44 protein-coding genes, 1 rRNA gene and 2 pseudogenes are annotated in these 50,215 nt (G+C 68.9%); 12 read left to right on the plus strand and 35 right to left on the minus strand.

The window, feature by feature from the left end; genetic code table 11:
• A pseudogene (locus tag IU459_RS33195) lies at positions 1–316 on the minus strand (hypothetical protein); the annotation flags it as partial.
• A gap of 1,062 nt (positions 317–1,378) precedes the next feature.
• Positions 1,379–2,680, minus strand: a complete 1,302-nt coding sequence (locus IU459_RS33200) for a Dyp-type peroxidase (protein WP_195133552.1) — start codon at positions 2,678–2,680, stop codon at positions 1,379–1,381.
• Between the two features lie 101 nt (positions 2,681–2,781).
• On the opposite strand from IU459_RS33200, the gene IU459_RS33205 reads away from it, so the two are divergent.
• Together IU459_RS33205 and IU459_RS33210 are read left to right on the plus strand one after the other, a co-directional pair.
• Complete coding sequence (locus tag IU459_RS33205; protein WP_195133553.1) at positions 2,782–3,234, plus strand: MarR family winged helix-turn-helix transcriptional regulator; 453 nt, start codon at positions 2,782–2,784, stop codon at positions 3,232–3,234.
• Positions 3,235–3,894: 660 nt separating this feature from the next.
• On the plus strand, positions 3,895–4,836 hold the full coding sequence (locus IU459_RS33210; protein WP_195133554.1) for a hypothetical protein: 942 nt from the start codon (positions 3,895–3,897) through the stop codon (positions 4,834–4,836).
• On the opposite strand, the gene IU459_RS33215 is transcribed toward IU459_RS33210, so the two are convergent.
• From IU459_RS33215 to aztB, 4 genes are all read right to left on the minus strand, one after another.
• Positions 4,837–6,684 (minus strand): hypothetical protein, encoded by a 1,848-nt coding sequence (locus IU459_RS33215; protein ID WP_228838862.1) that lies wholly within the window; start codon positions 6,682–6,684, stop codon positions 4,837–4,839.
• A gap of 257 nt (positions 6,685–6,941) precedes the next feature.
• On the minus strand, positions 6,942–8,111 hold the full coding sequence (gene aztD, locus IU459_RS33220; RefSeq protein WP_195133555.1) for a zinc metallochaperone AztD: 1,170 nt from the start codon (positions 8,109–8,111) through the stop codon (positions 6,942–6,944).
• Between the two features lie 25 nt (positions 8,112–8,136).
• Complete coding sequence (gene aztC / locus IU459_RS33225; protein ID WP_195133556.1) at positions 8,137–9,054, minus strand: zinc ABC transporter substrate-binding protein AztC; 918 nt, start codon at positions 9,052–9,054, stop codon at positions 8,137–8,139.
• Positions 9,051–11,060 carry a zinc ABC transporter permease AztB gene (aztB, locus tag IU459_RS33230; RefSeq protein ID WP_195133557.1) on the minus strand — a complete coding sequence of 670 codons (2,010 nt, stop codon included), beginning with the start codon at positions 11,058–11,060 and terminating at the stop codon, positions 9,051–9,053. Before aztB ends, aztC begins: the two co-directional genes overlap by 4 nt.
• A 56-nt stretch (positions 11,061–11,116) precedes the next feature.
• Here aztB and aztA point away from each other — a divergent pair, with 56 nt between their 5' ends.
• Positions 11,117–11,800, plus strand: a complete 684-nt coding sequence (gene aztA / locus IU459_RS33235) for a zinc ABC transporter ATP-binding protein AztA (RefSeq protein ID WP_195133558.1) — start codon at positions 11,117–11,119, stop codon at positions 11,798–11,800.
• Between the two features lie 79 nt (positions 11,801–11,879).
• Here aztA and IU459_RS33240 read toward each other — a convergent pair whose 3' ends face one another.
• Positions 11,880–13,010 carry an MCE family protein gene (locus IU459_RS33240; RefSeq protein WP_195133587.1) on the minus strand — a complete coding sequence of 377 codons (1,131 nt, stop codon included), beginning with the start codon at positions 13,008–13,010 and terminating at the stop codon, positions 11,880–11,882.
• A 244-nt stretch (positions 13,011–13,254) separates the two neighbouring features.
• Here IU459_RS33240 and IU459_RS33245 point away from each other — a divergent pair, with 244 nt between their 5' ends.
• Complete coding sequence (locus tag IU459_RS33245) at positions 13,255–14,616, plus strand: cytochrome P450 (RefSeq protein WP_195133559.1); 1,362 nt, start codon at positions 13,255–13,257, stop codon at positions 14,614–14,616.
• A gap of 52 nt (positions 14,617–14,668) precedes the next feature.
• Here IU459_RS33245 and IU459_RS33250 read toward each other — a convergent pair whose 3' ends face one another.
• From IU459_RS33250 to IU459_RS33260, 3 genes are read right to left on the minus strand one after another with little or no spacing between them, the layout of a single operon-like run.
• On the minus strand, positions 14,669–14,815 hold the full coding sequence (locus IU459_RS33250; RefSeq protein WP_195133560.1) for a hypothetical protein: 147 nt from the start codon (positions 14,813–14,815) through the stop codon (positions 14,669–14,671).
• Between the two features lies 1 nt (position 14,816).
• Positions 14,817–16,091, minus strand: a complete 1,275-nt coding sequence (locus tag IU459_RS33255; RefSeq protein ID WP_195133561.1) for a hypothetical protein — start codon at positions 16,089–16,091, stop codon at positions 14,817–14,819.
• 5 nt (positions 16,092–16,096) lie between these two features.
• Complete coding sequence (locus IU459_RS33260) at positions 16,097–16,648, minus strand: nuclear transport factor 2 family protein (protein WP_195133562.1); 552 nt, start codon at positions 16,646–16,648, stop codon at positions 16,097–16,099.
• 332 nt (positions 16,649–16,980) lie between these two features.
• Between IU459_RS33260 and IU459_RS33265 the strand changes: the two genes are divergently transcribed.
• On the plus strand, positions 16,981–17,355 hold the full coding sequence (locus IU459_RS33265) for a helix-turn-helix domain-containing protein (protein WP_195133563.1): 375 nt from the start codon (positions 16,981–16,983) through the stop codon (positions 17,353–17,355).
• Positions 17,356–17,495: 140 nt separating this feature from the next.
• Here the strand turns inward: IU459_RS33265 and IU459_RS33270 are convergent, their stop codons facing one another.
• On the minus strand, positions 17,496–18,008 hold the full coding sequence (locus IU459_RS33270) for a hypothetical protein (protein WP_195133564.1): 513 nt from the start codon (positions 18,006–18,008) through the stop codon (positions 17,496–17,498).
• Between the two features lie 293 nt (positions 18,009–18,301).
• Here IU459_RS33270 and IU459_RS33275 point away from each other — a divergent pair, with 293 nt between their 5' ends.
• Together IU459_RS33275 and IU459_RS33280 are read left to right on the plus strand one after the other, a co-directional pair.
• Positions 18,302–18,913: a DUF6968 family protein gene (locus tag IU459_RS33275; protein ID WP_195133565.1), complete on the plus strand. Its 612-nt coding sequence runs from the start codon at positions 18,302–18,304 to the stop codon at positions 18,911–18,913.
• A 194-nt stretch (positions 18,914–19,107) separates the two neighbouring features.
• Positions 19,108–20,472 (plus strand): WS/DGAT/MGAT family O-acyltransferase, encoded by a 1,365-nt coding sequence (locus IU459_RS33280; protein WP_195133566.1) that lies wholly within the window; start codon positions 19,108–19,110, stop codon positions 20,470–20,472.
• A 69-nt stretch (positions 20,473–20,541) separates the two neighbouring features.
• On the opposite strand, the gene IU459_RS33285 is transcribed toward IU459_RS33280, so the two are convergent.
• Positions 20,542–22,656 carry an AMP-binding protein gene (locus IU459_RS33285; RefSeq protein WP_440446553.1) on the minus strand — a complete coding sequence of 705 codons (2,115 nt, stop codon included), beginning with the start codon at positions 22,654–22,656 and terminating at the stop codon, positions 20,542–20,544.
• A gap of 293 nt (positions 22,657–22,949) precedes the next feature.
• On the opposite strand from IU459_RS33285, the gene IU459_RS33290 reads away from it, so the two are divergent.
• A complete protein-coding gene (locus tag IU459_RS33290) occupies positions 22,950–23,183 on the plus strand; it encodes a hypothetical protein (protein WP_195133567.1) in 234 nt (77 codons plus the stop codon).
• A 7-nt stretch (positions 23,184–23,190) separates the two neighbouring features.
• Here the strand turns inward: IU459_RS33290 and IU459_RS33295 are convergent, their stop codons facing one another.
• Genes IU459_RS33295 through IU459_RS33305 form a run of 3 tightly spaced genes read right to left on the minus strand, consistent with a single transcriptional unit; the run spans position 23,191 to position 24,939 of the window.
• On the minus strand, positions 23,191–24,030 hold the full coding sequence (locus tag IU459_RS33295; RefSeq protein WP_228838863.1) for an RNA polymerase sigma factor SigF: 840 nt from the start codon (positions 24,028–24,030) through the stop codon (positions 23,191–23,193).
• On the minus strand, positions 24,020–24,460 hold the full coding sequence (locus IU459_RS33300; RefSeq protein WP_228838864.1) for an ATP-binding protein: 441 nt from the start codon (positions 24,458–24,460) through the stop codon (positions 24,020–24,022). Before IU459_RS33300 ends, IU459_RS33295 begins: the two co-directional genes overlap by 11 nt.
• A complete protein-coding gene (locus IU459_RS33305) occupies positions 24,460–24,939 on the minus strand; it encodes a Dps family protein (protein ID WP_195133568.1) in 480 nt (159 codons plus the stop codon). Before IU459_RS33305 ends, IU459_RS33300 begins: the two co-directional genes overlap by 1 nt.
• Before the next feature lie 295 nt (positions 24,940–25,234).
• Here IU459_RS33305 and IU459_RS33310 point away from each other — a divergent pair, with 295 nt between their 5' ends.
• Positions 25,235–26,257: an NAD(P)/FAD-dependent oxidoreductase gene (locus tag IU459_RS33310; RefSeq protein ID WP_195133569.1), complete on the plus strand. Its 1,023-nt coding sequence runs from the start codon at positions 25,235–25,237 to the stop codon at positions 26,255–26,257.
• Positions 26,258–26,377: 120 nt separating this feature from the next.
• On the plus strand, positions 26,378–27,868 hold the full coding sequence (locus IU459_RS33315) for a mannitol dehydrogenase family protein (RefSeq protein ID WP_195133570.1): 1,491 nt from the start codon (positions 26,378–26,380) through the stop codon (positions 27,866–27,868).
• A 44-nt stretch (positions 27,869–27,912) separates the two neighbouring features.
• Here the strand turns inward: IU459_RS33315 and IU459_RS33320 are convergent, their stop codons facing one another.
• The gene (locus tag IU459_RS33320) at positions 27,913–28,671 is read right to left on the minus strand and encodes an acyl-[acyl-carrier-protein] thioesterase (protein ID WP_195133571.1); all 759 of its coding nucleotides are present in this window, start codon (positions 28,669–28,671) and stop codon (positions 27,913–27,915) included.
• Positions 28,672–28,943: 272 nt separating this feature from the next.
• On the opposite strand from IU459_RS33320, the gene cutA reads away from it, so the two are divergent.
• Entirely contained in the window at positions 28,944–29,270 is a 327-nt protein-coding gene (gene cutA, locus IU459_RS33325) for a divalent-cation tolerance protein CutA (RefSeq protein WP_195133572.1), read from the plus strand.
• Positions 29,271–29,331: 61 nt separating this feature from the next.
• Here the strand turns inward: cutA and der are convergent, their stop codons facing one another.
• The 12 genes from der to steA all read right to left on the minus strand — a co-directional run bounded on the left by der (position 29,332) and on the right by steA (position 42,428).
• Entirely contained in the window at positions 29,332–30,750 is a 1,419-nt protein-coding gene (gene der, locus IU459_RS33330) for a ribosome biogenesis GTPase Der (protein WP_195133573.1), read from the minus strand.
• Entirely contained in the window at positions 30,747–31,454 is a 708-nt protein-coding gene (cmk, locus tag IU459_RS33335) for a (d)CMP kinase (protein ID WP_195133591.1), read from the minus strand. Before cmk ends, der begins: the two co-directional genes overlap by 4 nt.
• A 35-nt stretch (positions 31,455–31,489) precedes the next feature.
• The gene (locus IU459_RS33340) at positions 31,490–32,554 is read right to left on the minus strand and encodes a pseudouridine synthase (RefSeq protein ID WP_195133574.1); all 1,065 of its coding nucleotides are present in this window, start codon (positions 32,552–32,554) and stop codon (positions 31,490–31,492) included.
• A gap of 9 nt (positions 32,555–32,563) precedes the next feature.
• Positions 32,564–33,247, minus strand: a complete 684-nt coding sequence (gene scpB, locus IU459_RS33345) for an SMC-Scp complex subunit ScpB (protein WP_440446552.1) — start codon at positions 33,245–33,247, stop codon at positions 32,564–32,566.
• Positions 33,244–34,107: a segregation and condensation protein A gene (locus IU459_RS33350; RefSeq protein ID WP_195133593.1), complete on the minus strand. Its 864-nt coding sequence runs from the start codon at positions 34,105–34,107 to the stop codon at positions 33,244–33,246. The genes scpB and IU459_RS33350 overlap by 4 nt, the downstream gene beginning before the upstream one ends.
• A 602-nt stretch (positions 34,108–34,709) precedes the next feature.
• Complete coding sequence (locus IU459_RS33355) at positions 34,710–35,654, minus strand: ParA family protein (protein ID WP_195133594.1); 945 nt, start codon at positions 35,652–35,654, stop codon at positions 34,710–34,712.
• 191 nt (positions 35,655–35,845) lie between these two features.
• Positions 35,846–36,310 carry a cupin domain-containing protein gene (locus IU459_RS33360; protein ID WP_195133575.1) on the minus strand — a complete coding sequence of 155 codons (465 nt, stop codon included), beginning with the start codon at positions 36,308–36,310 and terminating at the stop codon, positions 35,846–35,848.
• 283 nt (positions 36,311–36,593) lie between these two features.
• Positions 36,594–37,547, minus strand: coding sequence for a site-specific tyrosine recombinase XerD (gene xerD / locus IU459_RS33365; RefSeq protein WP_195133576.1), 954 nt, complete (start codon positions 37,545–37,547; stop codon positions 36,594–36,596).
• Between the two features lie 6 nt (positions 37,548–37,553).
• Entirely contained in the window at positions 37,554–38,231 is a 678-nt protein-coding gene (locus IU459_RS33370; RefSeq protein ID WP_228838865.1) for an NUDIX domain-containing protein, read from the minus strand.
• A gap of 75 nt (positions 38,232–38,306) precedes the next feature.
• Positions 38,307–40,028: a CTP synthase gene (locus tag IU459_RS33375; protein WP_195133577.1), complete on the minus strand. Its 1,722-nt coding sequence runs from the start codon at positions 40,026–40,028 to the stop codon at positions 38,307–38,309.
• A 230-nt stretch (positions 40,029–40,258) separates the two neighbouring features.
• Positions 40,259–41,203: a copper transporter gene (locus tag IU459_RS33380; protein WP_195133578.1), complete on the minus strand. Its 945-nt coding sequence runs from the start codon at positions 41,201–41,203 to the stop codon at positions 40,259–40,261.
• Positions 41,204–41,216: 13 nt separating this feature from the next.
• The gene (steA, locus tag IU459_RS33385; RefSeq protein ID WP_195133579.1) at positions 41,217–42,428 is read right to left on the minus strand and encodes a putative cytokinetic ring protein SteA; all 1,212 of its coding nucleotides are present in this window, start codon (positions 42,426–42,428) and stop codon (positions 41,217–41,219) included.
• 169 nt (positions 42,429–42,597) lie between these two features.
• On the opposite strand from steA, the gene IU459_RS33390 reads away from it, so the two are divergent.
• Positions 42,598–43,017 (plus strand): SRPBCC family protein, encoded by a 420-nt coding sequence (locus tag IU459_RS33390; RefSeq protein WP_195133580.1) that lies wholly within the window; start codon positions 42,598–42,600, stop codon positions 43,015–43,017.
• Positions 43,018–43,020: 3 nt separating this feature from the next.
• Here the strand turns inward: IU459_RS33390 and recN are convergent, their stop codons facing one another.
• The 7 genes and pseudogenes from recN to rrf all read right to left on the minus strand — a co-directional run.
• Positions 43,021–44,805, minus strand: coding sequence for a DNA repair protein RecN (recN, locus tag IU459_RS33395; protein ID WP_195133581.1), 1,785 nt, complete (start codon positions 44,803–44,805; stop codon positions 43,021–43,023).
• Entirely contained in the window at positions 44,783–45,742 is a 960-nt protein-coding gene (locus tag IU459_RS33400) for an NAD kinase (RefSeq protein WP_195133582.1), read from the minus strand. The genes recN and IU459_RS33400 overlap by 23 nt, the downstream gene beginning before the upstream one ends.
• Positions 45,739–46,560, minus strand: a complete 822-nt coding sequence (locus IU459_RS33405; RefSeq protein ID WP_195133583.1) for a TlyA family RNA methyltransferase — start codon at positions 46,558–46,560, stop codon at positions 45,739–45,741. Before IU459_RS33405 ends, IU459_RS33400 begins: the two co-directional genes overlap by 4 nt.
• 1 nt (position 46,561) lies before the next feature.
• The gene (locus IU459_RS33410) at positions 46,562–46,867 is read right to left on the minus strand and encodes a hypothetical protein (protein WP_195133584.1); all 306 of its coding nucleotides are present in this window, start codon (positions 46,865–46,867) and stop codon (positions 46,562–46,564) included.
• 13 nt (positions 46,868–46,880) lie between these two features.
• Positions 46,881–47,771 carry an HAD-IIA family hydrolase gene (locus tag IU459_RS33415; RefSeq protein ID WP_195133585.1) on the minus strand — a complete coding sequence of 297 codons (891 nt, stop codon included), beginning with the start codon at positions 47,769–47,771 and terminating at the stop codon, positions 46,881–46,883.
• Between the two features lie 559 nt (positions 47,772–48,330).
• A pseudogene (locus IU459_RS33420) lies at positions 48,331–49,476 on the minus strand (tetratricopeptide repeat protein); the annotation flags it as partial.
• 624 nt (positions 49,477–50,100) lie between these two features.
• Positions 50,101–50,215 (minus strand): 5S ribosomal RNA (rrf, locus tag IU459_RS33425); the annotation flags it as partial.

Genomic DNA, 50,215 nt, shown 5'->3' on the forward strand with positions numbered 1-50,215 from the left:
CCAGCGCATTGGTTCCGATCGTCTCCTCGGCCAGACAGACCCCGTCCCGGATGCCGAGGCTTTCCAGCGCGGATTCGAACCGTGGGTCGCCGAACCAGCGGTACACCAGACGACAGTCACGGTCGACTAGCAACAGGCTGAACCCGGTGCCCGCGAGCCTCTCGGCCATGCGATCGAGAACCACCGAGGCGGCTTCGACCAGACGGCTGCTGGGATCGAATTCAGCCACCGGGAGATCGGCGAAACCGTCGAACTCGGGCGCTACGCCGCTGAGCTTCGAACGCCTCCACGACAGTTCGATTTCCGGTCGCGTCACCGACGCTCCGGTTCCGGGGTCGTGAATCGACGACACCTCACTCCTCGCGTCCTGCCCCGTGGCCGTCACAGACTCCGACACGAGATCGGATCCATGGCCGCCTCGCGTGGCACTGCCATGTGCGAACTCCAGAATACTCATCATGCGTGTTTCACATCACATCGACTGCTGGTCGGCTATTACTGCGTCCGCCACGGTCGCCCACCGCGCGGGCGCGAATGGCGAGGTCAAGAGCTTTTACGAAGATCAGGCGTTCCTCCTTCATTGCCTGCCCATCCATGGTGGGCGACGCCAGCCACAGTCGAGTGTTCAGAAGTTGGACATTCCGGGTGCACATCGCGCACGGCGACCTCGAGTCGCCGGCCGATGGTGCTCGGCCACGATGACCCACGCGGATCGCGCTCGAGGTCTCCCGACCTGGTCATGAAGCGGACGTCTCCGACGCCTTCGACATCGTCGGCAAGGACGGCATGGTCGCGATGGCCGGCCGAACTTTCGCCCGCGACATCGCCGCAACATTGTCCAAAAACTGAACAGCACCTGGGCGCCGCAGCGTCATAGCTTTGTTACCAGGCGATCGGACCGGCAATGGCGCCGAGTTTCCCGGCAATGGCGCCGGGAGCGTCAGGAGAATGACAGCCAGTCACCGAGGACATGCCGTATTCGGACACGGCGGCCACTCTCCTGACGCCCCGAACGCCCGACAATGCCCGCAAGACCCAGGAGCACGGATCGTGGCCAGCTGTGTCGCGTGACCACCGCACCTGACGCGCTGGACCCGCCGGTCGTGCACGACGCGACCACTAGCCGGTCCGGGCAGTTCACCGGAAGGAGAAGTGGTCCAGTTGCTGTATGCCGGAATGACCTCTCGCGCCCCCGACAGCGGCCGGTTTCCGCACAGACGCTGGATACCGGCAGCCGATACGAATCCGTTCACGCTCGACGATCTCCGCATCGCTGCTCGTGTCCTGGGATTTCCCGATGTGCGCACCCTCGTCGGCAGCCTCCTGGAGCTCAGCTCGCCACCAGAGGGCAGTACGGAATAGCGCACTCGTCGCACGATCAGACGCCGAGGGCCGCCGCGATGGGCTCGCCCGGCGCGGCGCCCGGTGGTATTGCGAAGATGGCGCTGCCGGTGTGTTGGATGAGGCCGTTGAGCCGGTCGGTGGCGGCAAGGGCGCGCTGGGCTCGGATGAATTGGTTCGGCGGGTTGTTCATGTAGGCGGCGAACAGCAGGCCCGCGTCGAGTTGATTGTGTCCGCCGTGGGTGTGGTCCGGGTCGGTGCCCGCTGGATGTTCATGCGGGGGTGTGGGTTCCGAGGCGCCCGCGAGCAGGACGCCGTAGTCGTAGGTGTAGCCGCGGCGCAGCATCGGGATGCCGTGAACGAGTCGCACGTGGGCGTCGGCGGGAATTTCCAGATCACCGTCCGTGGACCGGGCGTCCAGATCGATCGGGTCGAATTCGGTGCGCCCGCCGAGCGGGGCGCCGTCGTCGCGGCGGCGGCCGATGATGCGGTTCTGCTCGGCGATAGGCAGCTGGTCCCATTCGGCGGTCTTCATCCGAATCTTGCGGAACACCAGGTAGGTTCCGTCGTGAAACCAATCCGGCTCGTCAGGAGACGCGACCCAGACAGCGCGATCGAACTCCGGTGTTCCGGCGCGAGGGTTGGCCGTACCGTCCTTGTGCCCGAACATATTTCGTGGCGTTCCGGCGCCCGGTCGGCTGAGGAAGCCCTGCTGTGTCCACCGCATGCGTGCGAGACCTGGCATGCGTGCCCGGAAGGCGCGAAAGGTGTGGCTGACGATCTGTGGATCGTCGGCGCAGATCTGGACCAGCACGTCGCCGCCGCTCCATGCGGGCCGGAGAGCGTCTCCGGCGAATTCGGGCAGTGGATGCAGGTGTTCCGGTCGACGGTCCGCCAAACCGAACCGGCCGTCGAAGATGCTCGGGCCCAGACCGAACGTCACCGTCAGCCGTGCCGGATCGAGGCCGGTGGCGAAGTCAGTGTGCGCACTGAAACCCGGTGGCGTGCCGGGCTTTTCGGGAGCCGGGTCACCCGCGGCGAGTGCCGCCGCCGTGGTCGTCCATCCGGCGAGGAGATCCCGCAGCGCCGCGCGATCCGGCCGGGCGATGTCGCAGGCCAAAAACAGCGCATGCGACTGCGCCGGAGTCGCGATGCCCGCTTGCCTGGCCCCATGAAATGCCTCGGCATGGGAGCCGGCGGGCTCCGCGCCGATCATCCGGCCCGTCGCGACGCCGGCCGTCGCCGCACCGGCGGCGGCGAGCGCGGAACCGAAAAGGCCACGCCGCGACATCCGCCACGACGGATCATCTTTACTACGCTCGGTAGTAGATTCGCTCATACGCGCCTAGCGTAGTTGAGCCGCAAACGATCTTCAACCAGATTGAAGGTTGCGCGGCCTACCCGGATGGGCTGGCCGAGCCCGTGCGAGAGACTGAAGTGGTGACCACCGATAACGGCCGCCCCGGTCTCCCTGCGACCAGCGCATCGATCGTCGTGCTGATGCTGGCGCGGCGCGTGGAGGCCGAACTCGCGGCCGCGCTCGCGCCGCTGGATCTCACCGTCGCCAGGCTCGGTCTCCTCGGTCATATCGGCAGCGTGCCCGGGGTGTCGTTCAGCGATCTGGCACGGATGTCCGGCATCAGCGTGCAGGGCGTCCATACCGCGGTGAAGGCCCTCATCGGCGCCGGGCTGGTCCGGGATCGCACGGCGCGCGCGGGGTCCGCGTCGACCATCGAGCTCACCGGCAAGGGTTCCCGCCTGCTCCGGGACGCGCAGCAGGTGGTCTCCGAGGTCGACGAGCGCCTGTTCGGAGCGCAAGGGGATCCGATCCAGCGGACAATAGGCGCCGCAATTGCGCTCGCGTTCGCGGAGAATCCGATACCCGGCTCGTAATTCGCCGCTGCGCTGTCGACTCGGCTTCAGCGACGTGGTACCGCACTCCTCGGAAACGTCGGCCGGTGCGCCTTTCGCCGCCGATCCCGATCCGCCCGCCGAGGTCCGTCCGACCGCATCGTGCGGCCGACCGACCAGTACGTGGTCCTGTCATGGGATATCTTGTGCCACTTGGGATTTGTGGAACGATGCTCAGCAACCGGGTGGTCTGCGAGGGGGTCTGATGCGTTTCGCCGCGATGGTGTCAGCGATCGGCGCTGTGGGTTTCGGTGTCCTTTGCGCTTGCGGTGCACCGAATCCGGAGCCGCCGGACATTCCGCCCGCGAATACCGTGCAGGCCGGCACGTCGAGCGCGTCCGTGACTCCAGGTGAGCTACCCGCTGAGCCCACCTCGTCCGCCTATGTGACACGGGGGCTCGTTCCTCCGACCGCGGCGCCTCCGGCAGCACAGCAGAACGGGGGCGAGGGGGCGACCGGTCCGACTGTGCCACCAGCGAACTCGCAGCCTCCGCCGAGCAGTACGGTCTCCACTGTCATACCGACGACGCCACAGGTGAACCCCGGACCGAGCCGATCAGGTGCGGGCATCGAAAGTGGGACGCCCACCCCGACGCCGACCAAGACCGCGCCTCCGCCGACTTCCGCACCGGAGCCGCGCCGGTGATCACCACCGATCTCGGGCAGACCGGCCAAGCCGCTCGCGCCGACCAGCACTCGGATCTTCCGCACGGGCTCCGTCTCGTGTTGTCGGCCGCGGGTGCGATCACCTCGCAAGCGCTGGTCGTGACCGCGATGCTGTACTACTTCGGACAGGTGTACACGCGAACCTGGTTCGCGCACTTCGGGATCGACGTGGGCATGCTCGGCTATTCGATTCCCGACTACGTCGTGCGCAGCGTCAACGGCGCGTACTGGCCCGCCTTGCTGGCTCTGCTGGCCGCGGTGGCGCTCGCCGGGCTTCGCCCGATCCCGATACTCGTCGCGGTCAGAACGCGGCGACCACGACGCACGTTGCGCCGCTGGTTCCTGTTCGTCGTCATACTCGGGGCGGGCTTGCAGGCTGGAGTCGCCGTCGGGATCCTGCTTCGTGAGCGGTTGCCGGCGGCGATGAGTCACTATCTGCCGCTCATGCTGATCTCCGGCGCGGCATTGCTCGGCTACGCGATAGCGCTGCGGATGTGGTATCCCGTCCAACTCGGCCCCCGACGACGCCGACGCGATCGCACAACGGACCTGCCGTGGGTGACCGTGCTGGCGCTGCTGGCCATCGGCTTCCTCGGAGTCATGTGGTCGGTCGGCGGCTATGCCGCGGCACAGGCGAGCAAAGATGCCCGGACCGCCGAGACCACCCACTTCGCCGACCGCCCGCTGGTGCTGTTGTTCAGCGTCGACCGGCTCGCCATCGAAGGCGGCGCCTCCCGCGTCGACCCGATCACCGTGCCCGACGAGAAATTCCGCTACGTCTACAGCGGCCTGACGCTGCTGGTTCGGACACCCGATCGCTATTTCCTGATCCCCTATGACTGGAAAGCCAAGCGCGATCGCGTATTCATCATCAATACGAGCGACAACATTCGAATCGACATCGCCCGTCATCCTTGATCAGTTGTCATACGACGCGACGCCGACCGGTCCGACGCCAACGCACAGATCGAGCCCCGGGGTACCAGAAGCAATCCGGAGCGACGCGCCGCCGCCGACGATGCGGACGAACACCGTATTCGGCCCCTTCCGCACCGGGGCCGCAACAGCTTTCCCGTTCTCGAAGCCGACAGTTATCCGGCCGTCCTGGTTGGCGAAGTAGTTGAGCTGCGCGGTCCACTCGTGCTCGAACATAGGCCCGTCCAGGTGCAGACGGACCGGCGCGGCGCTGTCGATGCGGTACCCGCAGCCCGGCTGGGGACCGGGCAGGATGATTCGATTCCACCAAACCATTGCTTCGACGATCTCTCCGGTGTCCGTGATCATCCGCAGATGCGGTGTCGAGTCGGCGAAAGCGCCGGGGGCGGCGACGGGCGAGAGCACCTGACTGGTCAGGTTCTGGGGGTAGGCCAGCGGATTCAGCACATGCCACGGCACTTCCTGCTCGAGCAGTGGTGCACCGTCCCACCCGTTCAGCGCCGACTTCACGTTCGTGACATAGGTTCTGGTCGGGCCGACACGCCACGATCGCACGAAGGTATACGTGGTCCACAAACTGCTCACGAGGAACACCACCAGCGCGGCGACCACGACCCGGCGGCCCGGGAACCACGCGGATCCGCGTGATGGTTTCGGCCGGGCACGCGCCAGCAGCGCACCCGCGACAGCCAGCACCACCGCCAGGTCGGCGAAGTAGCGCAGGGACTGCATCAGTTCCGCCGCGGTATTCGGTCCGCTGCGGGCCAGCGCCACCGCTATCTGGACGACCAGAACGTAGGCCACGATCGCCAGCCAGACCGGAACCACCCGCAGCCGGGCGCGGACCGACCAGACCACCAGCCCGGCCAACGCGAGCCACGCCGCCACCACTGCCGAGGCCGGCGGATCCGCCCACGGTGTGGACGGTAGCCAGCGCTCCCAGACCCAAGGACCGCCGAACAATGCCGGAACAATGCCGGGCGAGGCCCCGCCCGGCAGCAGATCCCGCAGCTCGCGCAGGTCGTCGGGCACGGCTGGGCCGCCGACCACCGCGAGATAGCCGATCAGCCAGCAGGCCAGCACCGAGCCGGATCCGGCCCACAGTGCCGCACCGCGTCGCGTGACCACGCGAATCGGGGACTCGCCGCCGTCGACATAGCGAGCGAGGGCCACGGCCGCGAACGCGACGAACGGCACGATCACCGACTTCTCGAAGAACAGCAGCGCCACCGCGAACACCACGGTCCCTGAGATCGCGTACCGGCGCCGACCGCTCCGGACCAGCAGCGTCGCATCGCCGATCACCCAGGCGACGGCGAATTGCAGCGGCAGCGCGTTCAAGGCGGCCGACCACCACGCGAACGCAGGCAGCGTCAGCGGGCAGAACAGATAGAACACCAGGGGGGGCAGGATCGTCCACCGCACGCCCACCAGCACCACAAGCATCCGCAGTACCGCCACGGATGCCGCGAGCTGGAGTACCAGCACCACGGCCACCGGCCCAGCCCAGGCCAGCGGCGCCACCGCGGTCACCGCCCATGCGGTGGCGAAGGCCAGCGGCATGAAGTGCCCGTCATGGTTGTACAGCAGCAGATCCGCCGACCACAGCGGGAATCGGGCCGCTCGGCCGACCAGTATGAGATCGTCCCAATAGAAGTAGCCGCTGTCGGCTACCCACCAGCGGATCGCCAGCTGCGCCGCGATGAGACATCCGGCCGCCACGACCACCGGCCGCGCATCCCGAATCCTCCGAGCGAAGCGGAACGTCGCCGACGACGGCGGCCGAGGGACGCGCACAGGCTCCGGCACGGCGAGCGCGGCAGTGTCCATGCCATCCCACGGTAGCGCCGGTCGGCTCCGGAACCCATTTCCCACTCGCCGCGGTGTTTCCCCGCGACCGTCCAGACCGCGACCGGTCCTGGACCTCTCAACATCCTGTTCTGCGGCAGCACGCGTATCGAGCGCCCGCGGTCTCGTTGGCCGGGCAACGTGCGCCTGCGCGGGACGGCGGTCCGCGGTTGACGCGCTCAGCTAGGCGTGGCGACGACGTACGCCGATGGCGCACCTCTCCGACCGCGTGCCCGAACTCAGTGACCGACGACGCCGCTCAGTTCGTTCGGCGTGCCGGGCAACGTGACGGTCGCGGTTTTCGCTCCGGTCGCCAGATCGATCCGGTGCACCTGCTTGGTGGCGGGATCCGAGACGTACGCCGTGCCGCCGCGGACGAACAACGCGGGTCGCGGTTTCTGCCATTGCAGCGGTTCCTGCCAAGGAGCGGTGACCGGAATGGTGCGCACAACGGCGCCCGCGACCGGATCGATCACGTGGATACGGCCGTCCGTGCCCAGGACGAGGGCCTCGTCGCGCGGTCCGCGGCCCAGCGAGCGGAAGGTGTAGCTGGTGCCGAGATCGACCAGGCGCAGCGTGCCCGTGACCGTGTCGATCAGCGAGATCTGCTGTGTCCGTTCGAGTTCGGCGTCTTTGTCGCGCTTGTAGTCGCCGAGGACGATGGGGGAGGTCGCGCTGCCCGCCTGGTTGCCGATCCGGCCGTATTCGGTGGGACTGGTCACTTTGCCGATCGCGCCGTTGCGGTAGACGAGCACACCGTTCTGGCAGCCGATCACGACGGCCTCGCCCGCGGCGGTCGCCTCACCGTGCACTCCTGGGCAGTCCTCGTTGCGCGCCTTCTCGGTGCGGTTCTTGTCGAGAACCGCGATCCCGGTCCGTTTTTCCTCGGTGCCGAGCGTGACGACCAGTTCACCGTTGGCGAGTTCGATCGCGACGCCGTGGTGCGGAGCGGCGGCGCGGTAAGTGGAGGTCTTCGGTGTGCCCTCGGCGAGATCGGCGGAGTCGAACACGACGACTTCGCCGGTCCCGTCGCTGAACAGCACGGTCCGCCCGGCATGGCGCACCACATGGCCCGGCTCGGGACCGGGGAACCGCGCACCGGTGAATTCGGCGGCGGTAGCGTCGAAAACGCGGAAACCGTCTTTGGTGGAGACGATCAGGTGACGATCGTCGCCTGCCGGGTTGAGCCGGTTGAAGCCGTCGAGGTCGACGGTGCCCGCGAGCTCCAGAGTTGTTCCGTCGAGCACGTAGACGCCGCTGTCATGGGTGAGCGCGATCGGATCGGCAATGTGTTTTCGCGGAGCGTTCTGGTCTGCCTGGGTGTCGGCGCCGCAACCGGCGACGGTGAGAACGGCGGCCAGCAAACCGGCCAAGCCCGCCGATTTCGTGGTTCGTGATCGTAGCTGCATGGGTTTTCTTCTCCTTGGTCGGTCGCTAACCGGCGGTGAGCCCGCGGACGATGGCCTCGGTGTTGGCGCGCATCATGTCCAGGTAGGTGCCCGCGCCGCCGCCCGGTTCGGTGAGCGACTCCGAGTACAGCGGGATCACCTGCACGTGCAGGCCGGCCTGTTCGGCGAGCACCCTGGCCAAGCGATCGGGTTGCGAGGAATCGGCGAAGATCGCGCCGACCCCGGCGGCGCGGATCGTCCCGGCGAGCGCGGCCAGATCCGACGGGCTCGGCGAGGCGAGCGTGGTGCCGCCCGGAATCACGGCGCCGACCACGGCGAAGCCGAATCGCTCTGCGAGGTAACCGAAGACGTGGTGGTTGGTGACCAACTTGCGTCGCTCGGCGGGAATCGTGGCGAACCGATCGGTCATCCAGCGGTCGAGCCGATCGAGTTCGGCGAGGTAGCGGTCGGCCCCCGCGCGGATCGCGGCGGCGTCGACACCGTCGGCGTTCGCGATGATCCGATCACGGACGACCTCGACGGCCTTGCGCACGCGACGCGGGTCGGTCCAGAAGTGCGGGTCCGGCCTGCCCTGCGCGTCGTCGGCGGAGTAGCTGATCGGATCGATCTCCGTGCCGACCGAAACGGCCGCGACACCGGACTGCTCGGCCGCCTCGACATTGCGCAGCACGTTCTCCTCGAGGCCGAGACCGTTGTAGACGATCAGGCTCGCGCGTTCGAGCTGGGCGGCCTGCTGGGCGGATATCGCGAAGAAGTGCGGGTCCGCGTTCGGCGGCATCAGGACGGTGACCTCGACCGCGTCGCCGGCGATGGCGCGCGTGAGGTCGCCGAGAATATTGGTGGTGACGATGATTCCGCCGCGGTCGGCGCCGGAATTCAGGCATGCGGTCGGCGCGAGCAGCGCCGCGGCGACCAGTGCGCACATCCGGATCGCGCGCTTCATCGGCCGGCCTCCACCATCACCGTCGGGCTGATGTCGAGGGGAAATGTTCGTGCGCCGCGGAGGTTGTCCGCGTAGTCGATCTCGTGGATCACCTTTGCCACAGGATCGTTGACATAGGCGCGGTGGTCGTCGACGAGGATCACCGGTGCTTCCGCACCGGCGGCTACCGGTGCGGTCAGCGGCCGCGCCGGGGTGGACTCGCGCCCGGACGCCGGGTCGTAACCATGCAGCAGGCCGTCCTCGGTGAGAGTCAGCACCGCGGTGCCCTCCCCCGCCGTGTTCACCGCGACCACCGGACCCGTCTCCAGCAAGGTCCACGTCGTGCGCCTGATGTCGAGCATCCAGGCGCCCCGCCGTCCCGCCCGCGCCACCAGCGTCGCGCTGCTGGGACGATGGAAGAACTCCACCGCACGGTCGCCGTCCGCGACAGCGTGCGGATACGGGATCTTCGCACCCGTGAACACCGCGTTTCGCGCCGTCACCACCAATGCCCCATCGGCGCAACCGAAGACGACGCCACGCCGCGTCACCGCCGAGCCGCGCGGGTCCGGGCACCGCTCCGCGATGACCGCGGCCGGTGCGCCGTCCCGGGTGCGGACCTCGATGGCTCCCCGCGCAGGGACAGCGACGAGCAAGTGCTCGGCGTAGGGCACGGCTACCCCGTCCTCGATCGCGCCGCGTTCGTGCAGCGAGCCGGTGCCGAGCGCGGGCCGGTCGAGCAGAGTCGTGCCACCCGTTTCGAAAGCGACTGCCGTGACACTGCCGTCGCCGTGCACGGCCGAGACCGCACCACCGGTGAACGCACCGAGATTCCGCGCAGCCGCCCGGTAATAGTGCACATGGTCGCCGTGGTCGACCGTCCACGCGCCAGCGTCGACGGTACGCACCCCGCCACGGCCGGACAGGAAGGCGAAACGGCCGTCGCCGCCGATACCGTCGACACCTTCGGTCCGGCCGAGGTCGATGACGCCCCCGGTGATGAGATCGACAACCCGCACGGCACCGGTCCCTCTGTCGGCCACCACAAGACGCGGCTGCGCTTCCGCGGTCTCCTCGGCACCCTCGACATAGCCGTGCGGCGTCGCCGCCACCGGTTGGGACGGCCCGCTCGCGCCGCAGCCGAGCAGCGGCGCGATCGCCGCGACGATCAGCGACAGTGCCAGCGGTTTCGACGTCGGACCGGTCGAGCGAACTCGATCACGCAACCAGGCCGACAGCGCGGAGAGGAAGAACAAAGCGACGGCGGTCGCGGCGATCGTCGCGCCCGCGGCGGTGCCCGCGTGCCACGAAATCACCAGTCCGGCAACCGTGGCCACCGCACCGAGCACCGCGGCGGTGAGCATGATCGACCGGATGCGATGCGCCCAGTAGACCGCGGCCGCGGGCGGCGCGATGAGCAGGCCGAAGACCAGCAGCGTGCCGACGATATGGAACGACGCGACGATCGCCAGGGTCACCAGGCCGATCAGCGCCACATGCGCAACACGGGGTCGCAGCCCGAGAGTGTGCCCTTTGCGCGGATCGAAGGTGAGCGCGACGAACGCCCGGTGGCCCAGTACCGAAACCACGGCCGCGAGAACCACCGCGGCCGCCAGGTACCACAGATCCCGTTCCCGGACGGCCAGCACGTCACCGAAGAGGAATCCGGTCAGGTCGACCGCGAACGACGGCGAACGCGACACGACGATCACACCCACCGACAGCATCCCGACGAACAGCAGCCCGATGCCCGTGTCGGGCGCGAATCTGGTGCCGCGGCCCAGGACGGAGACTCCGACCGCCATCGCCGCCGCGCTGAATGCCGCACCCAGCAACAGGTTTCCGCCCAGCAGGGCCGCTATCGCGACACCCGGCAGCATTCCGTGCGCCATCGCGTCGCTCAGAAAAGCCATGCCGCGCACCACGACCCACGTTCCCGAGATGGCGCACAGGCACGACACGAGCAGCCCGCCGCACAAGGCCCGCTGAACGAAGGAAACCTCGAACGGGGCGACCAACCACTCCATGACGCAGCACCCTACAATGATAACGATTATCATTTCAACTAGTGATGGGGGTCGCGATGCCGCCGCCAGATATCCGTATCGCCGAGTTGTCGGCCGGATACCGGGGACATCAGGTGCTGCACGAGCTCAGCGTCACGATTCCGGGCGGACAGGTGACCGCCCTCGCCGGGCCGAACGGGTCCGGCAAATCCACCCTGCTCGGCGTCCTCGCCGGTGTCATCACACCCACCGCGGGAACGCTCAGCCTGGGACACGCCCGACCGGCATTCGTCGTGCAACAGAGCAGCGTCCCCGCGACCCTGCCGATCACGGTCCACGAAACCGTCGCCATGGGCCGCTGGGCGCATCGCGGCGCGTGGCGCCGCCTCACCCGGCGGGACCGGACGATCGTGCGGGAATACCTCGGCCGCATGGACATCGCCGACCTTGCCGACCGCCGATTGGACACCCTCTCCGGCGGCCAGCGCCAGCGCGCGCTGCTCGCCCAGGCACTCGCTCAGGAATCCGGCTTACTCCTGCTCGACGAACCGACGACCGGTCTGGATACCCTTGCCCAACAGGAGATTTCCGAGGCGATCCGCCGAGTCGGCGACCAAGGCGTCACGGTCGTGCACGCCACACACAGCCGCGAGGACGCATTGCGCGCCGATCACTGCCTTCTTATACGCGACGGACGGATCGCCGCTCAGGGAGACCCGCACACCGTCCTGCACGGCGAGCGAACCGCCGAACCGGCGTGAATCGCCGCGCCCAAAGAGCGCCACGTCTCGACGGTCTCGCGACAGCAGCCGACCGCTCTACACGCAGATGCACACCGAACTAGCGGGGCACTCCGGGCATTCCAGCGAAGAGAATCCGAAAGACGCTGGGAGCGTCGAGCACGACCGCGGCTGACGGAACATAAGGAGCGCCTTCGTTGGTGTCGGTGACGGCATAGCCGGCGTGGCTGCCGGGCACGCGGTCGAGGATCCCTTCGCAGTGTGGGCCGCCGGTGGCGTTCACCTTCGGCAGGTCGCCGGGGTAGGTATAGGGCCGAGCGCCGTACATGAAACTGGCGTTGAAGATGGCGCCCGGCACGGTTCCGCCGATGATGGCTTCGGCCGCGGGCAGCGCCTTCGCGATGCCGACGACCACGCAGTACAGCACGGGCGAATACCGGTCGAGCAGGGCGCTGGTCGGTCGCAGGAGTTCCACCGCCGCGCCGAGACCGTGCTCGTTCTCGGCGAGCGCGGCCCCGGCGGTGTCGGCGAACCCGATCAGCTCGAGCAGCAGGGCATCCATGTCTTGCGCACCGGTGGTGATCGTCTCGCTCGGCACGGTCGCGTTGTCCACGGTGCGCAACAGATCGGGAGCAGTGTCGGCGTACAGCCCGGCGACATCTCGGGCAGCGGACAGGTCTCGTCGGAGCGCGGGCAGGCTCGGATTGAGCTGCCGCAGATAGTCATCGGCGCGGGCGAGGAAATCGCCGAACTGATCGCCGCGACCGTGCAGCGCGGTGCCCAGCCCGGTCAGCGTGGCGTTGAGCTTGCCGGGTTCGACCGCGGCGAGGATGGCGCTCAGTCGCTGGAACAGCGTGTTGTACTCGACGGTGACGGCGTCGGCGCGGATCGTCGCGCCCGGTCGCATCGGCGTCGGCGACGGCATGCCCGGCACGACGAAGGTGACGTACTTCGCGCCGAACACCGTGGTGGAGCGGATGTCCACCGTCGCGTTGGCGGGCACCAGCCGCAGCAACTCGGGATCGAGCTCGAGCCGCAGGCGTACGTGGTCGTCGCGATATTCCACCGCGCTCACCCGTCCGAGTTCCACCCCTCGCATCCGGACCTTCGCATCGGGATCGAGAACCAGCCCCGAGCGGGGCGCCTCGACGGTAACCGTCGCGGTGGACCGGAACCGCCCCGCGTACATCGAGACGGCGAGCACGATGACCGCGGTGACCAGCAGAATCATCACCGCCCCCGCGAATTTCAACCGAATCGCTCGCCACACGACCAGCACTGCCCGGTTGCGGGAATCTCGCTTCGGATGCACCGATCACCTCTTACCGCGGGCTGTGTGGCGAGGCACGCCACCAGCCCTGACCCGGGTGACGGCGGCGGGTCGGTCCCCTTGCCCGGCACTTCTCAATCGTAGTACTGTCCAGACACGTGTCCATGATAGGTCTCGGGCACCGATCCCGGGGAAGGATTTCCACATGACGCTGGTGACACCACGGCGGGTATCCGGAGGCGACCACGAGCACGGCCATCTAGAGGAGTTCCGCGTCGATCCGATCGGGCTGATGCGCCGGGTCCGCGAAGAGTGCGGTGACGTCGGGTCATTCGAGCTGGCGGGTCGGCAGGTCATCCTGCTGTCCGGCGCGGAGGCCAACGAATTCTTCTTCCGTTCCGGCGACGAGGACCTCGATCAGGCCGCCGCCTATCCGTTCATGAAGCCCATCTTCGGCGACGGCGTCGTCTTCGACGCCAGCCCGGAACGCCGCAAGGAGATGCTGCACAACCAGGCATTGCGCGCGGAGCACATGCGCGGCCACGCCGCGACCATCGCCCGCGAGGTCGAGCGGATGCTGGCGCGCTGGGGCGACGAAGGGGAGATCGACCTGCTCGACTTCTTCGCCGAGCTGACCATCTACACCTCCTCGGCCTGCCTGATCGGCGTGAAGTTCCGCGACGAACTCGACGACCGCTTCGCCCGCCTCTACCACGATCTCGAACGCGGCACCGACGCATTGGCTTACGTCGACCCGTACGCCCCGATCGAGAGCTTCCGGCGCCGCGACCAGGCGCGCGCCGAGTTGGTGGAACTGGTCCAGGCGATCATGGACCGCAGGGCCGCGAACCCGCCCGCGGGCAAGGACGACCGGGACATGCTCGACGTGCTCATCTCGATCCCGGGCGACGACGGCCGGCCGCGGTTCAGCGCCAGCGAGATCACCGGCATCTTCATCTCCATGATGTTCGCCGGCCACCACACCACCTCCGGCACGGCGGCCTGGACGATCATCGAACTGCTGCGCCACCCCGAGATATCGCGGCAGGTCGTCGGCGAACTCGACGAGCTCTACGCCGACGGCTCCGAGATCAGCTTCGGCGCGCTGCGCCGAATCCCCCGGCTCGAAGCGGTTCTCAAGGAAACACTGCGCCTGCACCCGCCGTTGATCATCCTCATGCGCGTGGCACGAGGCGAGTTCGATGTCCGCGGTCATCGCATCGCCCCCGGTGACCACGTGGCCGCCACCCCGGCCATCTCGAATCGGATTCCGGAGGACTTTCCCGATCCGGACGCCTTCGATCCCGGCCGCTACATCGACCCCAACCAGGCGGACATCGTCAACCGCTGGACCTGGATTCCGTTCGGCGCGGGCCGCCACCGCTGCGTCGGGGCCGCGTTCGCGCTCATGCAATTGCAGGCGATCTTCTCCCTTCTCTTGCGCGACTGGGAGTTCGAGATGACCCAGCCACCGGACCGCTACCGCAACGACCACTCCAAGATGGTGGTGCAGCTCGTGCAGCCATGCACCGTCCGTTACCGGCGGCGCAAGTCCGGCACAGCGTGAGCGGCCCGTGCTCCCCGCCTCCGGACGGCGGTGAGCACGGCACCCGAGTGGGCTACTGGATGTCTCGGCGGATGCTCGTTCCACCACACCGGCGCAGCGCGGTGAAGGTCGGCATCATGGCCGCGGCGTGGATCAGGGCCACCCCGTCGGGCATGGCGTCCACGGAATGCTCGAAGAGGTCGGCGAAATCGTTGGCCATGTCATTCCATCTCTGGGCGGAGCTGTCCCGCGACGGTGAGCGGAAGGGGTATCCCCCGGTCGGTGAAGGCGAACGCGGCGCCGGTGCTGAACCGGGTCAGCGCGACCTCCGTCGCCTCCCGGAACGGTTTCGCACCGAGCGAGACTTCGGCGGTCCAGCCCTGGTCGGTGGCGGCGACGGCCTCGGCGCTGAAGCGTGGATTCACGCCACGCACCAGTGCGTTCAGCGGGCCGAGGTGGTGTGGGCCGAGCAGTGACGGCCAAGTTCCGTCGGTGTGGGCGCCGCTGGTCGCCGGAAACGTCAGCCGGACGCGGCTGTCGGCTTCCTCCACCTCGATTCCCGTATAGCACAGTGGATTCAGAGCGGGATGCAGGCGCAGTACCGTCGCCAGCGCGCCGGTGTCATCGGCGAGGCCGAGGCAGTCGCGCATGCGCTCACTGGTGAGCCCGGCGATCCCGGCGAACTGTTTGCGCCCGATCTCCAGCGCCGCGGGGGCGTCCAATCGTGCGCGCACCGCGATCAGGAACCCGAGGGTCAACAGGTGGTGTTGCAGGCAGACCTCTTCGGCGATGCGCACCAGCGCCGAGCGGGAGAAGTCGGCGAAGCGCACATCGCTGAGCAACGGCCCCGAATAGTCCGGGCGCCCTTCGTCAGCGCGGTCGATCGCGGACAGCTCGAGCCCCGCCGCCACCGACCCGGCGACGAGTTCGGCGTTGGGCGGCACCGGCGGTGGCACATGCGCGGGATCGATGCGGACGGTCCACGCGCACATCGGTTTCCGATCGGCTGGTCGACGCGGCGGCCGGTGGATCGGCCGGACCCGAGCGTGCGGATTGGTGGCCAGGGCCGTCGCGTCGAACGTCGGGTCCTCGATGTCGTGGCACATCGACACGACGAACTCCTCGCCCATCGGCTCCACGTCGGCGAGCGCGCCGCAGTGGTCGAGCCAGAACTCGCCATGGTGGCGATCGTCGACCCGGAACCGGAAATCCATGAACTGCGGTGGCGCGCCGATGTCCAGTTGCAGCCCTTTGAAGATGGTCTCCACGCCGTCGCCGGTGAAGCCGAGTGCGCGCTGCATGCGGCGGGTGTAGACCGGGCTGGCCGCCTGCCACTCCTCGATCGCGACCGCGGTCATGCCCTCCCGGCCGAACGCGGCGATGGAGTGCGCCATGCCCGAGCGGTCGATGAGGTGCCCGCACAGGAGCAGTTCGGGAACGAGCGCGGCCAGGGTCGTCCGATCCAGGTCGGCGAATCGGCTGTGCGGTGCGGCCACAGCGGTCACCACAGCGAGACGGGCGATTCGCCGGCCCGATACCACCCGGGCAGCGGTCGGCCTGAGACCGAGCGCTCGATGCGCCGCTGCATGCCCGGCGTGAGCGCCTGGTTCGTGATCATCTCCAGGAACAGCGCGGAGACATTGCCGAAGTCGAAGAAGTCACGCTGCCAGGACCATTGGAAGTCGCCGCCGTAGCGGAACCAGCTGCCGCCGATGCCCTCGGGCGAGTAGTTGCGCCCGTCCGGGCGTTCGGCCGCGCTGATCTGTTTCCAGAAACCGATGACGCTGCCGGTGCGTTCGTCGACGACGAACTCCTGGTACGGGTAGGTCCAGCCCTCCAGCCCGGCCATCTCCTGGCCGAGGGCGAGCTCGCGGATCTCGTCGCGGCCGACAGCCATGAACTCCTGGGTGGGACCGTAGTTCCACCCGTAGGTGGCGTCCTCGGTGTACATCTGCGCGAGCGGCTTCCAGTCACCCTTTTCCTCGCAGCGCTGATTCTCCACGATCCAGCGCTGGATCATTTCGTCGAGTTCGGCGCGTTCGAAACCTGGCATCAGTCGAACCTTTCGGGCCGGGGCGGTCTCGCCGTCGCCGGCGATCGACAAGCCTTGGTGCGGGCCGTGATCACCGGGGTGACGCTCCCGAGAGACACCTAGCTGGACATGTGTCTGGACGGTACCATCGTCCGTTTTGCCGGACAATCCCCGAACAGCCGATCATCTGCCACATCGCGCGCCGCCGCGGACCGGCGGCGCCCGGCGCGTCGCGACGGGTCGGCAACCGCGCTCGCCCATGATGTTCAGCGTTCATCGGCGCGGTGGCGCCGCCCGGCGCCGTGCGCCGCAATCGATCGACTCGACCGAGGATGGGAGAGCGTGTGGGGAAAATGGGTAGGCGGAAGCGGTCCAGGCTGATCACCAGCGGGATCCTGCGCGAAAAGCAGCAAGCGAGAGAACCCGGTGATCCGGCGAAACTCACGCCGGAACTCGCGGACGTCGCCGAGGTCGTCGCCGCGCGGGACCTCGACGCTCTCGCGACGCGCGTGCGTGCGCGGCGCCGCGAGATGAAGTGGACCCAGGCGGACGTGGCGGGCAACGGCGGCCCGGCGGCCAAAGTGGTCAGCGAGATCGAGCGGTCCCGCAATCCGCAGCCCAGCGCCGAGGTGCTGGACAAACTGGACGCAGGGCTCGGCTGGCCGCCGGGCACCAGTGCGACGATCCTGCACGACGGCGTGGCGGGCGAACTGGCCGCGGCACACTGATCAGCGGTTCGAAACTCGGCCGGTCGGAGCGTCTTTCGCGCTCCGACCGGCCGCGCCGTAATGCTGCTCCACGACCCCCCGGCGACTGCTCTCGCGCACCGGAATGCGCGAGCCGGGCCGCGTGGGACGCAGAATCGCCGCTACAGCGGCGCGGTTGTCGTGTTCGAGCGTCCGACCCGTTCGTCGTTGATCAAGTGGTAGGCGCGCCCCAAGTCGTCCAGCACCCGCTCCCATCGAAGCTCCGCCTCGTAGCCGCGCGGGTTGTGGCTGAGCAGCAGCAGGGCCTCGGCCGCGTCCGTCGAACGCGCGGCGGCGTCCAGCAGCACCGGAACCGGCTCCACGGTGCTGCCCGCCGCCAGTGCGCCGATGCGGTCGTGCAGCCAGTGCGCGTCGAAACGCGCCTGTTCCGTGGGATTCTCGCCGTCCACCGGACGGGTGCTCACCGCGGCGGCGCGGGCGGCCTCCTCCTCGTCCATGGTCGTGGTGACGACCTGCCGCAGTTCGCTGCTCGCGACGCGGTGTAGCAAACCGACCAAAAGGACACGCTCCGCGTTCGGACCGCGCAGACCGGTGTCTCCCAGCCGCGCGCCCACTTCGTCCGGGTTGATCCGGAGAATCGACAGAACCGCTCGTAACTGCGCAATCGTTACCACTTCGTCCGCCCCTCCTCGTCGTTGCGGGCCCCACCATCACATCTGGACGACAGCCTGCCAAACCCGCCGCAGGTTAACTATCCGGTAGCGATCTTTTGATCCGGCGTGTCTCCGATCACGTCTCTGACCACAGCCCGGTCCGGGTTCAGGCGACACCGGACCGTCCCGCGATTATCGTCCTCTGGCCGGCTCTGCGGTCCAGGTCACCGTGATCCGCAGGATAACCGGCGAGAGAGTTGGGTACTCCATCCACTATGAGAGCGATACCGGCGCGGGTCACTGGGGACGCGACCATGCCCGCAGTGCGCGATTCCGAGCACGGCGGTGCGATCGCGAACACGAAATGGCGTCGCATCAGGGAGGTGATCGCCACTCGCACCGTCGCCGACGCCACGCGGGAAGTGTCGATCGAGGTCGGCAAACCACAGATGGCGCCGGGAGACACCGGCGTGGTGTGCGGATTCCGCATCCAGGGCATCGGTGAGCGCTGGGCGCACGGGGCCGATTCCATCGCGGCGCTGTACCGCGCGTTTCAGGAGATCGCCGACGAGCTGCGACAGGCCAACGATCGGGGCGCGCACTTCGACGTGACCGAGCCGTCCGATCCGAGATTCCCTGCCACCCCGGCCCGCCCGTCGCGCGCCGCCGCGACGGCCGCGCACGAACCGCAGGCCCTCATCGCCGCGCGCACGCTGCGCGATGCCGACAGCTCGCTCTCGATCATCATCGGCAGGCCCTACCTGGCGGCCGACCGGCGTAACCATCTGTGCCGGTTCCACATCAGCGAGCAGGGCGCCTCGGTGGCCAGCGGCGTGGACGAAATCCAGGCACTGTACAGCGCGATCCACTTGATCAGCGAGCGCCTCGAGCTGCCCGCCGATTGGCCGGTGAGCCGCTTGTCCTGAGGCTCGCGCGGATCAATCACGGAAAACCGCCCAGCCGGTCCGGATTCGGCATCGAATCATCGGTTGGTGGATTGTCGTTCGACCGGCGCAGTTCCCCTCCGGCGCCATGAGCACCTGCGGCACGCCGTCGCCGACACTCCCCGTGCCGAACCGGACCGTGGCGACGCCGCGGCGACGCCAGGAGGGAACTGCCCATGGAATTCATCTCGCCGCTGGACGCCTTGTTCCTCATCGCGGAATCACGCGAGCACCCGATGCACGTCGGCACACTGCAGATCTTCGATCCGATGGACAGCACGGGACCGGAGTTCGCCCGGCGCGCGTACGCGACGCTGGCGGCCGAGGAGAACTTCCATCCCACCTTCCGCAAGCGCCCGGCGCGGCTGTTCGGTACACCGCAGCTGGCATGGGCGGTGGAGCGCACCATCGAACTCGACTACCACCTGCAGCGGTGGGCGTTACCCGACACCGGTGGCCAGGACCCGCTGGTGGAGATGACCGCCGGACTGCACAGCACCCTGCTGGACCGCCACCGGCCGCTGTGGGAATTACATCTGATCGAAGGGCTCGCAGGCGACCGCGTCGCGATGTACGCGAAGATGCACCACGCCCTCATGGACGGCGTCGCCGCCCAGCGCCTGCTGCAGCGCACGCTGACCAGCGACCCCGACTCCCGCGAAGCGCCTGCGCCCTGGCATCTGCCGCCTTCGGACCGACGCCGGGAGAACCCGTCCCGGCCGCGCACGCTCGGTGGGGCGGCGCGGGCGATGTTCGCCGCGGCGGGCTCGGCACCCGCCGTCTTGCGCCTTGCCCGCACCGCACTGGTGGAGCAGCAATTGACGCTGCCGTTCGCCGCGCCGCGCACTCTGTTCAACGTCCCGATCGGCGGGGCACGCCGCTGCGCCGTGCGCTCCTGGCCGCTGGATCGCCTCCGCCAGGTCAAGAAGATGACCGGCACGACCCTCAACGACGTGGTGCTGGCCATGGCCGCGGGAGCGCTGCGCGCCTATCTGATCGCCCATCACGCCCTGCCGGACAAACCGCTGGTCGCGATGGTGCCGGTCTCGCTGCGCCCGGAGTCCGACGACGGCCACACCGGCGGCAACGCGGTGGCGGCGCTGCTGTGCGGTCTCGCCACCGATCTGGCCGATCCGGCGCGGCGGCTCGCGGCGATCAGCTCGTCGATGCGCCGCAGCAAAGAGATCTATCGCGAGCTGTCCCCCGTGCAGGCGGTCTCGCTGTCGGCGCTGACGCTGAGCCCGCTCGCGCTGGCCCTGCTCGTTCCCGCCACGACCGCGCTGACCAACCCGCCGTTCAACATCGTCATCTCCAACGTTCCCGGGCCGCGCGAACCCCGGTACTGGAACGGCGCCCGCCTCGATGCCGGCTACCCGCTGTCCATCCCGCTCGACGGCCAGGCGGTGAACATCACGCTCACCAGTAACGCCGACAGCCTCGACATCGGCATCGTCGCCTGCCGCCGCAGCGTGCCGGACGTGGCCACGCTGCTCGACCACCTCGAGACGGCGCTGTCCGCTCTGGAAGACACCGTCTACTGACTGCCAGGCGCGCCACGGTCGGCCGAGGGCCCGCCCGCCGCTCGACTCACCGGCTGCCCTTTTCCGCGTTCAGGTAGAGCCTGCCGTGCCGAGCCCGTTGATCGAGGGCGGCAGCTGCTGTGGCGTCGCGCCGGGACGGGCCAGCAGGCGCTTGAGGATCTTGCCGGTGTCGCCGCGCGGGAGTGCGGCGAGGAACGTGACTTCACGTGGCACGGAGAAGCGGCTCAAGCGATTTCGGATATAGGTGCGAACCATGTCGGAATCGAGCCCGGCTCCCTCCCGTTTGACCACGAAAGCCACCAGCCGCTGGCCGAATTCGTGGTCCGGCACCCCGACCACCGCGACGTCGCTGACCTGCGGCAGGTGCGCGAGCGCCTCTTCCACCGGGCGCGGGAAGACGTTCTCGCCGCCGGAGATGATCATTTCGTCGTCGCGGCCCGCGATGAACAACCGTCCCGTGGCGTCGAGGTAGCCGAGATCGCCGGTGTCGAGCATGCCGTGCGCCTCGTCCGGCGGCGCCGCGTTGACGTAGCCGTCGAACAGCATGTGGTTGCCGACGAAGATGTGCCCGGTGGCGCCGATCGGCAACCTGCGGTGGTCCGGCCCGAGCACGGCGATCTTGGTGCCCAGTGGCGGGCGGCCCGCCGTGGTCGGCGAGGTGTGCAGATCCTCCGGGGTGGCGACGGTCGCCCAGGAGACCTCGGTGGAGCCGTAGACGTTGTACAGGACATCGCCGTAGGCGTCCATGAATCGCTCGACGGTCGCACCCGCGAGCGGTGCGCCGCAGCTGATCACGTGGCGCAGGCTGGAGGTGTCATATCGTGCGCGCACGTGCGCGGGCAGATCGAGGATGCGCTGCACCATCGTCGGCACCACGATCATCGTGTTGACCTGGTGTTCGGCGATGCGGCGCAGGCAGTCCTCCGCGTCGAACCGTTCCGCGAGCACCACGGTCGCGCGCAACGCGGTGCTCAGTTGCAGCCCGGCCAGCCCCCAGGTGTGAAACAGCGGAGCCGGAATCAGCATGGTCTCGTTCATCTGCATCGGGATGCGCGACAGCAGCGCCGCGATGGACCCGAAGCCCTTCGGATGCGGCCTGCGCGCGCCCTTCGGCGTTCCGCTGGTCCCGGAGGTGAGCACGATCAGCCGTCCGGGCTGCGCCGGTGTGCGAAAAGTGCGGTGGCCCTGCGCCACCAGATCGTTCACGGTGACCCGGTCGGACGCCGGGGGCCGCTCGTCGGTGTTGTAGCGCGGGATGTCGGCGTGCAGGTATTGCACCAACTGTTCGAGGTCACCGTCGACGAACAGCGCCGACAGCCGGTCGCGCTGCACGATCTCCTCGATGGTGCGACCGGCCAGCCCCGAGTTGAGCAGTGCCACGTCCACGCCGAGTTTGCCTGCGGCGACCATGCATTCGACCATGCCGGCGTGGTTGCGCGAGAGCAGTCCGATGGCGTCGCCCGGCCCGAGCTCGACTGCGGCCATCGCCGCGGCGAGCGCGTTGGTCCGCTGATGCATGTCGGCGAAGGACCGGCTGCCGCGGTCGTCGATGATCGCGGTCCGTTCCGGATCGAACGCCGCGCCCGCCGCGTACCCACCGGCCAGGTTGAACCCCCACTTCGCCAGCGAGCGCAACTGTTTGATGCTGCGATCCAGACGAGCGGGCAGCACTACGACGCCGGAGGCCACCATCTGCCGTGCGACGCCGGCGTTCCGCCGGATCGGCGAGTCCTCCCCGTTGACGATCAGCGACGTCCGCGCGCCCTTGGCGACATCGGCCACCCGGCGCAGTCCGCTCTTGGTCCAGTCCGCGATCGCCACGTTGGACAACTCCGCGACGCGCGGGTGCACCCGGCTCGGCGCGAAGTAGGTGACCGTGACCTTGGTGCGCTCCTCGTCGCCGTGCAGGCGCACCGACGCGAAGCTGCCCAGTGCCGCGTACTGCATCTCGAAGCTCTCGTACCAGCGACCCACGCTCAGCCGGATCTGATGCGTGCGGATACCGGTCTCGTGGGTGCCGACACGCATCTGCCACACGACATTGCCGTCGGCCGATTGGATCTGCTCACACGCGCCGATACCGGGGAACATGCGCGGATACGTCTGCGGTTCGAGCAGCAGATCCCAGATGGCTTTGCGGGCGATCGCGAACTCGGCGACTACATCGATGACATCGGTAACCAACTTGGCGCACTTCTCGTCGGCCGGTTCGAAAAACTTCGGGTTGGCGGGTAGCTCCTTTGTAACGTCAGTCACACGAGAGGTCAAGTATCTCGGGCATTATCGCTACTACCAGCAAAACGCACGAAAACTCCTGTGATTGCCAGGCATTCACCTGCTCCTGGGACCGTACCCAATCCAGTGGGGCGGCGGCTGTGAATTCGCCCAATGATCGCCGGAATCCAGGTGCCCCCGGACCGGCGCTCCTAACGTCGCAGGCGCCTGCTCGGCAGGACAATACGCTGGCTGGAGAGGTGATGGACCACGACCCGACCCGACGACTCGCGCACTCCCGCGCCGAGGAGATCCTCGATTTCTTCGGCAAATGCCGTGCGTGCGGCTACCCCGCTTACGCGGAGACCACGACGCTGCGCTACGACAACGGCGACATGGAGACCAAGGTGATCGCCAGCTGCGCGCTGCCGTGCGGCTGGACGGGCGAAGTGTCGTCCACGCCGATGACCGACTCCGGCGCCCGCCCCCGCACGTGACCCGAGCTCACGCGGCCCGCGACGCCGCCTCGTCGGTGCCGAGCGCGCGCTCGCGCAGTTCGCCGAGAATCCGGGCCAGGATACGGGACACCTGCATCTGCGAGACGCCCAGCCGTTCCGCGATCTGGGCCTGGGTCCGGGATTCGAAGAAGCGCAGGATCAGCACTTGGCGGTCGCGCGGCGGCAGCTCGGCGATCAGCGGGCGCACCGCCATCGCCTGCTCCAGCAGCTGGTAGCACGGTTCCTCGGCGCCGAGGGTGTCCGCGAGCGGTTGCGGCGCCCCCTCGTCGTCGTGGCGAGCGGCGGAGTCCAGCGAGTTGGTCTGGTAGGCGTTGCCCGCGATGAGGGCCTGGGTGACCTCGCCCAGCTCGACGTCCAGCTCGGCGGCGATCTCCCTGGCCGTCGGCATCCGCCCCAGGCGGTGCGACAGCGTCTCGGTGGCCGGGCCGATGCGCAACTGGATCTCCTTGAGCCGGCGCGGCACCCGCAGCGACCACGTGTTGTCCCGGAAATGCCTGCGCACCTCGCCCATGATGGTGGGAACCGCGAACCCGAGAAACGAGCTGCCGCGGGTGATGTCGAATCGGTCCACCGCCAGCACCAACCCGACGCGGGCGATCTGGAGCAGGTCGTCGAAGGACTCGCCACGGCCGGCGAACTTGCGTGCGATGTGTTCCGCGAGCGGAAGACACCGCCGCACCACCTCTTCGCGCAGCTCGGCGTGGTGCGGGTCGGTCTCCTCCACCGCGGCGAGCTTCTCGAACCACGGTTCGATGTTGTCGTAGCTGTCGCCTTGGCGCGTGCGCCCAGCCATGTCGTTCCGGTCGGTCGTGAACTCACGTGTCATCAAATGGTCCTCGTTCCCAACTGAATTCGATGACGGTCGGATACCCACGAACATCCGAGTCAAAAGGGTCACGGGAAATCGACAGGGAACTGGTGAGCATCCGGACCAGTTCCCAGCTCAGTGGGTCGCCGCCGACCTCGTCCTCGGTCGCGGCCGTCGCATCGACGCGCATGCTCACACGATCGGTGCCGTAGGTGAACGCACAACCGAGCATCGAACCGGGTACCGAGCCCGCGACCAGCATCGTGGCGATCTCGTTGATCGCCAACCGGATGTCCGCGACCGCGCCGAGCGGCAGATCGGCGACCAGGCACACGGTGTCGACCAGCCCGCGGATCAGGGCCAGGTGCCGCTCGGCGGCGGGAATCCGCACGGCGACCGTGGTGGTCTCGACGGCAGGCGCGCCGAACGCACAGGTGATCACCTTCATCAGACCGTGGCGAGCTGGGCTTGCCACATCCAGTGCAACTGCTCCAGGCGCGCGGCGATGTCCAGGAACAGATCCTGGGTCACCGGGTCGGCCTTCTCGGTCGCGGCGATCCGCTCGCGTAGTCGCTTGATCACGGCGGCGAGGTTGCTCACGATCGCGTCGATGACGTCGGTGTCCTGCTGCCAGCCTTCGCCGATGCCGAGCGCGCCGGAATCGCGGGCCACCGTCGGCGCGCGTCCGTCCGGGCTGACCCCGACCGCGGTGGCGCGTTCCGCGGCCGCGTCGGTGAATTCTCGTGCGACCGTGACCAATTCGTCCAGCGCCAGATGGACCGACCGGAAATTGGCGCCGACGACGTTCCAGTGCGCCTGCTTGGCGATCAGCGACAGGTCGATCAGGTCGACGACGGTCCCGCGCAGCGTCTCACCCGCGATGCGCTGCTGCTCGGGATCCAGTGTGCTCGTGATCGGTTCCGACATCGCTCCTACCTTTCTGGCGTTGATGCTGGTCATCGACGGTCTACCCAGCTGCGCCGCGCTAAACCCCCCGGTAGGGTCGTCGGCCGCACGGCCGAACGCGGGCCGCAGGCGGATCACCCGGCCCATTCGGCATCGGCCCGCAGCTTCTCCGCGATCGGTCCTCAGTCGCGGAAACCGGTCGACCGGATAGCGACCGCTGATGCTACGGGCGGCAACGCCGTGGTCGGCGCGAGAGGTTGTTGCCGAAGCGGCAATTTTGTTTGCCAATTCCCGGACCTCCACGGCACCTTGGGGCATGGCTGATGAAACGCAGGTAGATGTAGTGGTGGTCGGTGGCGGAGCAGCCGGGTTGTCGGCGGCACTGACCCTGGTGCGGGCACGCCGCTCGGTGGTCGTAATCGACGCCCTGGAGCCGCGCAACGGCCCCGCCGCGGGTGTGCACGGATGGCTGACGCGCGACGGCATGCCGCCCACCGCGCTGGTGGCGGCCGGTGCGCGTGAAGTGGAGCAGTACGGCGGGCGGATCGTCTACACGCGCGCCGAGTCCGCGCGGCGGACGCCGAACGGCTTCGTAGTGGACACCGATCGCGGATCGTTTCGCGGTCGCCGGTTGCTCGTCGCGAGCGGCCTGGTGGACGAGCTACCGACGATCACCGGTGTGCGGGAACGGTGGGGCCGCGACGTGGTGCACTGCCCCTACTGCCACGGCTGGGAGATCCGCGACCGGCCCATCGGCGTGCTCGGCTCAGTGCACCACGCCTTGCTGTTCCGGCAGTGGAGCACCCAGGTGACGCTGCTGCGGCACTCCTCGCCTCCGCCGAGCACCGAACAGTCCGAGCAGCTCGCGGCCCGCGGCATCGCCGTCGTTGACGGCGTGGTCAGCGCACTCGAGATCGTGGACGATCGCCTTGCCGGCGCCCGGCTGGATTCCGGCCGCCTGGTGCCGATCGCCGCCCTGGCGATAGCGCCGCGACTGGTCACCCGCGACACCCTCCTGCTCGGTCTCGGCGTCGAAACAGCCGAGCACGCTTCGGGCATCCACGTTGCCGCGGACATCGGCGGACGCACCTCGGTGCCGGGAGTCTGGGTGGCGGGCAACGTCGCCGACATCGCCGCCGGGGTGGTGCAGGCCGCCGCCAGTGGCGTGACGGCCGGTGCGGCGATCAACGCCGATCTCATCGAGGAGGATACGCGGCAGGCCGTCGATCGGTGGCGCGCGGGAGGATTCTCCGCGGACGCAGAACGGGCGACCTCGCAGCGGGTGCCAGCCGCCCGGCGACACGGTCTGGACTCGCTGCTGCCGATGCCGCCGAGCTGACCGAATTCGGCTCTCCACGAACTCGATCAGCGAGCATCGCATCCGCGCCGGATCTCGACGGCCACGAAAGCCGGTCTCCCTGCACTAGAATGTGATCTCCACAACACCGGGAGGTGCGGGATGCCAGAGGATTCGGCGACGCCCTTGCGGGCGGCGACGATGCCGGAGTTCAGCGGTCGCGTCTCGGCACCGACCTACGACCGCTCCCGGATCTCCACGGGCATAGTGCATTTCGGGGTCGGCGGGTTCCATCGCGCGCATCAGGCGATGTATGTCGACCGACTGCTGGAGCGCGGCCTTGCGCACGACTGGGGCATCTGCGGTGTCGGCGTGCTGCCCGGCGATCGCCGGATGCGCGATGTCCTCGCGGCGCAGGACGGCTTGTACACGCTGTCGACGGTCGGGCCGGACGGAACCTGGGCCACGCGGGTCATCGGTTCGATCGTCGAGTACCTTTACGCGCCGGACGATCCGGAAGCCGTGGTGGAGAAGCTGGCCGATCCGGCCACCCGGATCGTCTCGCTCACCATCACCGAGGGGGGCTACCGCATCGCCGCCGGCACCGGGGAGTTCGACGCCGACGATCCCGGCGTCCGTGCCGACCTCTCAGGCAAGGCGCCGCCCGCCACGGTGTTCGGTTTCGTCACCGAGGCCCTGGTGCGGCGCAGATCGCGCGGTGTCGCGCCGTTCACCGTGCTCTCGTGCGACAACATCGAGGGCAATGGGCACGTCGCGCGCCGCATGTTCGGCGCGTTCGCCGCGCTGCGCGATCCCGAACTCGGAACCTGGGTGGCCGAACGGGTGCGTTTCCCGAATTCGATGGTGGACCGGATAACCCCGGTGACGCCGCCGGCCGCGACCGGCGAGATCGAGCGGCGCTACGGAATCACCGACCGCTGGCCGGTCGTGACCGAACCGTTCGCGCAGTGGGTGCTGGAGGATACGTTCGAACTCGGCCGCCCCGCCTTCGACGAGGTCGGCGTCCAGCTCGTCGACGACGTCACGCCCTATGAGCTGATGAAACTGCGGCTGCTCAACGCCGGCCACCAGGCGCTGTGCTACTTCGGCCATCTGAGCGGCTATCGGCTGGTCCACGAGGCCGCGCAGGACCCGGCCTTCCGGCTGTTCCTGCTGCGCTACATGGACGCCGAGGCGACGCCGACGCTGCGCGAGGTTCCCGGCGTCGACCTGGATCGCTACAAGCAGACGCTGCTCGAGCGGTTCGCCAACCCCGCGATCGGCGACACCATCGCACGGCTGTGCGCGGAATCCTCCGACCGCATCCCGAAATGGCTGCTGCCGGTGATCCGGGCGCAGCTCGACTCCGGCGGCGAAATCGACTGCGCGGCGGCGGTGGTGGCGAGTTGGGCGCGCTATGCCGAGGGCGTGGACGAGCAGGGTGCGCCGATCGAAGTCGTGGACCGCCTGCGCGACCAGCTGATTCCGCTCGCACGGCGGGAGCGCGAGCAGCCCACCGCCTTCCTGGGCGAGCGTTCGGTATTCGGCGATCTGATCGACCGGCCCCGGTTCGTCACCGCGTACCGGGCAGCTTTGCATTCACTGCACACCAAAGGCGCCCATGCCACGGTCGAGGACTTGGCGCAGGCGTAGCTCCGCCTTCGCTCCGGCCATACCGGCTGCCGCTGCCCCGTCCGTCATCGCGGCGTGACGCGGGCGACCGCGCGCACGTCCGCGCCGACGGCGAACCAGACGTCCAGGCTCGAGCCGCCGCAGCGGGAGACGAGCCGCAGATCCTCGCCGGACCGCACCGGCTTCCCGTACTCGATCACCACTCGGTGCGGGCCGGACTTCAGTTCGGCGTGATCGGCGAGAACTTCCTCGAGAGCGGTCAGGTAGACCGCATTGTTCACGTGATCGAGCAGGTCTATGTCGGTGACGCGCAACGGGAACGGATGGATCCGCATGCCAGGCTCGCCGGCCTGCGGCATCGGGTCGGTGAGTTCGGCCTTCCACCGGAGCCGGTGTTCGGTCGTGCAGTCCAGCATGGGCGCCAAGAAGCGGTCGCTCATCCGGGTCGGGACTCCGGTTTCCGAGCCGAAGTGGATCAGGAAGGCCTCGGTCTCCACCAGGCCACCTCCGCTGCCGCAGATCTGGACGCGCATCGTGCACCATCGGGTGGACGTCGCCGAGGGCCAGCGCCGCAGCGTGGCCCACTCGCCGAACTCGATGGGTTTGAGTGCGTCGATCACCGTCCTGCGGACCACCCACAGGCGGTGGATGTCGCCGTCGTCGAGAACCCCGAGATGGTCGTAGCCGACGTCTTGCAGGTACCGTGCGACGCCGTCCAGCCGCAGGTGCTGGTCGCATCCCGTGTCACCGAGGCGCACCGGCCATCCCGTCTCGAACACGGGTACGTTCGCTCGGCTTTCCGGCAGGACGCTGGGAATGGCCATAACCGAATGATGCCAGATATTTGCTATCGCCGCGCGTACAACCGTTCCGCATAACACGCAGGAAACAAATAGGCAGCTATGTTACGAATTTTCCCGCCTAAAGCGCACCCACTGCCGATCGCTGAATATTCGCCAATTGGCTGGCCGGTGCGTGATCACACCTCGCTGCCGACCTCACCGCGGCCCGCCCAATGGCGTGTCGACACGAAGCGATGACCACGTCCATCACCTGTTCGCCGCGCCGACCGAGACTCGGGGGGAAACTTGACGACATGGCCGAAGACGAAATCGTAGATGTCTCGATCACCGCCGATGACCCGGTGTGGTTGGCGGAGTTCACCCGCAAACTCGTCGATGCGGAGCTGGCGGCGTGCGGCAACATCATCCCGGGTGTCCGGTCGATCTACCGATGGAACGGCCGGATCCACGACGACGCACAGGCGCTTGTCGTCCTGCACACGCGTGCCGGCCTGGTCCCCGCGATCATCGCGCGAGCCGACGCCGAGCACCCGGACGCGACACCCCAGGTGCTTGCGGTGCCCGTGGTCGACAGTCACCCCGGCTACCGGCAATGGGTCCTCGACTCCACTCGCGGATAGGTGCGGAAAGCCCCGCGTCGGGACTTCCCGCACCGCGTCGCCTAGGTCGTCGCCGGACGGTCTACTTCTTGGAACGATCCCGCTTTTCGCGCACCCGCACGGAGATCCGCACCGGCGAACCGTCGAAGCCGAATTCCTCGCGCAGTCTGCGCTCCAGGAAGCGACGGTAGCCCGCCTCCAGGAAGCCGGTGGTGAACAGCACGAATGTGGGCGGCCGGGTAGTCGCCTGGGTCGCGAACAGCACGCGGGGCAGCCGGCCGCCCCGCATCGGCGGCGGGGTCGCGGCGATCACTTCCTTCAGCCAGGTGTTCAACCTGCCGGTCGGAATGCGCTTGTCCCAGGACTCGAGCGCGGTTTCCATGGCGGGCACCAGCTTCTGCACCGCGCGGCCGGTATGCGCGGAGATGTTCACCCGCTGCGCCCACGGCACCCGGATCAGCTCACGGTCGACCTCGCGCTCCAGCTGCAGGCGGCGGTCCTCGTCTACCAGATCCCACTTGTTGAACGCCAGCACCAGTGCGCGCCCCGAGTCGGCGACCATGCTGATCACACGCAGGTCCTGCTCGGTGATCGGCTGCGCGGCGTCGATCAGCATGATCGCCACCTCCGAGGCCTCCAGCGCGGACTTGGTGCGCAGCGACGCGTAGAACTCGGTGCCGCTGGCATTGGCGACCTTGCGACGCAACCCGGCGGTGTCGACGAACTTCCAGACCTTCCCGCCCAATTCGACCAGGGAGTCGACCGGGTCCACCGTGGTGCCCGCGACATCGTGCACCACCGAACGCTCGTCGCCGGACAGCTTGTTCAGCAGGCTCGATTTGCCCACGTTGGGCTTGCCGACCAGAGCGACGCGGCGCGGACCGGTGCCGCCGGTGCCCTCCCGCGGGGTCTCCGGGAGAACTTCCAGCACGTTGTCGAGCAGGTCGCCGGTGCCGCGGCCGTGCGCGGCGCTGACCATGCGCGGCTCGCCGAGACCGAGCGACCACAGCGCCGCCGCCTCGGCTTCCACCCGCTGGTCGTCGACCTTGTTGGCGACCAGGATGACCGGGACCGAGGAACGACGCAGCTTCTTCACCGCCGCCTCGTCGGTGGCGGTGGCGCCGACCACGGCGTCGACCACGAGCAGGATCGCGTCGGCGGTCTGCATGGCCAGTTCGGCCTGCCTGGCCACCGCTTGCTGCAGCCCTTTCGCGTCGGGCTCCCAGCCGCCGGTGTCCTGGACCAGGAAGCGGCGACCGGCCCAGTTCGCTTCGTAGGACACCCGGTCGCGGGTCACCCCCGGAATGTCCTCCACGACCGCCTCGCGGCGGCCCAGGATCCGGTTCACCAGCGTCGACTTGCCCACGTTCGGGCGGCCGACCACCGCGAGCGTCGGCATCGCGACGTGCGCCTGATCCTCGAACTCGCCCTCGAGATCGGCCAGCTCCCAGTCGGCCTCGTCGCTCCAGACGCCGTCACCGGCCAGCACGTCACCGTTCACCGGTCACCTCCGGCCGCGAGCGCCGAAAGCTGCTGGGCGACAACGCGATACAGCTCATCGATGACCTCGTCCATGGACAGCTCGCTGGTGTCGACCAGCACCGCGTCCGCGGCGGGGCGCAGCGGGGACACCTTGCGGGTGGAGTCGAGGGTGTCGCGGCGCTGCACGTCGGCGAGCACGCCCGCGTAGTCGTCGCCCCGCCCCTCGGCGATGTTCTGCTGATTGCGCCGGTGGGCGCGCGCCTCCGCGGAGGCGGTCAGGTAGATCTTGGCGTCCGCCGTCGGCAGCACGACTGTGCCGATGTCGCGGCCCTCCACCACGATCCGCCGCGCGACCGCCGTGATGTCGCGCTGCATCGCGACCAACAGCTCCCGCACCTCGGGCACCGCGGAGACCGCCGAGACGGCCTTGGTGACGGCGTCGCCGCGGATCTCCGACGCGACGTCCTCGCCGTCGAGCTCGATCACCTCGCGGCTGGGCTCGGTGCCGATGGACAGCGGCAGCTCCTTGACCGCGGCGGCGATGGCCGCGGTGTCGGTGAGCTCGATGCCCGCGCGCAGCACGCGCAGCGTCGCCGCCCGGTACATGGCGCCGGTGTCGAGGTACTGCGCGCCGAGCCGGGTGGCCAGGCGCCGCGAAACGCTCGACTTCCCGGTGCCCGACGGCCCGTCCATGGCGATCACCAGCGGGCTCCTACCGGACATGCGCGCCGGCGCCTGCACCGGGATCTCCAGACCGTTCACAACGACACCGCCTCGTAGAGTTTGCCGATTTCATCGCGGCCGAGCACGCGCAGTGTGCCGGGCCGTTGGTCGCCCAGCGCGACCGGACCGATATGCGTGCGCACCAGCCGGATGACCGGGTGGCCGACCGCGTCCAGCAGACGGCGCACGATGTGTTTCCGCCCTTCGTGCAACACGATCTTGACCAGGGAACGTCCCTCCCCCAGTTCGAGGACCTGGAAGCGGTCGACCTTGGCGGGACCGTCCTCCAGCTCGACGCCGTCCCGCAGCCGCTTGCCGATCGCACGATTGTTGACCTCACCCTGCACCGTCGCCAGGTAGGTCTTGGAGACCTCGAAGGACGGGTGCATGAGCCGGTGCGCGAGGTCGCCGTCGTTGGTCAGCAGCAGCAGGCCCTCGGTGTCGGCGTCCAGCCTCCCGACGTGGAACAGGCGCTGACCGGCGGCGATCCGCTCGGCCACGATGTCGCCGACGCAGGGGCGGCCCAGATCGTCGGACATGGTGGACTGCCAGCCCTTGGGCTTGTTCAGCGCGACGTGCACCAGTTCCTCGCGCACCACCACGCGGGTGCCGTCGACACGCACCACCGCGCGCTGCGGGTCGATGCGCAGACCCTGTTCGCGCACGATCATGCCGTCGACTTCGACGCGGCCCTGCGCGATCATCTCCTCGGCGGCGCGACGCGAGGCGACGCCCGCCTTGGCGAGGACCTTCTGCAGCCGCTCGCCCTCGCCCCACGGCAGTTTGGTGTGCCCTTCGACCGGATCCACGTTCTGGTGGCGCGCGGGCTTGGCGTTGCTCAGCAGCGTCGGCTGCGCGACCTGCCGTTGCGGCTTCGGCTTCTTCTTGCCACCGGAGTTCGCGTGCCGCTGCGGGGCCGCTGCAGCCCCGTGCTGCGTCGCGCCGCGGGTCGCGCCGCCCTGCTGGGTGCCACGGGCGGTGGTCCCCCGTTGGGCCGAACGTGCGTCGCGTGAGTTCGTGCTGCGGCTCGCGCCCCGTTCGGGCTGGGTGCCGCGTTTCCTACGATCCGGTGTGCCATCTCGGCGAGCGGGCGTATTCATCGTGTCCTGTCACTCTTCGGTGCCGAGGTCCAAATCGGCCTCGGCGGGTTTCTTCAACCTGGTGTAACGGGGGTCCGTCTCCAGGCTCTCGTTGATCTCGTCGATCAGGTCGACGCCCGGAAGCAGGGGCGCCAGCGGCGGCAGGTCGCTCAGCGACGGGAGCCCGATCCGTTCCAGGAACAGCTCCGTCGTGCAGTACAGCGTCCCGTTGGTTTCCGGGTCGACGCCTGCCTCGGCGATCAGTCCCCTGGCCAGCAGCGTGCGCATCACGCCGTCGACGTTAACGCCGCGCACCGCGCTGACCCTGGTCCTGGTCACCGGCTGACGGTATGCCACCACCGCCAGCGTTTCCAACGCCGCCCGGGTCAGTTTCGATCGGGAGCCGTCGAGCAGCATCCGCTCCACATACGGGGCGAACTCGCTGCGAGTATAGAAGCGCCAACCGTCACCGACGAAACGCAGATCGATGCCGCTGGAGCGTGCCGACAGTTCGGCTGACATAGCACGCAGGGTGCTCTCCACCCGCTTAGCGGTATCGCCCAGCGCGGCCGCCAATTGCTCCACCGGGGCCGGAGCGTCGGCCACGAGCAGCATCGCCTCCAGCGCCGAGCGGAACTCGGCGTCCTCCAGCGGTTCCGGAGTGAGATCCGTCACCGCCTCGTTCACGACCGGGCCGCGCTGACGCTCACTCACCCGTAGTCCTCCTCGATAGTCACGGCGTCCGCCTGTTCCGCCGCGTCGTCGCCGATCCAGCTGACCGACAAGGGACCGAGCGGATCGGGCTGGTCGAACTCGATCGTCTTGCCGCGATACAGCTCGAGCAACGCGAGGAAGCGGGCGACGATCTGGACCGGGACTTCGCAGTCGGCGACCAACTCGCCGAACGAGGTCCACGCACCCGCTCCGCGCTGTTTGAGCCGTTCCAGCACCAACGCCGCCTGTTCGGCCACCGAGATCGCGTGCGTGTGCAAGTGGTCGAGCCCGACCTTCGGCACTGGGCGGGGCCGGAAGGCCGCCGCGGCGATCGCGGCGAACTCGGCCGCCCCGACACCCAGCGTAACCTCGGGCAGCAGATCGGCGTAACGCTCCTCCAGACCGACCGCGCGCGGGTAGCGGCGCAGCGCCGCGGCCTCCAGCTCGCCGAGCAACTCGGCCACCTGCTTGAACGCGCGGTATTGCAGCAGTCGCGCGAACAGCAGGTCGCGCGCCTCCAGCAGTTCGAGGTCTTCGGCGTCGGTCATCTCCCCGGACGGCAGCAGGCGCGCCGCCTTGAGATCCAGCAGTGTGGCGGCGACGACCAGGAACTCGGTGGTCTGGTCCAGGATCTTGTCCGCGCGCAACGTGTTCTGCCGCGCCGCGTGCGCGGTCAGCGCCTTCGTGTAGGCGATGAACTCGTCGGTGACCTTGTGCAGCGCCACTTCGGTGACGTCCAGCTTGCGCGAGCTGATCAGAGTGAGCAGCAGGTCGAAAGGACCCTCGAAGTTGCTCAGCCGTAGGTGGAATGCGGACGGCTGCGCTGTGTCTTCCCGGGGAGAGTCGCCCGGCGGGGCAATCTCCGGAACCTCGGCTCGGTCCGCCGCTTGCCGCACACCCGGCACGCCGGTCGCCGGAACCTCGGGCTCGTCAGCTTGCACGCGACCGCTCGGCCCGGCATCCACCCGAGCTCTACCACGGTCAGCCGCCTGCGCCGGACCACCCGACCTGGCGTCCTCGGCCGCCTGCGGGTGATTCCCCGGCGCGCCGCTCGCCGGAACCTGGGGTGCTTCCGGCGCAGGAGCGGACGAATCGCCTTGCCCCGCGGGGATGTCCCGCGCGGCTGCCGCGGTGTGGGATGCGGGTGTCACCGGCGATTCGTCAGCGGGAGCGTCTGTACCGGGCGCTGTGGAAGCCTCCGACGTCGACGCGGTACTGGAGGGGATACCCCCGACCACGGCCGGATTCGGGCGTTGCGCCGCCGAGCCCCGGCCTGCGGCGATATACGCGGCGGCCGCGTTTCCGAGCGCAGGCGAGTTACCGGAACCAGCGGGTGGCTGATGCGTGGATTCTTCGGCGGCGTCCGGGGCTTCGGCAGCGCGCGCACGGTCGTCGGACGGGGGTGCAGACCCCTGGCCGGATGAGTTGTCGGTGGACGCAGACGAGGGGCCGGAGGGGCCGCTCACCGGCCCGACCGGTGGATGACTTCCCGAGCCATCGACCGGTATGCTTCGGCACCACTGGATTTCGGCGCCCACGTGGTGATGGGCTCGCCCGCGACGCTGGCGTCCGGGAAACGCACGGTCCGCGCGATCGCGGTGTCGTAGACCAGGTCACCGAATACCTCGACCACCCGCGCCATGACTTGGCGGGAGTGCAGCAGTCGAGCGTCGAACATGGTGACCACTATTCCGTACAGGCTCAGCCGCGGGTTCAGCCGGTCCCGCACTTTCTCCACGGTGTCGTTGAGCAGCGCGAGCCCGCGTAGCGAGAAATACTCGCATTCCATCGGAATGATCACGCCGTCCGAGCAGGCCAGCGCGTTGACCGTGAGCAGGCCGAGGGAGGGCTGGCAGTCGATGAGGATGTAGTCGTAGCGGTTGCGCACCGGCGCCAGCGCGCGGCCGAGCGACTGTTCCCGGCCCACCTCGTTGACCAGCTGGATCTCCGCGGCGGACAGGTCGATGTTGCTCGGCAGCAGGTCCATGTTCGGGACGCGGGTCTGCATCAGCACGTCGTCGATGGACACGGTGGAGCCGATGAGCAGGTTGTGCACGGTGTGGTCGAGAGTGTGGTGGGCCACGCCGAGACCTGCCGACAGCGCGCCCTGCGGGTCCAGGTCCACAAGCAGCACGCGGCGGCCGTATTCGGCCAGTGCGGCACCGAGATTGATGGTGGAGGTGGTCTTGCCGACCCCGCCCTTCTGGTTGCACATGGCGACGATCAGGGCGTCGCCGTGCTGACCCACCGGCGGCGGGTCGGGGACCAGCCGCAACGGCCGACCCGTCGGGCCGAGCGTCGCGTCGTCCGGGACCGGCTCCGCCCCGGTGCCCCACAGCGTTTCCGCCGCGGCGTCCGAGTACGGACCCGGTCGCGGGCCCGTAAGCGGCTCCGCCCCAGCACCCATCGGCGGCTCTGCCGCTCCGGCTGTCGTCACGATCCGCTGCTCCTTATACGTTCCTGCCGGTTGCCTCGCCGAGCGTAGCGAGGCCGATCAGGGCCCGACCTCGCTTTCGTACGGTCCAGCTCTCGATAGACGCTACCGCTTGACGGCACTCGAGTGCCGCGCCTGCGCGCGGCGTGTTCGTCTCACGCTGGTCAGCGCCATTGCGGGCCGCCGTCGAAATGCACGTCGAACCGGTCGTGCAAGTCGTTCAGGCTGTCCCAGTCCGCCTCCCCACGCGCGATCCGGCCGAGTTGCCGGAAATACTCGAAGCGGACGATACCCGGTGTGAGGACCGCCAGGAACTCCGCAGGCCCGTCCGTGTCGGCGCCGAAGGCGTGCACGACATTCGGCGGGATCACCACCAAACCGCCTTTGCTCACCTTGCTCAGTTCGCCGTCCACGAGGAAATCCATAGTCCCGTCCAGGATGTAGAAGATCTCGGTGGATCCGGTGTGGTGATGCGGCCGAGTGCCGTCCGCCCCCGCCGCCAGAGTCAGCCGGTTGGCGCCGAACAGCCCCTCGGACTTATCGCTGTCCTCGAGCAGCCGGAACGACCCGCCGCCGGGCAGCGTCACCGCTTCGACGTCGGCTTCGTGGACGATGAAAGGCCTTGCCATGCAACTCACCTCGCGTTGTGCCCGAAATCTGACCGCGGCCGTCCGCATCGCGCGGACTCCGATGACCGAACAACCGGACCGCGGTCCTGTTTGTTCCGCGCACCGTACGGCCGCCCAGCCCTACCGCGTTCGGACATCGGTCCACCAGCAGGCCGATATCCCTGACTCCATAGGGATTCGGCACTGCATCGTCAGGGATCCTGGGTCAGCGTGGCGTGTTCGAATACACCGCGATTCGGGCAGCCGAACAGGCCTGGAACCCGGGAAGACAGCGCCGAACGGATCAGCGAGCTCGTGGGTGAGCAGTCGCCCAGACTTCGCGCAGGGTCGTGACCGTGACCAGCGTGTAGATCTGCGTCGTCGTCACGGATGCGTGACCGAGCAACTCCTGCACGACGCGAACGTCGGCCCCACCGTCGAGCAGGTGGGTGGCGAAGGAGTGGCGCAGCGTGTGCGGCGACACCGCCGCCGCGATGCCCGCGCGTTCGGCGGCGGTCTGCAACACCTGCCACGCGCTCTGCCGGGACAGGCGGGCACCGCGGACGTTCAAGAACAGCGCTCCGGCGTTCCCTTTCCCATGTGAGGCAAGAGTCGGCCGCCCACGCACCAAGTACGCGTCCACGGCGGCGAGGGCGGGCCGCCCGATCGGCACCACGCGCTGCTTCCCGCCTTTGCCGCGCAGGACCACCGCCCGTTCCTCGGTGTCCAGATCGTCGACGTCCAACCCGACCATTTCGGAGATCCGGGCGCCGGTGGAGTAGAGCATTTCCAGCAGCGCCCGGTCGCGCAGCCCACGCGGTCCCCCGTCCGTGCCCGCCGCGGCGTCCTGGCCGTCCGCGGATCCGCCGCCCGCGGCCTCAAGCAACCTCAGTACCTGGTCGTAGGGCAGCGCTTTGGGCAGCCTGCGGCCCGGTGTGGGCGGCTTGACCGCGTGGGCGACATCGGTGCTGGTCAATCCCTCCGCCGCGGCGAAACGATGCCATCCGCGCACCGCGATCAACGCGCGTGCCGCCGAGCTGGCCGCCAGCGCCGGGTGCCCGCCGCCCCCCGAGCGCAGCGTGACGGTGAACTCGGCGACGTCCGGCTCGCCGACCTGGTCCAGCGAGCCGATGCCGCGCCCGTTCAGGAAGTCGAGGTAGCGGCCGAGATCGCGCCGGTACGCGGCGAGGGTGTTGGGTGCGAGGCCGCGCTCGACGGCGAGGTGGTCGAGGTAGGCATCGAGCTCGCGGGCGAGCACCACCGCTCAGTCTTCGGATTTGCGCGCCGCTTGACGGCGCAGAAGCGCGGTGGGCAGTCCGGGCCACGGCGCGTCCGGCGGCCGCAGCTCGGTGCCGCCGACCCGCGCGGCCGCCAGCGCGAGCACGCCCGCGACCGCGGTGGCGTTGACGATCTCGCCCGCCAGCGCCGCCCGCACGGCCGCGTCGACCGGCATCCGGACCACTTCGAGGTCGGCCTCCTCCAGCTCCGGCTCGGGCCGGTCGGTCTCGTACAGATCTCGTGCCAGGTACACCCGCAATGCTTCGTCGGTGAAACCGGGCGACAGCATCACATCCACCAGCACCGACCACTCCCGCGCGGCCAAGCCGGCCTCCTCGGCCAGCTCACGCTGCGCGGCGAGCAGCGGGTCCTCGCCGGGCAGGTCGAGCAGACCGGCGGGCAATTCGAGCAGCCGCTGCCCGATCGGGTGGCGGTACTGGTTGATCAGCACCACGTTGTCGTCGGCATCGACCGCGGCGACGGCGACGGCGCCGTGATGCTCGACCACCTCGCGTTCGACGACCCGCCCACCCGGCATCGACACCTGGTCGAGCCGCAACGCCAGAATGGCGCCGCTGTAGACGGTACGGCTGGATACGATCTCGAATTCGTGGCCGCCCGGTCCGGCAGCGCCTCCGGTGGACATGGCCCGGTCGTCGGTCATGCCCCGACCTTATCGGCCGGAGCGGACACTCCCCGGTGCCGAGGACCGCCGCCCGCGGGCACGGACCGCACGCCGCTACGCCTTGTCGGTCGCACCTGCGAGTTCTTCGCCGGGGATGTCCACCGGGAGCCGTTCGGCCGCCTTGTACTTCAGCGCCGCCGAGATCAGCGCCGCGAACAGCGGGTGCGGCCGGGTCGGGCGGCTCTTCAGTTCGGGATGCGCCTGGGTGGCGACGAAGAACGGGTGCACGTCGGCGGGCAGCTCGACGAACTCGACCAGATGTCCGTCCGGCGAGGTGCCGCTGAACGTCAAACCGCTCTCGGCGATCTTGTCGCGGTAGGCGTTGTTCACCTCGTAGCGATGACGGTGCCGCTCCGAGACGTGCTCGCTGCCGTAGGCCTGGGCGACGACCGAGCCCTTGGCCAGCGTCGCGGGGTAGGCGCCGAGGCGCATGGTGCCGCCGAGATCGGCCTCACCGGCCACGGCCTGTTCCTGGTCGGCCATCGTGGAGATGACGGGATGCGGTGTGTCCGGCTCGAATTCGGCCGAATTGGCCTCCGCCAGACCGACCGAGCGGGCGGCCTCGATCACCATGCACTGCAGGCCGAGGCACAGACCGAGCAGCGGGATGCCGCGGGTGCGCGCGTAGTGGATCGCGCCGACCTTGCCCTCGATGCCGCGGATGCCGAACCCGCCGGGAATCAGCACGGCGTCGACGTCGCGCAGCGCCTGCTGCGCGCCCGCCGGTGTCTCGCACGCGTCGGAGGGCACCCAGTGGATGTTCACCTTGGCGCGCGAGGCGAACCCGCCCGCGCGCAGCGCCTCGGTGACCGAGAGATACGCGTCGGGCAGGTCGACGTACTTGCCGACCAGCGCGACCTCGACCGTCTCGCGCGGCGAGTGCACCCGCTCGAGCAGATCGCCCCACACGGTCCAGTCCACGTCACGGAAGGGCAGGCCGAGCCTGCGCACCACATAGGCGTCCAGGCCCTCGCGGTGCAGCACGCGCGGAATGTCGTAGATCGACCGCGCGTCCGGGGTGGAGATGCAGGCGTCGACCTCGACGTCGCACATCAGCGCGATCTTGCTCTTCAGCGCCTGCGGGACCTCCCGGTCGCAGCGCAGGATCAGCGCGTCGGGCTGGATACCGATGTTGCGCAGCGCGGCCACCGAGTGCTGGGTCGGCTTGGTCTTCAGCTCGCCGGAAGGTGCCAAGTAGGGCACCAGCGACACGTGCAGGAAGAAGACGTTGTCCCGGCCGACGTCGTGGCGGATCTGGCGAGCGGCCTCCAGGAACGGCTGCGACTCGATGTCGCCGACCGTGCCGCCGATCTCGGTGATCACCACGTCCGGCGTCTGCCCCTGCAGATCCGGGCCGCGCATCGCGAGGATGCGGTTCTTGATCTCGTCGGTGATGTGCGGGATCACCTGCACCGTGTCGCCCAGGTACTCGCCGCGGCGCTCCTTGGCGATGACCGACGAATAGATTTGCCCGGTGGTCACATTCGCGTCCCGGGACAGGTCCCGGTCGAGGAAGCGCTCGTAGTGGCCGACGTCCAGATCGGTCTCCGCGCCGTCCTCGGTCACGAACACCTCGCCGTGCTGGAAGGGGTTCATGGTGCCGGGATCGACGTTCAAGTACGGGTCGAGTTTCTGCATCGTGACGCGCAGCCCACGCGCCGTCAGCAGCTGACCGAGGCTGGAGGCGGTAAGACCTTTACCCAATGAGGAGGCGACACCACCGCTGACGAAGATGTGCTTCGTGGCCGTTCGCGCCTGAATCCGTGTTTGACCCACGGGTCTTCACGGTAACACGAATCCGCCCGTCCGTTCGAATGCCACGCCCGTTTGCCCACCGATCGCCGGGCTGTAGTTCAGAGCATGTGCATCCCGACTGTGAAGCGCGTCGCGGCAGGGGCCGCCGACGCATTGTCACGCGGAGCTACGGCGGCACCGAGCAACCCGTTGAAACGGGCGTTCCGCGATGGAACGTCGGCCGCCATGGATTCGCTGCACGGCCGGGCTACTCAACCCGGCAGTGCTGCCAAGGTGAGCGACGTGGCTTTTGCGCCGGTGCCGTAGCGGCCCGCTCCGCCGTTGAGCTGTTCGCCGAGCGCCAGCACCGTGGTGACGCGGCCGAGGTCCCTTTCGAGGTTGTCGACCGTGCTGACCTGGGCGGCGAGCGAGGCGTCGGTACGGACGACGGCGATCGGCCCCTCCCCCTCGGCGGCGCCGGCGCGACCGGCCAGGACCACACCGGACCCGCGGCCGCGCAGGGCGCCCGTGAAGCGAGCGGTATTCGCGCCCACGCTGTCCCTGGCGGCGCCGACGCCGTTTCCGGTGACCACCACGGCCAGCTGCGCCGGACGGACCGGCGTATCGCCGTAGGCGAGGAAACCGCCGCCACGCAAAGTCTCCAGCACCAGCCCGAGCTCTTGCGGAGTGCTCCGGGGTTGCCCGTTGGCCGGGTCGAGCAACAGCACCAGGCCGAGCAGATCGCCCGCCATGCTGCCCTGGTCGACCGCGCCGGTACGCAGCTGCGCCCCCGCCGGGATCACGTTGGTGAGGGCGGTGCGCATCCGGTCGCCCTCGGTCGCGTCGACGAAAGCGTCGGTGAACGCGATTCTGCCGGTCACGGCCGCACCGGCGGTCTCCAGCGCTTTCGTCACCGCCTCGACGTCGCCCGGATCGGCGTCCGGTGTCGTGAACACGACGACGCCGCGATCGGCGAGCGCACCGCCGAGGATGCGGCCCGACGACCCGGCGATGAACCGGTCGGCGGCCATGACCTGATCCGCGAGCCGCCGGTTCTGATCGCCGAGCATGTCGACCTGCTGTCGCAGATCGGTCTTGTCCGCCCGCAAGCCGGACAGCAGATCGGCGGCGAGCGTCTGCGAGCCGAGCACCACGCCGATGGCGAGCGCAAGAAAGATCGCGGCGATCGAGATGGCGTGCTGGCGGATCGTGATCATCGTTCTCCCTCGGCTATTCCCACGAACCGGCGCGCGCCTGCGCCCAGAGCGCGAAGCGGTTCCAGTTGTCGACGGTCCAGTCCATGACGTCCGCGCCGCGGTTGGAGGCCAGCAGCACGACGATCACCGCGACGAGCGCGGCGAGCACCACCAGCGCGACGGCGATCCCGGACACCCGGCTCCGGTACAGCGTGGCGACCGCCTTCGCGTCCACCAGCTTGGTCCCGACCTTGAGCCGGGTGAGGAACGTGGCCGGGTTGCTGTGCCGGCGCCCGCGATCGAAGAAGTCGTCGAGCGAGGCCGGAGCGCCGGCCACGACGATCAGCGCCGCACCGTGATGGTCGGCCAGCAGCAGCGCCAGATCGGCGGCCGAACCCGACGAGGGAAAGGTCGTCGCGCCGATGCCGAGATCCTGGATGCGCTCGAGTCCCTTCGCGTGGCCGTCGGTGTCGGCGGGCAGGATCACCTCGGCGCCGCATTTCATGGTCGCCGAGGTGATCTCATCCGGGTCGCCGACGATGACATCGGGGCGGTAACCCCGCCTTCTGAGCGTGTCCGCACCACGGCCGACGCCGATCAGGATGGGGGCGTATTCCTTGATGAACGGCTTGATCCGCTGCAGGTCCTCGGCGTGGTCCGGGCCGTCGGCGACGACCACCACATGCCGCTGCTTCATCACCAGGTCCAGTTCCGGCACCCCGAAACCATCGATGAGCAGCGCGTTCTCCGTGCGGATGAACTCGATGGTGTTGCCCGCGAACGCCTCCAGGTGATCGGCCAGACCGTTGCGCGCCTCGATCATCCGCTCCGCGATGGCGGACTCGGTGAGCTCGATGCCCTCGACGAGGACCTCCGGCTCCTTCTTGATCAGCTTGCCGGAGTAGACGACACCCCCGTCGATCCGGACCCGCACGCCATCCTTGATCTTGCTGAAGGCATCCGAACTCACCGTGTCCAGGAGCAGGATTCCGCTGGCCACCAGCGCTTCCGGACCTAGATTGGGATAGCGGCCCGAAATGGAGGGCGAGGTGTTGATCACCGCGCCCACACGGGCCTCGACCAACCGGTCGGCGGTCATCCGGTCGAGGTCCATCTCGTCGAGCACGACGATGTCACCCGGGCCGACGCGCCCGAGCAGTCGCCGGGTGTTGCGATCCACCCGGGCCGTCCCGGTCAGACCCGGCAGTGTTTCGGTGTTCCTCGACAACAGCGCCAGCATTTTCATGCGCCGATGATGGCGGCAAACCCTCAACCATTGGTGGAGGCGCGCCGAGGTAGCGAATGAGCAGCTACCGATGGCACCAGCCCCGGTTGTGACGCGAACTACATGATCACCGAGCGGCGGACGAAGTACCTATATGCTGCCCGTCACAGGTAACTCGAAGAGGAGAACCATGGCCAGCACCACCGTCGACGCCGTCATTCCCGCCCCACGCGAGGTCGTGTACCGGCTCTTCGCCGACCGCGAGAGCATCAGTCCCTATCTGCCGGTCCAGATCAAGCTGACCAAGCCCGGCCTGACCGAACGCGAAGGCGTCGGAGCGCAGCACCTGATCGGCGTCGGCCCGGTCGGCGTCACCGAGGAGATCACCGAGCTGGTGCCCGGTGAGCGGATGGAGTACAAGGTCGTCAAGGGCGCGCCGGTGAAGCGGCACGTCGGCATCGTCACCTTCGCCGACGCCGACAACGGCACCTTGGTCTCCTACACGATGGAATCCGACCCCAAGCTTCCCGTCCCCGCCAAGGTCGTCGAACTCGGACTGAAGAACCTGATCGGCGTGTTCATGAACGGCGCGCGGAAAGCGGTGCGCTGATCGTCAGCGCGTCACCGCGGTGGCGCCCGCTTTCTCCGCGCGGGCCGTCGCCAGCAGTTCCTCCGCGTGCGCCCGGCCGGTCTCGGTGTCGTCGAGACCGGCCAGCATGCGGGCCAGCTCGATGACCCGCTCGTCATTGGTCAGCGCGCGGACGCCGCTGTTGACGGCGCCCTTCCCGTCGTCGGACTTGTCGACCACGAGATGGGTATCGGCGAACGCCGCGACCTGCGGGAGGTGAGTCACCACGATGACCTGGTGGGTGCGGGCCAGCCGGGCCAGCCTGCGACCGATCTCGACCGCGGCCCGGCCGCCGACACCCGCGTCGACCTCGTCGAACACCATCGTCGCGCCATGATCGGAGCTGGCCAGCACCACCTCGAGCGCCAGCATCACCCGGGACAGCTCACCACCGGACGCGCTCTTGCTCAACGGCAGCGACTGCGCGCCCGAATGCGCGGACAGACGGAACTCGACCTCATCGATGCCCGCGGGACCGGCATGCAACTCCTGCCCGTCGACGGTGAGCGGCGCCGCGTCCTGCGGTCCGGCCGGCAATGGCCGCACGTCGACCTCGAGACGCGCTTTGCCCATCGCGAGACCACCCAGCTCGGCGCTCACCGCCGCCGCCAGCTTGCCCGCGGCTTTGCTCCGCGTCGCGCTCAGCTTCTTCGCCGTCTCCCGCACCCGCTCGGCGGCGGTATCCACCTCGGCGGCCAGCTTGGCCAGCGCTTCCTCGGAGACGTCGAGTGAGCCCAGCCGCGCGCGTGCTTCCTGCGCCCAGGCCAGCACGCCGTCGATGTCGGGTGCGTACTTGCGGGTCAGCGTCTTCAGCTCGGCCTGCCGGGTGAGCAGCGAATCCAGCGCGCCCGGATCGGAAGGCAGATCCGAGAGATAACCGCTCAGCTCGGTGGTCACGTCCACCACCACCGCGATGGCGTCGGCCAGGCGCGGTGCGAGAGCGACCAGCGCGGGGTCGTCGGCCGCTTCGATGCGGGCGCGTGCGGCGCCGAGCGATTCCAGTGCGCCGGAGCCGTCTTCAGGCGTATCGGCCGGTCCGGCCAGCGCGTCGTGCGCGGTCGCCGCCGCCTCGCGCAACGAGTCCAGATCGCTGAGCCTGCGGACCTCGTCGACGATGCGCACGTCCTCGCCGGGTTCGGGTGCGATGCTGTCGATTTCGTTCAGCGAGTGCGCGAGCCGTTCGGCTTCGAGCGCCAATTCCCTGCTGCGCGCGGTGCGTTCGAGCAGTTCGGCGCGCGCGTCGAGCCACGATCGGCGCTGCGCCTGGTACTTCCGCAGCAGCGGGCCCACCGCGTCGGCGGCGAACTGGTCCAGCGCGGACAGCTGCTGGTCCGGGCGCTGCAACCGCAGCTGGTCGTTCTGGCCGTGCACGGTCAGCAGGGGCGCGGTGAAATCGGCCAGCACCGAGGCGGGCACGCCGCGTCCGCCCAGATGCGCACGGGAACGCCCGTCACTGCCCACCGTCCGGATCGCGATGATGCTGCCGTCGTCGTCCTGCTCGGCCGCGGCCGCTTCCAGCACCTGGGCGACTTCGGCCCGGGCGGCGTCGTTGACGTCCTCGACGGTGAACCGGCCCTCCACCACGGCCCGGGACGCGCCGAGCCGGACCCGGCCCGCGTCCGCGCGGGCGCCGCTGAGCAGGTGCAGGCTGGTCACCACCATGGTCTTGCCCGCGCCGGTCTCACCGGTCAGGCAGGTCAGTCCGGCATGGAACTGCGCGGTCGCCGTGGAAATGACGCCAAGGCCGTCAATCCTGATCTCTGTCAGCACGTGTGCTCTCCGTTCGCCGTCGGCCACGCCAGCCCGTCACGGGCAATTGGAACTTGCGCACCATCCGGTCGGCGAACGGTGCGGAGTCCAGCCGCACCCAGCGCACCGGTTCGGCGCCGCGAACCGCCTCCACTCGGCCCCCGCTGGGCAGTGCGAGCGTGCGCCTGCCGTCCAGGAAAACTATCGCATCGTGTCCGGTGGCCACCGATTCGACCGCGATCCGCGAATCCGGGCTGGTCACCAGCGGCCGCGCGAACAGGGCGTGGGCGTTGCTCGGGATCACCAGCAACGCTTCGAGTTCCGGCCACACCACCGGGCCGCCCGCGGAGAAAGCATAGGCGGTCGATCCGGTCGGCGTGGAGATCAGAATGCCGTCGCAGCCGAATGCCGACACCGGCCTGCCGTCGACTTCGAGCACCACTTCCAATACGCCCATGCGCGAGGCATTCTCGATGCTCGCCTCGTTCAGTGCCCAGCCGCTCTCGACCACTTCGTCGTCGACCCGGACGGTGAGGTCGATGGTCATCCGGTGCTCGATGGTGTAATCACGCCGCACCACCTGGGCGAGCGCTTCGTCCAGGTGCTCGGCCTCGGCCTCGGTCAGAAATCCGATGCGCCCCAAGTTGATCCCGAGCACCGGCACCGCAGCCGGACGCGCCAGCTCGGCGGCGCGCAGGAAGGTTCCGTCGCCGCCCAGCACGAGCACCATCTCGCAGCCGACCGCCGCTTCCGGGCCGTGCGCGACCACGCGCACCGGATAGCCGCCCGGCTCGGCCTCGAATCGGGTGCTGTCCGCCTCGTCGGCGAGCACTCGCAGGCAGATGCCCGCATCCGCGAAGATCTTCGCCACCCGGTGGGCGGTCTCGATGATTTCCGCCCGCCCCGGGTGGGACACCAGCAAGATCTCCCGGCCGCATGGCTGGGCCGGCGCGTTCACTGTGGACCCTCCTCAACCGCACGCTCGACCAGCGTCGCCACCAGCTCGCGGTCGTACTCGAACTGCCCTTCGTTGCGCAGCCACAAGAAGTATTCGACATTGCCGGACGGGCCTGGCAGCGGGCTCGCCACAACGCCGGCGGTACGCAGGCCGAGGTCCGCGGCGGCCGCCGCGACCGCGCACACCGCTTCGGCACGCAGCGCGGGATCGCGGACGACGCCGCCGGAGCCGACGCGCTCCTTGCCGACCTCGAACTGTGGTTTCACCATCGGCAACAGGTCGGCGCCCGGCGCCGAGCAGGCCGCCAGCGCGGGCAGCACCAAGCCCAGCGAGATGAAAGACAAATCGCCCACCACCAGTTCGACCGTGCCGCCGATGATTTCGGGCGTCAGATTGCGCACGTTGGTGCGGTCGAGGACCCGCACCCGCTCGTCGTTGCGCAGACGCCAAACCAGCTGCCCGTAGCCGACGTCGACCGCGACCACTTCCCGCGCCGCCCGACTGAGCAGCACGTCGGTGAAACCACCGGTCGACGCGCCCGCGTCCAGGCAGCGCTTGCCCGCGACGGACAATCCGTCCGGCTCGAACCGTTCCAGCGCGCCGAGCAGCTTGTGTGCCCCGCGTGAGGCCCAGGAGACTTCGTCCGGCTGCTCGCGCACCACCAGCGGCGTGCCCGCCTCGACGGCGGTCGCCGCCTTCATCGCGACCGTTCCGGATATCAGGACGCGGCCCGCACCGATCAGCTCGACCGCGTGCTCTCGCGATCGCGCCAATCCGCGGCGAACCAGTTCCGCGTCCACCCGCGTGCGTCTGGCCACCTCAGATCTTGTCCACCGTGGCCAGCGCCTGTACGAGCACGTCATGCGCCTGCTCCAGAATGCGAGCGCGCCGGGTGATATCGACACCGGCTTCGGCGCTGTCGGCGGCGGGCGCCGCCCCGCTCCAGCCGGGTCGCTCCAGCTCGGCGAGCAGACTGTCCACCTCGCCGCGGATCCGCTCCGGGTCGGCCGGCTCCGGGCGTCCTTGCGCACCCGGATGCTGACCGGGCAACGGGACCCCGGGCCGGGGACCATGCCCACCAGCGGGCGTTCCGGGAACGTTCGGACGGGGCGTAGGAGTAGTCATCGTGGCGTCAACGCTATCGGATTTCCGAACCGCACGCGCGGACCGTCACAGCTCGTCCCGGGTTACGCCGAAGGACCTCGCCGAGGTCGGTATCGGGCTCCGGGTCGACAGGTGCGTGGTTGAGAGCCTCGAGGGAGTCGCAGACGTAGGTGGGTATCCGTTCGTCCGGTGCTTCACGCAGCTCGTCCAGGGTGCTGACGCCGGTCAGCACCAGCAGCGCGTCGAGGCCGACGCGGTTGGCGCCTTCGATGTCGGTGTCCAGCCGATCGCCGACCACCAGTGCGCTGCGCGAGTCCGCCCGGACCAGCGCGTCCTCCAGTAGGGGCGGGTACGGCTTGCCCGCCACGACCGGCTCCCGCTCGGACGCGGCCCGCAGCGCGGCGACCATCGCACCGTTGCCCGGCGCGAGGCCACGTTCGTTCGGCAAAGTCTTGTCGGTGTTCGCCGCGACCCACAAGGCGTCCGCGCGCAACGCGTATGCGGCCTCGGCAAGGTCCGGCCATGCGGTATGGGGTGAATGGCCTTGTACCACCGCGGCCGGCGCGGCGCCGTTGAAACGCCGGATCGAGCGCAGCCCGACCGCGTCCACCTCGGCGGCCAAGTCGTCGGTGCCGACGACCAGCACCTGTGCACCGGGGTCGAGTCGCTCGGCCAGCAACCGGGCGGCCGCTTGGGCGCTGGTCACCACATCATCGGCGGACGCGGGAAAGCCGAGATCAGCCAGATGCGCGGCCACGACCGCCGGTCCCCGGCTGGCATTGTTCGTGACGTACACCAGCCGCTGGGCCGCGTCCCCGTCGGCGGTCAAAGCCTCCGGCGCGCCCTCGATCACCTCGTGTCCGCGATACAGCGTGCCGTCCAGATCCAGCAGCAGGGCTCGGTAGCGATCCCGTAGTCGCTTCACACCACTCTCACTCCGTGTCACCGATCGGCGCCGTGCCGACTCGCATACCGCCGGGCTCTCCGGCAGCACAGCCGCTCGGCGAGTCCGAGACAATCGAAGATTACGCCAGACGGCTGACCGGAATGGCGTGGCGTCGGCCACTCGCCAAGACAGGATCCGTACCGCCACATAGCACTTGCAACGCCGTGGTTTTCGCGCACCAAGGGGTTCGACTCCTCAACCGGCGTCTCCGTCCCGCCGCCGCCAACGCGCAACCGCAGCCGAACTCGAGACTTTTGCGTCCCGTCATATCGTTTGCGCTGGCCCGCTCGGTCCGTTCGGCGGCGACCGTCCGCACTACTTCTGCCAGCAGCGCAGGATCGCACGCCGGAGTCGACACGCACCTTTCCGACCTCGCGATGGGGCTTCAGCAGCTACAGCAGAGTCGCCCTCAGGCCGCTTGCTCCTTCGCGCGGGCGGAAGAGTTTCCGCTGGGTATCCGGATCCTCGGAGTGGCCTGCCCGCACTATCCGCACGCGTCAACCAACGCTCGGGCGAGATCGAGCGCTATGGGATTCGGTCAGAGGTCGATGTCGCCGGTGAGTTCGGCGGCGCGTTCTTCGGCGTCGGTTTCGCCGTCCAGGTCGGCCGATGCGGCGTTGAGGAACCAGGTGAGGCCCTCATCCGTCCGGCCCGCCGCGACCAGCGCGTCGGCGTAGGCGTAGAAGAGGCGGGCCGCGGCCGAGCCGGTGCGGGACGGGTCGAGGTCCGACGTCTGCAAAGTGACGACCGCTTGGTCGTACTGGCCCAGGTCCATCCGTGCGCCCGCGACGACGATGCGCAGTTCGGTGGCCTCGTCTCCGCGCAGGGCACGTGCCTCGTCGCTGCGGCCGAGCTCGATCGCGCGCTCCGGTCGGCCGAGACCACGCTCGCAGTCGGCCATCACGGCCAGCAGGCCGGAACCACCGGACATCCGGCGTGCGGTCCGCAACTCCGACAAAGCCTCCGCCCACTCACCGGCGTGGTATGCCACGACCCCCGCGGTCTCGCGAACCACCGCGATCCGACCGGCACGCTGCCGGGCCGCCCGCGCGTGTGCGAGCGCCAAACCCGGGTCGTCATCGATGAGTCGTACCGCCATCACGAGATGGCGCGCGACCGTCTCCGCATTGCCTTTGTCCAGGCTGAGCAGGTCACGCCGGATGGCCGGGTCCAGATCGGTGGCCTGGAGGTCGTCCGGCAGGTCGGGTTCTTCCGGCCGCGGGGGACGCCGATCCGACGACCGGCCGCCGCCGACACGAGCGCCTTCGCCGCCACGACGACGTTCCTGCGACGCGTCGCCGCGCGGTGCCCGGTCGTCACGATCCGCCTCGCCACCGCGCGCGGCGGCATCACGATCCGTGCTCGGACGGCGCCGATCATCCGCATCACGATCCGTGCTCGAACGGCGCCGATCATCCGCGTCATCCCGGCGCCGGAAGCCCGAGTCGTCACGTCCCGCATCGCCGTACTCGCCAGAGGCACCACGGCGTCCGAACCCTCCACGTCCGCCGGTCTCGCCACGGCGGACATCGCCCCGGTCGCCGGTATCATCCCGCCGAGGGCGGTATCCACCACGGGCCTCGCCTCGATCGAAACCACCTCGCGGACCGGACTTTTCACCCGAGCGGAAGCCGCCACGGGGCTCATCGCGCCGGTCACCGGAATCGCTCCGGCCTTTGAAGCCGCCACGTTCTCCGGAGTCCTCGGAACGTTTGAAGCCGCCACGCTCTCCCGCACCGCCCCGGCCGGTGAAGCCGCCCCGCGAACCGGAATCGTCGCGGCGCTCGAAACCGCCTCGCCTCGGCCCATCGCCGCCGCGGCGGTAGCCGGACTCACCGGACTCCTGGCGTCGGAATCCACCGGACGAGCTGCCGCGCTGGTCGTTCCGCCGCTCACCCGCTTCACCCCGGCGGTCGAACCCGCCCGAAGTGTCGCGCCGCTGGAAACCACCACGCTCGGAGGAATCGTCGCGCCGACCGTAGCCGCCCGACTCTCCGCGTCGTGCGAAGCCGCCGCGCTCACCGGAATCGGCCCGGCGTTTGAATCCACCGCCCCGTCGGCTCGCATCACCGCCCTCGCCTCGCCGGCCGGACCCGGAGTCGGGAGCGCCACGCCGGAAGGGCTTCCGATCGTCGTTTTGTTCCGGCACGGTGCTCCCTTTCTGGATTTCGCGAAAAATCTGTTCGGACCCACAAATTCAATCACGTATCCGCGGTGGGACGCGGGCACGGCAATTTCGCCCGAGCACTATCCGGTGCTCAAACGCAGATAGGGGACCCAGATTCTGGGTCCCCTATCGTGAAGGATGTTCCGGCGGTGTCCTACTCTCCCACACCCTGTCGAGTGCAGTACCATCGGCGCTGGCAGGCTTAGCTTCCGGGTTCGGAATGGGACCGGGCGTTTCCCTGCCGCTATGGCCGCCG

Source organism: Nocardia amamiensis, assembly GCF_015477605.1.
GTDB classification, from domain to species: Bacteria; Actinomycetota; Actinomycetes; order Mycobacteriales; family Mycobacteriaceae; genus Nocardia; species Nocardia amamiensis_A.

Coding starts and splice junctions, on each gene's coding strand:
- IU459_RS33200 (WP_195133552.1), bottom strand. CDS start 2,680: ATGAGCGAATCTACTACCGAGCGTAGTAAAGATGATCCGTCGTGGCGG.
- IU459_RS33215 (WP_228838862.1), bottom strand. CDS start 6,684: ATGGACACTGCCGCGCTCGCCGTGCCGGAGCCTGTGCGCGTCCCTCGG.
- aztD (WP_195133555.1), bottom strand. CDS start 8,111: ATGCAGCTACGATCACGAACCACGAAATCGGCGGGCTTGGCCGGTTTG.
- aztC (WP_195133556.1), bottom strand. CDS start 9,054: ATGAAGCGCGCGATCCGGATGTGCGCACTGGTCGCCGCGGCGCTGCTC.
- aztB (WP_195133557.1), bottom strand. CDS start 11,060: ATGGAGTGGTTGGTCGCCCCGTTCGAGGTTTCCTTCGTTCAGCGGGCC.
- aztA (WP_195133558.1), top strand. CDS start 11,117: ATGCCGCCGCCAGATATCCGTATCGCCGAGTTGTCGGCCGGATACCGG.
- IU459_RS33240 (WP_195133587.1), bottom strand. CDS start 13,010: ATGATTCTGCTGGTCACCGCGGTCATCGTGCTCGCCGTCTCGATGTAC.
- IU459_RS33245 (WP_195133559.1), top strand. CDS start 13,255: ATGACGCTGGTGACACCACGGCGGGTATCCGGAGGCGACCACGAGCAC.
- IU459_RS33250 (WP_195133560.1), bottom strand. CDS start 14,815: ATGGCCAACGATTTCGCCGACCTCTTCGAGCATTCCGTGGACGCCATG.
- IU459_RS33260 (WP_195133562.1), bottom strand. CDS start 16,648: ATGCCAGGTTTCGAACGCGCCGAACTCGACGAAATGATCCAGCGCTGG.
- IU459_RS33265 (WP_195133563.1), top strand. CDS start 16,981: ATGGGTAGGCGGAAGCGGTCCAGGCTGATCACCAGCGGGATCCTGCGC.
- IU459_RS33275 (WP_195133565.1), top strand. CDS start 18,302: ATGCCCGCAGTGCGCGATTCCGAGCACGGCGGTGCGATCGCGAACACG.
- IU459_RS33280 (WP_195133566.1), top strand. CDS start 19,108: ATGGAATTCATCTCGCCGCTGGACGCCTTGTTCCTCATCGCGGAATCA.
- IU459_RS33290 (WP_195133567.1), top strand. CDS start 22,950: ATGGACCACGACCCGACCCGACGACTCGCGCACTCCCGCGCCGAGGAG.
- IU459_RS33295 (WP_228838863.1), bottom strand. CDS start 24,030: ATGACACGTGAGTTCACGACCGACCGGAACGACATGGCTGGGCGCACG.
- IU459_RS33300 (WP_228838864.1), bottom strand. CDS start 24,460: ATGAAGGTGATCACCTGTGCGTTCGGCGCGCCTGCCGTCGAGACCACC.
- IU459_RS33305 (WP_195133568.1), bottom strand. CDS start 24,939: ATGTCGGAACCGATCACGAGCACACTGGATCCCGAGCAGCAGCGCATC.
- IU459_RS33310 (WP_195133569.1), top strand. CDS start 25,235: ATGGCTGATGAAACGCAGGTAGATGTAGTGGTGGTCGGTGGCGGAGCA.
- IU459_RS33315 (WP_195133570.1), top strand. CDS start 26,378: ATGCCAGAGGATTCGGCGACGCCCTTGCGGGCGGCGACGATGCCGGAG.
- IU459_RS33320 (WP_195133571.1), bottom strand. CDS start 28,671: ATGGCCATTCCCAGCGTCCTGCCGGAAAGCCGAGCGAACGTACCCGTG.
- cutA (WP_195133572.1), top strand. CDS start 28,944: ATGGCCGAAGACGAAATCGTAGATGTCTCGATCACCGCCGATGACCCG.
- cmk (WP_195133591.1), bottom strand. CDS start 31,454: ATGTCCGGTAGGAGCCCGCTGGTGATCGCCATGGACGGGCCGTCGGGC.
- IU459_RS33340 (WP_195133574.1), bottom strand. CDS start 32,554: ATGAATACGCCCGCTCGCCGAGATGGCACACCGGATCGTAGGAAACGC.
- IU459_RS33355 (WP_195133594.1), bottom strand. CDS start 35,654: ATGGGTGCTGGGGCGGAGCCGCTTACGGGCCCGCGACCGGGTCCGTAC.
- IU459_RS33360 (WP_195133575.1), bottom strand. CDS start 36,310: ATGGCAAGGCCTTTCATCGTCCACGAAGCCGACGTCGAAGCGGTGACG.
- IU459_RS33370 (WP_228838865.1), bottom strand. CDS start 38,231: ATGACCGACGACCGGGCCATGTCCACCGGAGGCGCTGCCGGACCGGGC.
- IU459_RS33380 (WP_195133578.1), bottom strand. CDS start 41,203: ATGATCACGATCCGCCAGCACGCCATCTCGATCGCCGCGATCTTTCTT.
- steA (WP_195133579.1), bottom strand. CDS start 42,428: ATGAAAATGCTGGCGCTGTTGTCGAGGAACACCGAAACACTGCCGGGT.
- IU459_RS33390 (WP_195133580.1), top strand. CDS start 42,598: ATGGCCAGCACCACCGTCGACGCCGTCATTCCCGCCCCACGCGAGGTC.
- IU459_RS33410 (WP_195133584.1), bottom strand. CDS start 46,867: ATGACTACTCCTACGCCCCGTCCGAACGTTCCCGGAACGCCCGCTGGT.